At 69.9% G+C, this 57671-nt stretch carries 47 protein-coding genes, 1 tRNA gene and 1 pseudogene (1 of these 49 running past the window's edge); 21 read left to right on the top strand and 28 right to left on the bottom strand.

The features are described 5' to 3' along the window. On the bottom strand, positions 1–329 hold the 5' portion of the coding sequence (locus EUC46_RS06085) for a peptidylprolyl isomerase (protein WP_128773320.1). Its footprint begins 193 nt before the window's first position; the window shows 329 of its 522 coding nt (coding positions 1–329); it begins with the start codon at positions 327–329; the stop codon falls past the left edge of the window. A 173-nt stretch (positions 330–502) separates the two neighbouring features. Between EUC46_RS06085 and EUC46_RS06080 the strand changes: the two genes are divergently transcribed. Continuing rightward, positions 503–1018, top strand: a complete 516-nt coding sequence (locus tag EUC46_RS06080; RefSeq protein ID WP_128773293.1) for a hypothetical protein — start codon at positions 503–505, stop codon at positions 1016–1018. Between the two features lie 226 nt (positions 1019–1244). Here the strand turns inward: EUC46_RS06080 and EUC46_RS06075 are convergent, their stop codons facing one another. Beyond that, complete coding sequence (locus tag EUC46_RS06075; RefSeq protein ID WP_128773292.1) at positions 1245–1604, bottom strand: cell division protein CrgA; 360 nt, start codon at positions 1602–1604, stop codon at positions 1245–1247. 265 nt (positions 1605–1869) lie between these two features. Between EUC46_RS06075 and EUC46_RS06070 the strand changes: the two genes are divergently transcribed. Both EUC46_RS06070 and EUC46_RS12520 read left to right on the top strand, forming a co-directional pair. After that, positions 1870–2631, top strand: coding sequence for a class E sortase (locus tag EUC46_RS06070; RefSeq protein WP_206645920.1), 762 nt, complete (start codon positions 1870–1872; stop codon positions 2629–2631). Beyond that, a complete protein-coding gene (locus EUC46_RS12520; protein WP_164918761.1) occupies positions 2631–2792 on the top strand; it encodes a hypothetical protein in 162 nt (53 codons plus the stop codon). The genes EUC46_RS06070 and EUC46_RS12520 overlap by 1 nt, the downstream gene beginning before the upstream one ends. Before the next feature lie 187 nt (positions 2793–2979). Here the strand turns inward: EUC46_RS12520 and pknB are convergent, their stop codons facing one another. From pknB to EUC46_RS06035, 7 genes are all read right to left on the bottom strand, one after another. Continuing rightward, positions 2980–4848: a Stk1 family PASTA domain-containing Ser/Thr kinase gene (gene pknB, locus EUC46_RS06065; RefSeq protein ID WP_128773291.1), complete on the bottom strand. Its 1869-nt coding sequence runs from the start codon at positions 4846–4848 to the stop codon at positions 2980–2982. Beyond that, on the bottom strand, positions 4845–6209 hold the full coding sequence (locus EUC46_RS06060; protein WP_128773290.1) for a serine/threonine-protein kinase: 1365 nt from the start codon (positions 6207–6209) through the stop codon (positions 4845–4847). The genes pknB and EUC46_RS06060 overlap by 4 nt, the downstream gene beginning before the upstream one ends. Beyond that, a complete protein-coding gene (locus tag EUC46_RS06055; protein ID WP_128773289.1) occupies positions 6206–7699 on the bottom strand; it encodes a peptidoglycan D,D-transpeptidase FtsI family protein in 1494 nt (497 codons plus the stop codon). The genes EUC46_RS06060 and EUC46_RS06055 overlap by 4 nt, the downstream gene beginning before the upstream one ends. After that, positions 7696–9129, bottom strand: a complete 1434-nt coding sequence (locus EUC46_RS06050) for an FtsW/RodA/SpoVE family cell cycle protein (protein ID WP_338324467.1) — start codon at positions 9127–9129, stop codon at positions 7696–7698. The genes EUC46_RS06055 and EUC46_RS06050 overlap by 4 nt, the downstream gene beginning before the upstream one ends. A gap of 76 nt (positions 9130–9205) precedes the next feature. After that, positions 9206–10537, bottom strand: coding sequence for a PP2C family protein-serine/threonine phosphatase (locus tag EUC46_RS06045; RefSeq protein ID WP_128773287.1), 1332 nt, complete (start codon positions 10535–10537; stop codon positions 9206–9208). After that, positions 10534–11007: an FHA domain-containing protein FhaB/FipA gene (locus EUC46_RS06040; protein ID WP_128773286.1), complete on the bottom strand. Its 474-nt coding sequence runs from the start codon at positions 11005–11007 to the stop codon at positions 10534–10536. Before EUC46_RS06040 ends, EUC46_RS06045 begins: the two co-directional genes overlap by 4 nt. Next, positions 11004–11711: an FhaA domain-containing protein gene (locus EUC46_RS06035; protein ID WP_128773285.1), complete on the bottom strand. Its 708-nt coding sequence runs from the start codon at positions 11709–11711 to the stop codon at positions 11004–11006. The genes EUC46_RS06040 and EUC46_RS06035 overlap by 4 nt, the downstream gene beginning before the upstream one ends. A gap of 280 nt (positions 11712–11991) precedes the next feature. Here EUC46_RS06035 and EUC46_RS06030 point away from each other — a divergent pair. After that, positions 11992–12075 (top strand) — tRNA-Leu (locus EUC46_RS06030). A gap of 330 nt (positions 12076–12405) precedes the next feature. After that, positions 12406–13992: an aspartate:alanine exchanger family transporter gene (locus tag EUC46_RS06025; protein ID WP_241655429.1), complete on the top strand. Its 1587-nt coding sequence runs from the start codon at positions 12406–12408 to the stop codon at positions 13990–13992. Between the two features lie 122 nt (positions 13993–14114). Here the strand turns inward: EUC46_RS06025 and EUC46_RS06020 are convergent, their stop codons facing one another. From EUC46_RS06020 to EUC46_RS05995, 6 genes are all read right to left on the bottom strand, one after another. Then, positions 14115–14762, bottom strand: coding sequence for a DUF4276 family protein (locus tag EUC46_RS06020; protein WP_241655428.1), 648 nt, complete (start codon positions 14760–14762; stop codon positions 14115–14117). After that, positions 14759–15901 carry an AAA family ATPase gene (locus tag EUC46_RS06015; protein WP_128773283.1) on the bottom strand — a complete coding sequence of 381 codons (1143 nt, stop codon included), beginning with the start codon at positions 15899–15901 and terminating at the stop codon, positions 14759–14761. Before EUC46_RS06015 ends, EUC46_RS06020 begins: the two co-directional genes overlap by 4 nt. Positions 15902–16082: 181 nt before the next feature. Beyond that, the gene (gene mtnN, locus EUC46_RS06010; RefSeq protein WP_277750481.1) at positions 16083–16844 is read right to left on the bottom strand and encodes a 5'-methylthioadenosine/S-adenosylhomocysteine nucleosidase; all 762 of its coding nucleotides are present in this window, start codon (positions 16842–16844) and stop codon (positions 16083–16085) included. 117 nt (positions 16845–16961) lie between these two features. Further along, positions 16962–17900: an AlbA family DNA-binding domain-containing protein gene (locus EUC46_RS06005; protein WP_128773282.1), complete on the bottom strand. Its 939-nt coding sequence runs from the start codon at positions 17898–17900 to the stop codon at positions 16962–16964. Between the two features lie 21 nt (positions 17901–17921). After that, the gene (locus EUC46_RS06000) at positions 17922–18398 is read right to left on the bottom strand and encodes an S-ribosylhomocysteine lyase (RefSeq protein WP_421701385.1); all 477 of its coding nucleotides are present in this window, start codon (positions 18396–18398) and stop codon (positions 17922–17924) included. Positions 18399–18449: 51 nt separating this feature from the next. Continuing rightward, positions 18450–20834 (bottom strand): prolyl oligopeptidase family serine peptidase, encoded by a 2385-nt coding sequence (locus EUC46_RS05995; protein WP_241655427.1) that lies wholly within the window; start codon positions 20832–20834, stop codon positions 18450–18452. A 222-nt stretch (positions 20835–21056) separates the two neighbouring features. Between EUC46_RS05995 and EUC46_RS05990 the strand changes: the two genes are divergently transcribed. The 11 genes from EUC46_RS05990 (at position 21057) to EUC46_RS05940 (ending at position 35132) form a co-directional block, all read left to right on the top strand. Beyond that, positions 21057–22265 carry an ROK family protein gene (locus EUC46_RS05990; protein WP_128773281.1) on the top strand — a complete coding sequence of 403 codons (1209 nt, stop codon included), beginning with the start codon at positions 21057–21059 and terminating at the stop codon, positions 22263–22265. 280 nt (positions 22266–22545) lie between these two features. Beyond that, positions 22546–23811 (top strand): MFS transporter, encoded by a 1266-nt coding sequence (locus EUC46_RS05985; protein ID WP_128773280.1) that lies wholly within the window; start codon positions 22546–22548, stop codon positions 23809–23811. Positions 23812–23994: 183 nt separating this feature from the next. After that, entirely contained in the window at positions 23995–24969 is a 975-nt protein-coding gene (locus EUC46_RS05980; RefSeq protein ID WP_206645919.1) for an alpha/beta hydrolase, read from the top strand. Further along, the gene (locus tag EUC46_RS05975) at positions 24966–26195 is read left to right on the top strand and encodes a serine hydrolase domain-containing protein (protein WP_128773279.1); all 1230 of its coding nucleotides are present in this window, start codon (positions 24966–24968) and stop codon (positions 26193–26195) included. The genes EUC46_RS05980 and EUC46_RS05975 overlap by 4 nt, the downstream gene beginning before the upstream one ends. A gap of 78 nt (positions 26196–26273) precedes the next feature. Further along, on the top strand, positions 26274–27800 hold the full coding sequence (locus EUC46_RS05970) for a UbiD family decarboxylase (RefSeq protein ID WP_128773278.1): 1527 nt from the start codon (positions 26274–26276) through the stop codon (positions 27798–27800). Next, positions 27797–28396 carry a UbiX family flavin prenyltransferase gene (locus tag EUC46_RS05965; protein WP_128773277.1) on the top strand — a complete coding sequence of 200 codons (600 nt, stop codon included), beginning with the start codon at positions 27797–27799 and terminating at the stop codon, positions 28394–28396. Before EUC46_RS05970 ends, EUC46_RS05965 begins: the two co-directional genes overlap by 4 nt. Before the next feature lie 165 nt (positions 28397–28561). Next, complete coding sequence (locus EUC46_RS05960; protein WP_128773276.1) at positions 28562–29428, top strand: alpha/beta fold hydrolase; 867 nt, start codon at positions 28562–28564, stop codon at positions 29426–29428. A gap of 225 nt (positions 29429–29653) precedes the next feature. Further along, the gene (locus EUC46_RS05955; protein WP_128773275.1) at positions 29654–31048 is read left to right on the top strand and encodes an SLC13 family permease; all 1395 of its coding nucleotides are present in this window, start codon (positions 29654–29656) and stop codon (positions 31046–31048) included. After that, positions 31045–33078: a sensor histidine kinase gene (locus EUC46_RS05950; protein ID WP_128773274.1), complete on the top strand. Its 2034-nt coding sequence runs from the start codon at positions 31045–31047 to the stop codon at positions 33076–33078. Before EUC46_RS05955 ends, EUC46_RS05950 begins: the two co-directional genes overlap by 4 nt. A gap of 9 nt (positions 33079–33087) precedes the next feature. Then, positions 33088–33558 carry a response regulator gene (locus EUC46_RS05945; protein WP_128773273.1) on the top strand — a complete coding sequence of 157 codons (471 nt, stop codon included), beginning with the start codon at positions 33088–33090 and terminating at the stop codon, positions 33556–33558. A gap of 311 nt (positions 33559–33869) precedes the next feature. Further along, on the top strand, positions 33870–35132 hold the full coding sequence (locus EUC46_RS05940) for an AI-2E family transporter (RefSeq protein ID WP_128773272.1): 1263 nt from the start codon (positions 33870–33872) through the stop codon (positions 35130–35132). 1082 nt (positions 35133–36214) lie between these two features. Here the strand turns inward: EUC46_RS05940 and EUC46_RS05935 are convergent. From EUC46_RS05935 to EUC46_RS05910, 6 genes are all read right to left on the bottom strand, one after another. Then, positions 36215–37159, bottom strand: coding sequence for an ROK family glucokinase (locus EUC46_RS05935; RefSeq protein WP_128773271.1), 945 nt, complete (start codon positions 37157–37159; stop codon positions 36215–36217). 135 nt (positions 37160–37294) lie between these two features. Beyond that, a complete protein-coding gene (locus EUC46_RS05930) occupies positions 37295–38107 on the bottom strand; it encodes a cytochrome c biogenesis CcdA family protein (protein WP_128773270.1) in 813 nt (270 codons plus the stop codon). 3 nt (positions 38108–38110) lie between these two features. Further along, a complete protein-coding gene (locus tag EUC46_RS05925; protein WP_128773269.1) occupies positions 38111–38935 on the bottom strand; it encodes a DsbA family protein in 825 nt (274 codons plus the stop codon). A gap of 55 nt (positions 38936–38990) precedes the next feature. Beyond that, complete coding sequence (locus EUC46_RS05920; protein WP_128773268.1) at positions 38991–39524, bottom strand: fluoride efflux transporter FluC; 534 nt, start codon at positions 39522–39524, stop codon at positions 38991–38993. Beyond that, positions 39521–39949 (bottom strand): fluoride efflux transporter FluC, encoded by a 429-nt coding sequence (locus EUC46_RS05915; RefSeq protein WP_241655426.1) that lies wholly within the window; start codon positions 39947–39949, stop codon positions 39521–39523. The genes EUC46_RS05920 and EUC46_RS05915 overlap by 4 nt, the downstream gene beginning before the upstream one ends. Then, positions 39942–41681: a DUF2079 domain-containing protein gene (locus EUC46_RS05910; RefSeq protein WP_479680050.1), complete on the bottom strand. Its 1740-nt coding sequence runs from the start codon at positions 41679–41681 to the stop codon at positions 39942–39944. The genes EUC46_RS05915 and EUC46_RS05910 overlap by 8 nt, the downstream gene beginning before the upstream one ends. Positions 41682–42109: 428 nt before the next feature. Here EUC46_RS05910 and EUC46_RS05905 point away from each other — a divergent pair, with 428 nt between their 5' ends. Next, positions 42110–42928 carry an inositol monophosphatase family protein gene (locus tag EUC46_RS05905; RefSeq protein ID WP_128773265.1) on the top strand — a complete coding sequence of 273 codons (819 nt, stop codon included), beginning with the start codon at positions 42110–42112 and terminating at the stop codon, positions 42926–42928. A 207-nt stretch (positions 42929–43135) separates the two neighbouring features. Here the strand turns inward: EUC46_RS05905 and EUC46_RS05900 are convergent, their stop codons facing one another. From EUC46_RS05900 to EUC46_RS05870, 7 genes and pseudogenes are all read right to left on the bottom strand, one after another. Continuing rightward, positions 43136–45880 (bottom strand): lysylphosphatidylglycerol synthase transmembrane domain-containing protein, encoded by a 2745-nt coding sequence (locus EUC46_RS05900; RefSeq protein WP_128773264.1) that lies wholly within the window; start codon positions 45878–45880, stop codon positions 43136–43138. Positions 45881–46088: 208 nt separating this feature from the next. Next, a complete protein-coding gene (locus EUC46_RS05895; protein WP_128773313.1) occupies positions 46089–48497 on the bottom strand; it encodes a copper-translocating P-type ATPase in 2409 nt (802 codons plus the stop codon). 1533 nt (positions 48498–50030) lie between these two features. After that, positions 50031–50222 (bottom strand): annotated as a pseudogene (locus EUC46_RS13515) (heavy-metal-associated domain-containing protein); the annotation flags it as partial. 122 nt (positions 50223–50344) lie between these two features. After that, a complete protein-coding gene (locus tag EUC46_RS05885; protein WP_128773263.1) occupies positions 50345–50605 on the bottom strand; it encodes a heavy-metal-associated domain-containing protein in 261 nt (86 codons plus the stop codon). Positions 50606–50632: 27 nt separating this feature from the next. Beyond that, positions 50633–50914 (bottom strand): metal-sensitive transcriptional regulator, encoded by a 282-nt coding sequence (locus EUC46_RS05880; RefSeq protein ID WP_128773262.1) that lies wholly within the window; start codon positions 50912–50914, stop codon positions 50633–50635. Positions 50915–52266: 1352 nt separating this feature from the next. Further along, entirely contained in the window at positions 52267–53727 is a 1461-nt protein-coding gene (gene purB, locus EUC46_RS05875; protein WP_128773261.1) for an adenylosuccinate lyase, read from the bottom strand. Between the two features lie 61 nt (positions 53728–53788). Then, positions 53789–54112, bottom strand: coding sequence for a hypothetical protein (locus tag EUC46_RS05870; RefSeq protein WP_128773260.1), 324 nt, complete (start codon positions 54110–54112; stop codon positions 53789–53791). Between the two features lie 46 nt (positions 54113–54158). Here EUC46_RS05870 and EUC46_RS05865 point away from each other — a divergent pair, with 46 nt between their 5' ends. From EUC46_RS05865 to EUC46_RS05850, 4 genes are all read left to right on the top strand, one after another. Beyond that, the gene (locus tag EUC46_RS05865) at positions 54159–54806 is read left to right on the top strand and encodes a class I SAM-dependent methyltransferase (protein ID WP_128773259.1); all 648 of its coding nucleotides are present in this window, start codon (positions 54159–54161) and stop codon (positions 54804–54806) included. A 289-nt stretch (positions 54807–55095) separates the two neighbouring features. After that, positions 55096–55323 carry a hypothetical protein gene (locus tag EUC46_RS05860; RefSeq protein ID WP_128773258.1) on the top strand — a complete coding sequence of 76 codons (228 nt, stop codon included), beginning with the start codon at positions 55096–55098 and terminating at the stop codon, positions 55321–55323. After that, the gene (locus tag EUC46_RS05855) at positions 55320–57140 is read left to right on the top strand and encodes a hypothetical protein (protein WP_128773257.1); all 1821 of its coding nucleotides are present in this window, start codon (positions 55320–55322) and stop codon (positions 57138–57140) included. Before EUC46_RS05860 ends, EUC46_RS05855 begins: the two co-directional genes overlap by 4 nt. Before the next feature lie 170 nt (positions 57141–57310). After that, positions 57311–57671 (top strand): helix-turn-helix domain-containing protein (locus EUC46_RS05850; protein ID WP_164918760.1); only part of this gene is annotated, 361 nt, incomplete at its 3' end.

The following is a 57671-nucleotide window of genomic DNA, read 5'->3' as shown; positions in this document are numbered from 1 at the left end:
CGTCCCAGGCGGCGGCCAGCGTTGGCCATTGCCAGAACATAGGGGGCGCTGAAGGTCAGGGAGGCATCGATTTCGTCGTCAAAGGTGTAACCGGGGCCGCCGGTTCCGGTGCCCAGAGGGTCGCCGCCCTGAATCATGAAGTTGGGGATGACACGATGGAAGATGACGCCGTCGTACAGCGGGGCGTTGGACTGCTCACCCGTGCGCGGATCGGTCCAGGTCTTCTTGCCGGTGGCCAGGCCGACGAAGTTCGAGACCGTCGTAGGAGCCTGCTCGGCAAAGAGCTCAAGGCGAATGTCTCCGAGGGTGGTGTGCAGTGTCGCTTCCATAGTCGTCATGGTCCCATGGGCGGGCTGGGCGGTCACCAACCGATACCTGGACGGCCGGACCTGTTCACCCCAGGCAAAAAGCCGGACTCAATCTAGGGCGCGCCACCCACAACAATGCGACGATTGATCATAGTCGAGCCTCCGACTCACCGAACTCAGCAGGGAGAACGAATATGCCGTGTCTCAAGAGCATTGTCAGCAAGATCGACACCGATCAGCTCCGCCGGGACGCGTCCTGCCTCGCCGGGTCGATTGCCGAGCAGGCTGAGCGCGCCGCCGTGTGGGCCGCGCCTCGAGTGAATAGGGCCCGTGCTGACCTGACCCGTGCGGCCAAGGACGCCCAGGGGCGCCTGGAGCCGGTGGTCGAGGAGGCTCGGGTACGCGTCGTTGGCGACTATATTCCGCGCGCCCAGCGCGCCGCCCTCGCTGCGCAGGCCGCAGCACAGGGAGAGGGCACCTTGTCCGAGCGCGCCCAGCGTGTGGCTGTGGCCGCTAAGAACGCAGCACTGGAGGTTCCCGTGAAGCAGAAGAAGCACCCCGTCCTCAAGACCCTGGGCTGGTTGGCCCTCGCCGGAGCTGTTGCCGGTGCGGCCTACGTCGTGTGGCGTCGCAGCCAGCCGGTGGAGGACCCGTGGGCCGAGGAGTATTGGGCCGACTCCGACGAGGAGGACGCCGTCGAGGAGGAGTGACTCTGCTCTCGAGCAGCCCTCGAGCAGCCCTCGAGCGCACGTGACGCCCCCGCCGCAGTGGCGGGGGCGTCACTGTCGCATTGCGTGCATCGCCGTCACGTCGTGCACGTCACTGACGCGTCGTGCGCATGGTGCCGGGACGGCGGGGCTACTGGGCGCGCAGTTAGGCCCCATCCGGCGGCAGCGCGCCGGATGGGGCACTGCGTGCGCAGTGGGCCGCGGTCGCTCACTTCCAGCGCAGGAGGCCCAGGAACCCAACCATAATGATAATGAAACCGATGTAAAGGTTGCCGTGCAAGAGCCAATCCCCGGCATGGTGCTTCACGAAGTAGGGCAGCGGGTACTCGCCCTTGAACAGGTACGTGGTCACCACCCACAGCAGGCCGATCACCATAATGGTGGCCATGGTGGGGGCGTACCACTGGGGGCTGCCCACCTCTTTGATCTTCGCGGGCACGCGCGAGACGCGGTTGGCGGCCGCACGGGACTCCTCCCGCGCCTTGGCGGCCTTTGCCGGGTTCCCCGAACGGCTCTGGCGCTTAAGCCGGGTCGACTTGCTGGACTTGAATTTGAAAAACCGGGCCATGGGGCCTCCTGACTGCTGCGACGAGGCTGTGAAGTGGGCTCGTCAAGAGAAATACGCTGTCGCCTAGCCTAGGCCATGATCGGTTCCGCCTCAGACCGGGGTCGTGTGGCCGGCAGGCCGGGGTCGTGTGGCCGGCCGCGCTCAGCGGCGGGGCGGTCGATGAGAAGGAAGACCGGTCCGGGCGGGGAAAGAGTGGCGGGCCACTCCCCGAGGCTCCGGGGGCCTCCTCTAGACTGAACTGCGACGTCCAACCTAAGGAGATCTTATGGTGCACCCCCGCCACCAGAGGAAGAGCACGCGGAGGAGCCGGTGGTACGACTATGTCCTGCACGGAGTCGGTGAGCTGCTCATCACCTGTGGGCTCGTCGTCGCCCTCTTCCTGTGCTGGCAGCTGTGGTGGACGGGAATCGAGGCCTCCAGGAAGGCCAACGTCGTCGCAACCGACTTCCAGAAGACCCAGGTGGACTCCCCGCGGGTCGAGGGCACCAAGCACACCGACGATCCCCCGCCCGTCGCCCCGGTGGGTTACGGGGAGACCATTGGCATGCTGGTGGTCCCGGCCTGGTACGGATACACCAACAACAATATGCCGATTCTGGAGGGGACTGGTTCGGACGTCCTCGACCAGGCCGCCGCCGGCCACTACACCGAGACCCAGCAGGTTGGCGAAGTCGGCAATTTCGCCATTGCCGGCCACCGGCGCTCCAACGGCAATTCCTTCCGTCGCGTCGACCTGCTCCAGGAGGGCGACGAGATTATTATCGCAACCGCGGACACCTGGTACGTCTACACGGTGACCGGCTACGAGATCGTTGACCCCACGCAGGCCGAGGTCGTGGCCCCGGTACCCCACCACCCGGAGGAGGTCCCCACCGAGCGGCTATTGACCATGACCACCTGCCACTCCTTGACTGCCGGCGAGTGGGGCAATGACCACCGGTGGATCACCTACGCCACCTTCTCCTACTGGATGCCCAGATCCGAGGGGCGCCCCGCCTCGGTTATTAACGACCCGGAGGTCAACTGATGTACGGATGGATCTGGCGCCACCTGCCCGGCCCCTGGTGGCTGAAGTCGATTCAGGCACTGGTTCTCATCGCCTGCACGGTGCTGGTGCTCTTCGAGGTGGTTTTCCCCTGGGCCAACGAGACCTGGGACCTGTCGGGCAATGCCAACGTCGGGCCCTGACGGGCCGGGTTCCGCACGGGGAAACTGAGAAAACTGAAGAAAGTCGCTCAACTGCGCCCCCTGCCCGCTATTTGCGGGCAGAGGCGCGGCACCGTCAAAGGAGGTCGCCGGTCAAAGAAGACCGCCTGATGCGAAGGAATGACGACCCTGGTCCGGTCGCGCCCATGACCGGACCAGGGGCTCATGACTAGTTGTTGTTGGGCGGGGCGGAGGGCGATGCCGACCCCGTCGCCGTCGCCGTTGCCGTCGCTGTGGGGGTGGGTGTGGGCTCATGGTAGGTGTAGGTCGTCACCGTGAGCTCCACGCTCGACCCGTCGGACACCGAGGTACCCTCCCCCGGATTCACCGAGATCACCACGGTCCTGCCGTTGAGGGACTGGTCGGTGGTGCTCTCCTGGGACGTCTGGGTGTTGTAGTTCAACCCGGCCTGTGTCAGCGTGGCCTTGGCGTCCTCCAGATCCGAACCCACAACACTGGGGACCGTGGTCTTGCCCGAGGCGATCACGACCGACACGGTCGAGCCCCGCTGCACCGAGGTGCCCGCCACCGGCGTGGTGTGCACAACACTGGAGGCCGTGACCCCGGGGGCGTCCTCAGTAGTGACGTCACCGAATACCAGGCCGGCACTCTCAATGGCGTTGCGCGCCTCAGACTGCGTCATGCCCGAGACGTTGGGGACCTCGACCATGGCCGAGCCCGACGAGAAGTGCACGGTGATCTCCGTCCCCAGGACGGCGTTCGTGCCGGCCCCCGGCTCAGTGGAGACGGCCAGGCCCTCATCAACGGTGTCCGAGGCGACGTCCGAGCCCTTGACGTAGGCCAGACCCACCCCCTCAATGGCGGACTGCGCCTCATTCTCCGACATGCCGGCAACGTCGGGGACGGCGACGGCGGTCACGGTTGGGGTGGGGGTCTTATTGGGGCCGCCGCCGATCATGCCCGAGGCCACCATGCCCACCAGCACGCCCAGGCCGATGAGCACGATCAGGATAATGATCCACGCCCAAGCACGGTTGGACTTCTTGGGCTCGGCGGCCCTCTCCGGGGTGGAGGCCACCGGCGCCACCGGTGCTGCCGGTGTCGGGGGGCTCGTCGGGGCCGGCGGGGTTGTGGGCGCAGGGGGCGCCGGGGTCCCGGCGGAGTCCATAACGGTGGTGGAGGAGTTCCAGCTCTCCACTGTGGGCGCCTCCACCGCCAGCCCCTGGGCGGCCGCCTCCAGGTCGGCGCGCATGTGAGCGGCGTCCTGGTAGCGGTCGTCGCGGTTCTTCGCCAGCGCCTTGAGCACCACCCGGTCCAGGGACTCGGGTACGTCGGCGGCCAGCGATGAGGGCCGCTTGGGGATCTCCCGCACGTGCTGGTAGGCGATGGCGACCGCCGAGTCCCCGGTGAAGGGGGGCTGGCCGGTGAGCAGCTCGTAGAGCAGGCACCCGGTGGAGTACAGGTCCGAGCGGGTGTCAACGACCTCGCCGCGGGCCTGCTCGGGGGACAGGTACTGGGCGGTGCCGACAACGGCGTGCTGCTGGGTGACGGTGGCGGCGGAGTCCTCCATGACCCGGGCAATGCCGAAATCCATCACCTTCACCGCTCCAGTGGAGGTGAGCATAATGTTCCCGGGCTTAATGTCCCGGTGGACGATCCCCGCCTTGTGGGAGTACTCCAGGGCGTCCAGGACGCCGTTGACGACCTCGACCGCCTCCGGGATCGGCACGGCCTCGCCGTCGCCCAGGAGCTCGCGCACCGTGTGCCCCTCGACATACTCCATGACAATGTAGGGCACGGCCCTGGTGGTGCCGTCGGGCTGGGAGATGATCTCCTCACCCGAGTCGTAGACGGCGACGATCGCCGGGTGGTTGAGGGCGGCGGCCGACTTGGCCTCCCGGCGGAAGCGCGCCTGGAAGGTCCTGTCCCCTGCGATATCGGCACGGAGCAGCTTAATGGCAATGATGCGGCTCAGCCGGTTGTCGAAACCGAGGTGGACCTCGGCCATGCCGCCGCGGCCGATGAGCTCGCGGACCTCGTAGCGGCCAGCGAGGATCCTGGGGGGCTGACTGGTCACAGGGCCTCCTTGGTTGGGGAGATGGGCGCGACGGCGTTGAACGGCGGGGACGCCGGGCTCGCTGAGGCAAGGGTACCCGCGGCGATGATGAGGATGACGGCGGTGACCACGCCGATGGCGAGCAGTACGAAGACCGCCACGGGCAGCCCCAGAAAACGCCGAGATGACCGGTGGCCCCGAGTCTGCGAATGCCCGGAGTCCCGGTTCGCCCGGCGACGGGAGGCGGCCCCGGTGCCGGGCGCGGAGGAGGCGGACGGCGCTGACCGTACGACTGCCCGGCGTCGGGAGGGGCCCGAGCGCCCTGGGCCCGAAGATCCAGCGCCCGGGTGCCCCGGGTGGAGCGGGACATCGGGCACCGACCCCCGCCGGTGCCGCCCGGTGCCCACGACGGTGTTCAGCGCGCCGTGCCTCTCAGCCTCGGCGACCGCCACCGACGACGCCGGCTGATGACCGCCCTGAAGCCCCGGACCGACCAGCGACACCTCAGGGCGCCTCGTGGAGCGCCACTGCAACGGGTCGTGGGGATCCCAGGCGTCAGCAGGGAGGTTAATGACTATGCGGTCCAGGCGGCGGGCCAGTTCGCGCGCCGAGTGCGGGCGGGCCTGCGGCTTCTTGGCCAACAGCTCCATAACGAGTTCCTGCACCTCCTCGGGCACGGCGTCGGGCAGCGGCGGGACCTGCTGATTGACGTGGGCGAAGGCGATATCGACCTGGGTGGTGCCGGTGAAGGGCCTGCGTCCCGTCAACGCCTCATAGGCGATGATCCCCAGGGCGTAAAGGTCCCCGGCGGGGGTGGCCATGGAGCCCATGGCCTGCTCGGGGGCCAGGTACTGGGCGGTGCCCATGACCATGCCGGAGGCGGTCATGGGCCGCTGGTTCAGGCCCGTGGAAATACCGAAGTCGGTGAGCTTGGCCAGGCCCTCGCGGTTAATGAGGATATTGGAGGGCTTGACATCCCTGTGGACAACGCCGGAGTCGTGGACGACCTGGAGGGCGCGGGCCACCTGCGCCAGGATCGGCAGGATCTGGGCCGGTGGCATGGTCCCCTTCTCGGCCAGGACCTCCGAGAGGGGTCGGCCCTGGACCAGCTCCATAATGATCCACCCCGAACCGTCGCGCTCCCCGGCGTCGAGCACCATCGCCAAATTGGGGTGGCGCAGGCCCCGGGAGTTCACCGCCTCGGCCCGCAGGCGCGACAGGAAGATCTCGTCCCCAATGAGCTCGGGGCGCAGGATCTTGGCGGCGACCGCCCGACCCGAGCGCAGGTCCGTGGCCCGCCACACCTCGCCCATGCCGCCCAGGGCTATGCGCTCTACGAGCCGGTAGCGTCCTTGGATCTCCAGGCCGACGACCGGTTTCATCGGTTGACCGCCGCGCTAATGACCGCGGCCGCGACCGGGCCGGCCTCCGAGCCGCCGGTGGCGGACTGCGATGTCTGCGACCCGCCGTCGATCACCACGGCGATGGCAACGCTCGGCTCATTAATGTCCGTGCCCGCGAAGCCGATGAACCAGGTGGTGGGGCCGCCCTCGTCACTGCCGGTCTCCGCAGTGCCCGTCTTACCGGCCACGGCCACCCCCGGCACCTGCGCCGTCTTACCCGTGCCCGAGGCGACCGTCTCCTGCATGAGACTGGACAGGGCCGTGGCGGTGGCCGAGTCAATAGGGGTGCGCAGCACACTCGGCTTGGTGGTGCTCACCACATTGAGGTCGGCATCCAGGGTGCGGGAGACCAGGTAGGGGGTCATCTGCTCCCCGTCGTTGGCCACCGTGGCGGCCACCATGGCCATCATGAGCGGGGTGACGCGCACCGAGGCCTGCCCAATGCCGGCCATGGCCGTCTGCGCCTCGGAGTCATTGGCCGGGTACGTCGAGGGCGTCACCCGCAGTGGCACGCTCATCTCGGACTCGAAGCCCCAGGCCTCCGCCTCCTGGGCCAAGGCCTCATCGCCCACATCCATGGCCAGCTGGGCGAAGGGCGTGTTGCAGGACTCGGCGAAGGCGTAGGACAGGGTCACCTGGCCATTGCCGCAGGACTCGCCCGAATAGTTCTCCAAGGTGTGCGTGGTCCCGGGCAGGGTGATGGTGTCCGGGGCCGCCACCTGGGTGCTCGCCGTCACCTTGCCGGCGCGCAGGGCGGCGGCGGTGGTGATGATCTTGAACGTGGACCCCGGCGGGTACAGGTCCCCGGCCACCGCCCGGTTCACCAGGGGCTGCCCCTCATCCCCGGTCAGAGAGTCCCAGGCGCCCTGGGCCTCGCCGGCGTCGTGGGAGGCCAAGGTGTTGGGGTCGTAGGACGGGGAGGAGACCATGGCCAGGATGGCCCCGGTGGAGGGGTCCATGACCACCACGGAGCCGCGTCGCCCGTCGAGGGCGTCCCAGGCCGCCTGCTGCACATCGGCGTCTATGGTGAGCTCCAGGGTGCCGCCCTGCGGGGACTCCTCAGTGAACAGGGACTTGACCCGTGAGGAGAACAAGGAGGGGTCATCCCCGTTGAGAATGGAGTTGCCCGCCTGCTCCAGGCCGGTCATGGAGGCGAAGGCGGTGGAGAAGTAGCCGGTGATCGGTGCGTAGAGCTCCCCACTGGGGTAGGTGCGCTGGAAGGTATAGGCGTCCTCGGAGGGCACCGATTCGGCGATCGCCGTGCCCCCCACCGTGATCTGGCCCCGCTCGGTGCCGAACTGGGCGTAGACGGTGCGCGAGTTGCGCGGGTCGGTGGTCAAGGAGCCCTGTGAGGAGGAGGACTCCCACAGGGCCGGACGGGCCAGCCCCTGGACGCTGGTCACCGACAGGGCCAGCGCCAGGAACAGGACTGCGACCAGCATGGTCACCTGACGGATCTGCCGGTTCATGCGGGGGCCTCCTGGGAGGGGTCGTCCGGTGTGGGGGCGGCATCGAGGACGGCTCTGCGGATCGAGGTGGGCAGCTCCGCGGTGTCAATGATCTGGGGCGCTGTCGTGGCGGGGCGGCGGGCGGCGTCGGACAATCGCACCAGCAGCGCCAGAATGATCCAGTTCGCCACCAGGGAGGAGCCGCCGTAGGCGAGGAAGGGCGTGGTCAGGCCGGTCAAGGGGATGAGACGGGTGACGCCGCCGACGACGACGAAGACCTGCAGGGCAATGGTGAAGGACAGGCCCACCGCCAGGAGTTTGCCGAAGCCATCGCGCAGGGACAGGGCCGTGCGCAGACCCCGCTCAATGAGGATGAGGTAGAGCATGAGGATCGCCAGGGACCCGGTCAGTCCCAGCTCCTCGCTCAGGGAGGTGAAGATGAAGTCGGAGTTCGCGAAGGTCACGGTCGTGGGGTAGCCCTTGCCCCAGCCCGTGCCAATGATCCCGCCCGAGGCCATCCCGAACAGCCCGGTCACCAGCTGCCAGGACCTGCCGGAGTCGTAGACCTCGGGGTCCATGGCGTGAAGCCACCCGGCCACCCGGCTCTGCACGTGCGAGATGTGAGTGGCCGCGAACCAGGCCGCCGGCAGGAACAGGGCCGCCCCGATCAGCAGCCAGGAGCGCCGGTTGGTGGCCACATAGAGCGTGACCACGAACAGGCCGAAGAGCAGCACCGAGGACCCCAGGTCCTTCTGGGCCACGAGCACCAGAATGCTCACGCCCCACACCACGAGCAGGGGGAGCAGGTGGCGGGGTTTGGGCAGGTTCATTCCCAGGATCCGGCGGCCCGCCAGGGCCAAGTTGTCGCGGTTGCTCACCAGGTAGGAGGCGAAGAACACCGCCAACAGCACCTTGGTCAGCTCCGCGGGCTGGAAGGACATGGGGCCGGCGTGGATCCAGATGCGGGCGCCGTTGATCTCCTGGCCCAGGCCGGGGATGAAGGGCAGGATGAGGAAGGCCAGGCCCAGCCACATGGCCCACCGGTCCCACCGGCGCAGGCGGCGGTAGTCGCGCAGGAGCAGCGCCGCGCAGAACAGGGCCACGCCCAAGCCGGTCCACACCGCCTGCTTCATGCCGATGACCAGGTCCCACTGCTCCAGGCGCATATAGGACAGGTCGAGGCGCTGGATCATGGCGAGGCCAATGCCGTTGAGGGCCACTGCCGCCGGCAGGATGACCGGGTCGGCCCAGGGCGCCATCCAGCGCACCCACAGGTGGACGATAATGGCGATCATCACCAGGGCGGCACTGAGCATGAGGGTCTGAGCCGGGGAGGAGCCGGTGCGATTGAGTGCCGTGAGCACGAAGCCGCTCAGGCCGATCACCAGGGCCAGGATGAGGAGGCCGGCCTCGACCCAGCGCCCAGTGGTGCGCCCCGGGGGGACGGCCACAGGATGGGGCCGAGCACGCCGCCTTCTGGACTGCGCTGGTGACTGTCCCTGGAAGGAGGGCGGGTTGGCGGTCATCTCACTGCCCCTGCGTACCTGCGGGGGGTGGCGCACTGGCTGAGGCCGGCGGGGTGGGGGTCTCCTCCGGCACGATCTGACCCGCGACCGTGACCTCGACGTACTTGCGCGCCTCCTCTAAGGAGGGCTGGGCAACAGTCTCATTCAGACGATCGCGCATGGTAGGGCTCAGGTCGGCGACAAGGGGCTCGTCGAAGGTCTCCACCTGGTGGCTGAGCTTGAGGGGGCCGATGGTCTGGGCGATGCCCTGGTAGATGGCGACCTTCTCCTCAGAGATGGTCACGTAGTACTGGGTCTGGGTCCACCGGTAGCCCAGGAAGCCCGCCCCGGCGAGGAGCAGCAGGAGGACCAGCGAACTGATCCACGAGCGGCGGCGACGCCGACGGCGCTTCTGGTCCTGGTGCGCGGCCTCCTGAGCGACCGCCTCCTCCTCGGTCGGCGTCACCCCGACCGCAGACGGCTCCTCCAGGCCGGCGACCAGGGCCGCGGCCTTGGCGGCCGGGGAGGAGGCGCCCTCGGGGGAGGCCGCCGCCGGGGTGCTGGTGCCGCCGGCGCGGCGATTGGCCGCCGAACCCACCACCTGTGGGACCGTCTGCGGCTCGGCGTCGTCATCGACGACATCGAAGATCACTGCCGTCACATTGTCCGGCCCGCCGGCGCGCAGAGCCAGGTCGATGAGCTGCTCAGCGGCCTGGTTGGGGTCGGGGACGGAGGCGAGAACCTCCCCAATGGTCTCCGCGCTCACCGGCCCGCACAGGCCATCGGAGCACAGCAGCCACCGGTCCCCGGGAACGGCTTCACGAATGGACTCGTCGAGCTGAACCCGCCCCTCGGCGTCGCCCAGGACCCGCAGCAGCACGGAGCGCTGCGGATGGCGCCGCGCCTGCTCACGGGTCAGGCGGCCGGTCTCCACCAGGTACTCCACGAAGGTGTGGTCGGTGGTGACCTGGTTGAGCTCGCCGTCGCGCAGAAGGTAGGCGCGCGAGTCCCCCACGTGGACCATGGCCAGCTTGTTGCCCGAGCGCATGACGGCGATACACGTGGTGCCCAGGCCGGCCAACTCCGGGGAGCGGGAGGAGACCGCCACCAGGTCGTCGTGGGCGGTGTCCACGGCATGGCGCAGCAGCCCAAGAAGTTCACCGGCCTGGTGAGAGTCCGCGTCAAGGGGCGCCAAGTGCTCAATAGCGAGGGCTGAGGCGAGGTCGCCGCCAGCGGGACCGCCCATGCCGTCGCACAAGACGCACAGGTGAGGGCCTGCGTACCCCGAGTCCTGATTGGACTGGCGTACCAGGCCCACGTCGCTGCGAGCGGCGTAGCGAAGAGAGACCGTCATGGGCGCAGCTCCAAAGTCGTTTGGCCTATCCGGACGGGCACGCCGACGGGAAGCTCGACAGTGCCGTGGACACGGTTCCCATCCAACAAGGTGCCGTTGGTGGAACCCAGGTCCTCCAGCCACCACGTCCCGTCCTTCGGGAAGATTCTGGCGTGCCGCGCGGAGGCGTAGGAGTCGTCCAGCACCAGTGTGCTCGATGGTGCCCGTCCGATCACAATCGAGGTCGGGGTCAGCGGCACGGTCGACCCGGCAAGGGGTCCCTCGGTAATGACCATGCGCGTGGCCCCGCGACGTCGGCTGCGCGGCGCGGGGGCCGGGGTATCCGTAGCGGCCTGCTGGGGACGGCGGGGCGCGGACACACTGGGAGTGTCCGTCACGTCACGGCGCAGGGCCCGGACGACGAGGAAGATGAAGAACCACAGGAGGGCGATAAAAGCCAGCCGCAGTAGGGTGAAGGTGAGTTGACTCACCCCTCAGCTCCTCTGCCCTGAGAGCCGTCCCAGAACATGATCTGGGTTCGTCCAATGGTCATGGTGTTCCCGTCTAGAAGAGTGGCGGCATCCACGCGGTGCCCTTCGACAAAAGTCCCATTAGTGCTGCCCAGGTCCGTGGCGATCGCATGACCCTGGGTCAGGCGAATCTCCAGGTGGCGGCGTGAGACGCCTGAATCATCCACAATAATGTCTGCCTCGGAGCCACGGCCAATCACCGTCACCGGCCCCGTGAGCAGGTAGCGCTGTCCGTCCACATCCAGGATCGGGTGGCTCGGGGAGGCCTTGGCGGCGGCGGCCGGGGCTGCGGCGCCCCGGCGCGTGGAGGAGTCCACGGAGATGGCCGGGGAGATGAGGGTCTCATCGTTGACGAAGGAGACCTCGACCGGACCAACGAAGGAATAACCCTGCTCGGCGGCATGAGAAGTTGCGACCTCCTCAAGCTGGCGGATCATCTCCTCCTCCCCCCACTGGCGGACGTGATCAATGTCCACTGGAGCCAAGTGGACACGGAAGACGTTGGGCACCACGGAGCGGTCCAGTGCGAACGATGCCGCCCGTTTGTCCATTGTCTCGCGGATCCGCGAGGAGATCTCGACCGGCTTCACATCGCCGGAGGATCGGGACATCGTTCGGCTGGCGACTATCTCGACGCCCTTCTCGAACTTGTCCAGAAGTCCCATGAACTCAACCTCCACGTCATCTTCAGTGCACCAGCGGTAGGGGTCGTTGGTGCCGCCCAGCTGCGTCCGCTGCTGGGCGCCGCCGCCCCCCATCGTAACGGCTGGGGTCTCAAGGTAGGGCAGAGGTTACCGGGACGTGTTTATCTGTGTGTTGCGTGTGAAGAGGGGTGGGCGTAGCGTCGGTGCACTCCGTGAGCATTGCCGGGACCAAGGTGAGGGGGATCACGACGACCCTGATTGGACTCCGGGCCCGAGCACAAGCTATTGTCAACCTCGCTTCGCGCGAGTGGCGGAATTGGTAGACGCGCACGGTTCAGGTCCGTGTGATCTTACGATCATGGGGGTTCGAGTCCCCCCCCGCGCACGTGGAGGGTCCCGGGTTGAGTAGCCCGGGGCTTTTTCGTTACTCGGCCAGGAATTCGGGCCGCGGATGGCGCCGGCGGCCCACCGGCGTGAGCGCCATCGTCCCCCCGCCCCGTCCCCCCGCCCCGTCCTCGGGGGGAGGCTTCGCACCCGTCCTCAGGGGAGGAGGCATCTGCCGGAATGCGGCGGCGACCGGTCGCCTCTCCGCCCCCGTCCCCAGGGGGATGGGTCCCCACGGCCCGACCGGGCCACCTACCCGGAGGTCTCCGCCTCCGCCCCAGGGGGATGGGTAGTACTCACCATGGAGGGCGATCGCCCGTACCCTGGAAGGGTGCCCGTGCTCAGCTCGCCGGTCCTCGACGTCTTGGCCACCGCCCCCGTCCTGACCGTCTTCCTCGTCATTGGACTGGGGACCGCCGTCGGCCAGATCCCCCTGGGCCCTATCCGCTTCGGCGCCGCCGGAACCCTCTTCGTGGGGCTGGCCCTCGGCGCCCTCGACCCGCGCCTGGGCGCCGACCTCAGCTTCCTGCGCAGCCTGGGGCTCGCCCTGTTCTGCTACACGGTCGGCATTGGCGCCGGCAACACCTTCTTCCGCTCCCTGCGCCGCCAGCTGCCCCTTATGAGCCTGTGCGTGGCGGCCCTGGTGGTCTCCGGCGTCGCCGGCGCCGGTTACTCCCACCTGGTTGGCGTCACCGCGGCCATGGACGCCGGCGCCTACGCCGGGTCCCTGACCTCACCAGTGCTCGACTCGGCCATTGAAGCCGCCGGCTCCCAGGAGCCGGCCATTGGCTACGCCCTGGCCTACCCGGTGGGAGTGGCCGTCGCCATTGTCGTCGTCGCCCTGGTCATCCACCGCCCCTGGCCCGCGCGACGCGACCCGCGCCCCGCCAGCGCCGATGGCATTACCGCCACCAGCGTCGAGTTGCTGCGCAACGTCAAACTCGACCAGATGGAGGCCTTCCAGCGTGCCCGCATTCGCATCTCCTACCTGGAGCGCGGGGAGCGGACCCGCGTCGTCCACCCCGGCGAAGAACTCCTCAAGGGGGACAAGGTCGTTGTCGTCGGGGCGCCCCGGGCTGTTGACGAGGCGGTCGCCGAACTCGGCAGCGGCCTGGACCGCTGCCTGGCCAAGGATCGCACCGCCGTGGACTACCGGCGCCTGACCGTCTCCTCCACTCGGGTGGCCGGGCGCACCGTCGCCGAGGTGGACATGCCCGGTCGCTTCCAGGGCGTCATTACCCGCGTGCGTAGAGGCGACCTCGACCTGCTCGCCCACGAGGACCTGGTTCTGGAGCTCGGCGACCGCGTCCTGGCCGTCGTGCCCAGCGAGGAACTGGAGCGGGCCGCCGACTACTTCGGGGACTCCGAGCGCTCCATCGCCCAGATCGACGCCTTCTCCGTGGGCCTGGGCATGGCGCTGGGCACGCTGGCCGGACTCGTGGCCATCCCCCTGCCCGGGGGCATCACTCTTAAGCTCGGGGTCGCTGCTGGACCATTGGTGGTGGGCATGGTGCTGGGGAGAGTCGGGCGCACCGGCCCCTTCGTGTGGGGGCTGCCCCATGCCGCCAACGCCACCATCCGCCAGCTCGGCCTGCTGTTCTTCCTGGCCGCCATTGGGCTGGCCTCCGGGCCCGGTTTCGCTGCCGCCGCCTTCTCCCTGACCGGGGTGAAGGTGGGGGTGCTTGCGGCGCTCATTGTGGTGGTCAACGCCGTCGTCCTCCTGGCGGGGGCGCGCTGGGCCGGGGTCTCCGCGCCGCGCGCCGCCGGGGGCCTGGCCGGGCTCGTCGGACAGCCCGCCATCCTCGCCTTCGCCCTGTCCAAGCGCGACGACGAACGCGTCGAGGCCGGGTACGCCACCCTTTTCGCCCTGGCCATTGTCGTCAAAATCGTCATGGTCCAGGTGCTCGTGGCGCTGTAGGGCCCAGTGCCGGCCCTGTCATGCTGCCGGCATCTCGGCATCTCGGCATCTCGGCGTCGTCGATATTGTCGACATTGTCGACATTGTCGACATTGTCGATCGCCGTCGGCCGCTCCGACCGGTCAGGCCAGGAGGCCCCTCCACCAGGCGGCGAAAGTGGGACAGCGCTGGAGAACCGCATCCAGCCCGGCCGCGGCGACCAGCATGGGGCCGGTGGCGGTCCTCATGTAGTACGGGTCCGCCTGCTCCAGGCGCCTCAACGGGCCCGTACCCCGGTCCCCATTGACCCGCTCGGGCCCACCCGCCTCCTTAACGGCGCGCCGCAGGGCGGTGAGCCCGTCGGCCGGGAGCAGGCCCTCACCCTGTCCGGCGGCAATGGCCGCCAGGACCAGGGCTTCGATCTCATGGAGAACCACGAGCGGGTAGAAGCGGGGGTCGGGGTAGGTGTTGCGCAGCGCCGTCGTCAGCATCCGCTGGCGGTGCTCGCTCTCGCCCCGGGCATCCCACCCGGGAGCGTCCTGCGGGTACCGGTCGTAGTCGAGGAGAAGGCCGACCCGGTGCCAGTGGCTCCCGCGCAACAGCTGGCGGATCCTGGTGTCGTGGCGCTCCCAGCCATTGGAGCGGCGGGCCCCCACGGCAGTGGCGGAGGTGGTGATGAGCGTCGGGGTCAGGAAAACGCCCTGCGCCTGCGCCGCGGGGACCAGCAGCCCACTGACCAGGGCCTCCTCCGCCTGCCCCTCAACAAGCACGACAACCTGTCTCATACTCATAAGACGGCCCCCTCATGCGCCGGGCGTCCGCCCAGAAGGTTCATCTCCCACAGGGTGCCGGTGGAGCAGTCCTCCACAAAGGCCTTGAGCACCTTCGCATCGGGACGACTCACGGCAGTAGCGCCGTCGACCCGGTCCAGGACCAGGACCTCGTCGAGCTCGTAGTGGGACAGAAGCGGGGCGGACTGGGTGGCCATAATGACCCTGTGGCCATTCCTGCCAACAGCATGGGTCATCTCTGCGAGCAGGCCAATGGCGGTGGGGTGGAGCCCGAGCTCGGGCTCATCGAGGACCACGGTGGCCGGCAGGTTCGGGCCCAGCAGCAGCGCGGCCAGGCAGATGAAACGCAGGGTGCCATCACTGGTTTCATGGGCCATGAGGATGCGCTCCGCACCGCGTTGCCGCCACCACAGCCGGACCTGCTCCGAGGCGCCGGGGGCCAATACGAAGTCGTCGAAGAAGGGGGCCGCCTGTCGGATCGCCGCGACAATGCGCTGATAGTGCTCGGGGTGCTCCTGACGAACCTTGAGCAGGTAGGCGGCAATGTTCTCCGCGTTCGCGCGCAGGGCCGTGTCATCGCCCACCGTCGACCACCCCTGGGCGGCGGAGGTGTTGTGGAAGTGGAAGACACGGCAGCCCTCCAGAAGAGGGCGCAGGTGGACGGCAAGGTCGTGGAGCCGGCCGGAGGCCTCCGACTGGGTCAGAAGGTGGATGGGGCTGTGAGGGCCCTCGTAGAGGACTTCACTGTGAATGGAGTCCCGGCTGCGCCCGGTCTGGATCAGATGCCGCTCCTGGAGCCACGCCGGCTCGGAGTCGCCCGGGGGGCTGGGGCGCAGACGGGCGCTGTAGCCGCTGCGATTGCCCTCGGCGTCGGGCTCGAGCATGAGTTCAATGAGGATGCGGTCGGCAGTTCCTGCCCTGTCCGCGAATAGGAGCCTGTCTACTCCGTCGCATTCACGTAGGTAGTCCTGAAAGGAGTCGTCCCAGATGCGCGCGACGAGCTCCAGGGCGCTCATGAGGCTCGACTTCCCCGAGCCGTTGGCCCCAATGAGCACCGTGACATCGGTGGTCAACTCCAACTCCATGCGGCGGATCGACCTGAGGCCCTCTACAACGAGGCGTCCGAGTCTGGCGGTCATAGCTCGAGCCTAGCGAACAGGGGCCGATGGTGTATCGGGTCCGGGGCCGGTGAGGGGGCCGGTCGGTCCCCAGCTCCAGCGGCGACGCCGTCGGCAGGGGCCAGTGAGGGGACCATACCGGCCCATACCGGCCGGGCCGATGGCTCATACCGGCGGGGCCGGTGAGGGCCCGCCGGGCGCTTCAGTCCAGCAGGGCCAGGACCACTGCGGCGCTGCGGGCGGCGGCCTCCCCGGCACCAATATGGAAGTCCTGGCCCGCCTCCGGGCCGCACAGATCCGAGATCCCGCGCACCGAGACGAAGGGGACGTCGGCGTCGGCCGCAACCTGCGCCAGTGCCGTCGACTCCATGTCCGTGCTCACTGCCCCGGGGAATGCCCCGCGCACGTCGGCGACATTGGCGGCCGTCACAAAGGAGTTGCCCGCCAGCATCTGCCCGAGGTGGAGGCGGGCGGTCCCGGAGGAGGGCGTCGCCGCGCGCAGTGAGGACTCGCCCGCCTGGGACAGCCGCGCCACAAGAGTGGCGTCGGCGGCGAAGACCTCGGGTTGGCCCGGTACCTGCCCGCGCGCATAGCCGAAGGCCGTGGCGTCGGCGTCGGCGAAGGCCAGCGTGGTGGAGGCGCACACGTCGCCCACCGCGACACTCCCCCCCAGGCCCCCGGCGGTGCCCGCGGAGATGATGGCGTCTGGACGGACCCGGGTGAGGGTCGTGGCCAGGGCGGAGGCCGCGGCCACAAGACCAATGCCGCTGCGCACCACGACCAACTCGCGGGTGCCGTCGCCCGCCGGCAGGGACAGGTGGAAGGCCTCGGCCCGGCCGGGCAGTGACAGTGGGGCGGTGCCGGTGCGCTCGGGCAGAATGCCGAGGAACGGGCGGGCCTCCTCGGGCATTGCCACGACCACGACGGCGGCGACCCGGTGCTGGGGGCGATCGGTGGGGCTCACGCTCCGAGCCTACGGCTATGCCGGCTTTCTCCGCCCAGCCTCCCACCCGTGCTCCGCCCAGCCTCCCACCCGTGCTCCGCCCAGCCTCCCACTCGCGCCTTTCCGCGCCCCCGGGTCTCACCCGGCGATGACTTCGCCGCGCTTGCGCTGGTAGAGCAAATAGGAGCCCAGCCGGGTGCGCCACGACTGGCGGAACTCCCTGGGCCAGCGGCGCGCCACGTAGACGACGGCGTCGTCAACCTCCAGGCGGCGCGTGGAGTTGCCCACCCGCACCCACATCTCGGGGCTGGACCCCTTGGTGCCGCGCAGGTACACCGGCTGCGGGGAGGCGGGCACCGTCACCCGGCACACCTGTCCCGCGCCGTCGTCGGCGGCCGCGAAGTCGAGGCGCGGCAGGGCGGCCGCGTTGGTGCCCAGGCGGTTGCGCCACAGGTCTCGTAAGAAGAGCTCATAGCGGTCGGCGTCCGGCTTGCGCAGCGTGCCGTAGTCCGGTTCCAGGCCAATGAGCCGACCCTCATCGTCGACCCCCAGCAGCAGCGTTCCGCCGCGGGAGTTGAGGAAGGCGCACACAGTCTTGGCGACCACCAGCTCCATCGCCTCGTCCTTGGCGCCGGTGCGCATATTGACGCGGGCCGAGGACTTGAACTCCAACTCATCGGACTCCCCTTGCCGGGCCACGTCCCTAATGGCGGGCAGCGGCGGCTCATGCTGGAGCCGGGTGACCACGAAGGCGGTGAGCACGACCGTCAGAGCGGAGACGATCACGGCCGTGGCCAGCAGGCGGGGTGCCCACAGGGCGCTCTCCTGGTACAGCCAGGTGCCCGCCGCCATGCCCGTCCATAGGCTGATGAGCGCCGTGAGAGTCGCCGCCGAGGTCGACAGGCGCGCGTGCCAGCGCTGCATGACTCTCCGCGCCAGCTGGCCGGTGAGATAGGCCACCAGGAGCATTCCGGGCTGGAGCAGCACCGTGAGCAGCAGATCGGGGCTCTCAGGCGCGATTGCGGGAGGCGCGGCGGCCGCAAAGAGGCAGGAGTCGGAGGCGGTGGCGGTGAGCATGGCAGGAGCCTAACGGCGGGCTCAGGCCATCACCTGAGTCCACTCTGAGCGCCGGGCCAGGAACGCGGCCACCGCCTCCTGCGCCGCCTTCAGCGAGTGATTGGCGCCCCAACCGCACTGCACCTCATTGGCGGCCGGGACCCCGCCGGCGGCCAGGATGTCCCGGCAGGTCGTCTCCAGCAGCGTCAGGAACTCCTCGAGCTCCAGGCCCAAAGTCAGCGCGTAGAAGCCCGTCTGGCAGCCCATGGGGCTGAAGTCGATGAGCCTGTCGGTGTGATTGCGCATGAGCTCGGCGCTGAGGTGCTCGATCGAGTGCACCGCCGCCATCTCCAGGTGCTCCTGGTTGGGCTGGCAGAAGCGCACATCGTACTTAATGAGTTCATCGCCCCCCGGCAGACGTCGACGGTCTGCGACTCGAACGAAGGGTGCGGCCACGGTGCGGTGGTCCAGGTTGAAGGACTCGACGTTCATGCGGGGGTGCGCGCCGTGCTCACTCATGACTCCAGGTTAGCGGCAGCATCCTCCTGCTCATCCAACTCAACAAAATCCTCACAGGACAACGTCCATGTGTGTTGTCCTGTGAGGATTTTGTTGGGGAGGTTGGGGGGAGGGTGTGTGGGGGTGCAGGCGCTCCCAGGCGAAGGTGTGGACGAGGGCGCTCATCCACGCCCGCTGCGCGTTCGTCGAGGCCCGCCCGTGCCCGCCCTCGGAGTTCTCGAAGTACGTGACGTCCTGACCCATGGTGAGCATGCGGTGGGCCATTGTCCGCGCGTGCGCCGGGTGGACGCGGTCGTCGCGCGTGGAAGTGATGATGAGCGTCGGCGGGTAGACGACGCCCCGTCGCAGGAGGTGGAAGGGCGAGAACTCCTTAATCCACTCCCACTGGTCGGGGTCGTCCGGGTCTCCGTACTCCGCCTCCCACGAGGCGCCCGCGGGCAGGTGCGTGTAACGGCGCATGTCCAGCAGCGGCACCTCGCACACCACCGCCCCGACGAGCTCCGGGTACCGCGTGAGCATGGTCCCCACGAGCAGCCCGCCGTTGGAGCCGCCGTGGACCGCCAGGCCCGAGGGCGTCGTCACACCGCGCTCGACGAGCGAGCGGGCGACGGCGGCGAAGTCCTCGTGGACGCGGTGCCGATTCCTCTTGACGGCGGCGCGGTGCCAAGCGGGCCCGTACTCCCCGCCGCCGCGCAGGTTCGCCACGACGTAGGCGCCGCCCTCCTCGAGCCACGCCGCGCCGGTCGACGGCAGGTAGCCGATGCCGAGCGGCACCTCGAAGCCGCCGTAGCCGTAGAGCATGGTTCGCACCGGTGAGCCATCCGGGGATGGGCGCCCCACCTGGAAGTAGGGCACGCGGGTGCCGTCGTCCGAGACAGCGACGTGCTGGCTCACGATGACGCCGGTGGCGTCGAAGTGCTCGGGCGCGCGGCGCAGGACCTCGACGCGTCCGAGCGCGCCGGCGCCATCCAGATCCCCGACCGCCAGGGTGGCCGGCGTCGTGAAGGACGAGGCCGTGAGCCACAGGCGGTCGCCCTCGAGGGCGGAGACCGCGCCCGCGCCGACGGCGAGCAGGGGCCTGCCCGGGCGCAGCAGAGTCGGGTCCGCATCGCCGTCGGCCGGCCCCGCCTGCACCTGCGGTCCGACAGCGGCCGCGAGCGGGGCCAGGTCGAGCGGCTCCACGCGCCAGGCCCCGCCGGGCGAGGCCGGCTCGGTGGCGACCTCGATGGTGTCGACGACGTCGTCGAGCAGGGACAGGACGATGTGGTGCTCGGTGGCTGACCAGCCCTGCAGCGCCCGCTCGCGGGTGGGGGAGAAGAGGACGGCGAGGTCCCTCGAGCCGGCGAGGAAGGCCTTGAGCGGGGCGGCGAGGAGGGAGCCCGCCGGGTAGGTGCGCCCGCCCGTCTCCCAGTCCTCGCGCGGCTCGATGAGGAGGTGGCCGCGCACCGCCAGCGCGCTCGCGCTCGCGGGCACGTCGACATGGATGGCGCCGGGTGCGACCAGAAGGCCGTCGCCCGCGCCGGCGGCCGCGGAGACGGGCAGAGTCGCGGCGTCGTCGGGCAGGAGCCAGAGTTCCTCGGTGTAGAAGTCCGGGCTCGTCGACAGCCATGTGCGCCCCCAGCGGTCGCGGCGGGCCCAGGCGGCGACGGCGTCGGCGGGTGCGACGAGGAGCAGCTCACCGGGGCCGCCCGCCGGGTCGGCCCCGCCGGCGCGCTCTCCGCGGATGAGCCGGCGCACCTGGCGCGGGTAGCCAGAGGCGGTGAGGGAGCCCGGGCCCCAGTCGGCGAGGGCGAGGACTCGCTCGCCGTTGTCGTCGGCCCAGGACAGGGAGCCCTTGGATGCCTCGCGGGTGAAGCCGCCCTCGGTGGGGTCGATGAAGGCGTGCGCGTCGAGGTCGTACTCGCGGGTGATGTCGGAGTCGCTGCCGCCGTCGGACAGGTCGACGAGGGCGCGGCGGCCGGCGAGCGGGCCGGTGCGCAGGAGGGAGGCGCCGTGCCACACCCAGCGCCTCCCCTCCGCCTCGCCGAGGGCGTCGACATCGAGGAGGAGATCCCAGTCGGTGGCGCCCGCCGCCACGCCCTCGGGGCCGGGGGCGCCGGCGCGGTACGACTCCCAGGTGGTGCGTCGCCACAGCCCGCGCGGGTGCTCGGCGTCCGTCCACACGTTGTAAAGAAGGCCGAGCGCCTCGCTGACGCCGGGGATGCGGTCGGGGGCGTCCAGGATGGTCTCGAGGCGGCCGCGCCGGCGTTGGAAGCCCTCGTTGTCCTCGTAGGCCCCGCGCGTGGCGGTATTGCGCTCGGCGACCCAGGCGAGGGCCCGCCCGCCCTCGACCTCGTCGAGCCAGGCGGGAACCTCCGGCAGTTCCAGGCCGGAGCGGTCGGCGCCGGGGCGCGGCGACATCAATGGGGCGGGGCGCGGCGCAAAGGACTGGCTCATGGCGCCATTGGACCACCCTCCGCCTCGGGCGTCACAGCGACTCCTGGGCCAGCTAGGCCAGCTAGACCAACGAAATCCTCACAGCACAACGTCCTTGGATGGTGTGCTGTGAGGATTTCGTTGGAGGGGGTGCGGAGGGCGGGGTGTGGACGGAGGGAGGAGGAGGTGCAGGGGGCGGGGTGAGCACTTGGCCCGGTCGCGCCGCCGAGGAACACTGGGGGCATGCCTCGACGTACCGCTGTGACCGCCGATGTCCGCCGCCGCAACGCCTCCCTCGTCTTCGCCGAGCTCATGGCGCAGAGCACCTGCTCGCGCAAGGACCTGCGTGAGGCCACTGGGCTGGTCAGCGGCACGGTCACCACCATTGTTGCCGAGCTGGTTGAGCGTGGCCTGGCCCAGGAGACCGGTGAGCGGGTCTCCACAGGTGGACGCCCGCAGCGCCTTCTGGAAGCGGTGCCGGGCCGAGTGTTGGCGGCGCTGGTCATTATCGACCCCGAGATGATCGAGGTGCGCACGGTCGACGTTGACGGACGGGTTCTGTGGCATGACGCCCTGCCCCACGACGGCCGGCGAGGCGACGCGGACTCTCTTGTCCATGCCGTGGCCACCGCTGTGGAGCGCGCCCGCAGGGAGGCCCTCAAGCGCGCCGGCGCCTGGTATCTCGGCGCCGCCATTGGCGTCCCCGGCCTGGTGGTCAACGGGGAGGATCTTCTCATCACCCTGGAGATGCCTATTCGCGACCTCCCGCTGCTGGCGCGCGTGCGCGACTCACTGCCAGAGCCTCAGCAGCTCATGCTCCTCAATACCGGCCGTACCGCCGCCCTCGCCGAGTGGGCGAGCATTCCCGCCGACCAGCGCCCCCACCTCATGGCCTATGTGGGCATTATGGAGCACGGGGTCAGCGGCGGACTCGTGCTCGACGGCGACCTCGTGGGCGGTGAGCATGGGCTCGCCGGCGAGGCCGGCCACATTGTGGTGGAGTCCGACGGCATCCTGTGCGACTGCGGCGCCCGCGGCTGCCTGTCCACGGTGCTCTCCTTGACAAACCTGTGCCAGGCCGCAGGCGTCCCGGCCCCGGCCGGTCCGGAGTCGTGCACGGCACTGCTCACCGGGCTCTTGAAGGACGGGGACCCGGCGGCCCTCGCCGCCCTTGAGCGCGGTGCCCGCGGCCTGGCGGCGGCCGTGGGCACCTTGTCCAATCTGACCGATGTGGGCACGGTGGTGGTGGGAGGGCAGATGGGGGGCTTGTGGCCGTGGTTGGAGCCCGCCGTCACTGAGCTCATTGACTCGCGCCACCGCGTCAACCCTGTGTTCAACCCGGTAGTGCGTCTCAGCGGCCTGGGCGCCGACGGCGTGGCCACGGGGCTCGCCCACGCCCTGCGGCAGAAGCTTGTGACCGACCCGCTACGGGTCCCAGCGCTGAACCCCTAGGCCAGCTAGACCAGCCGGGCCAGCTAGACCAACGAAATCCTCACGGCACAACGTCCCGGGACGTTGTGCCGTGAGGATTTCGTCGGAGGGAGGGAAGGTGCGGAGGGAGGGAAGACGGGAGGGGCGGCGAGACCGCTCTCCTCAGATAAATCAATAGTTGATAAAAGAGAGTTGAGGTTCCTACCGTGGTGCATGTCGACACCGGGGTCACGTCATCGATGACGCGGCCGCGAGCCACCAGCCGGCTTCACGACCAAGCACATGCCGAGAGGCCACCACTATGCCCACAGCCACCTCCGTCACCTCCAACACCGTGCGCTATCGCGTCAGTCCCCATGCGCCGATCTTCAAGATCTCGCTGCTGTCCATTGCCCTCATGCTCTCCGACGTCGGCGCCGTCTCACCGGTCCTGCCCGACCTCGCCGCCCACTACCCCGACCAGGACCAGGCCTCCATCCAGGGATTCATCTCCTTCCCCGCCATTGCCGCCCTGGCCGCGACCATTACCGCCGGGGCCCTGGCCACCAGGGTCGGCAAGCGCCGCCTGGTCCTGACCGGGATCAGCCTCATCGTCGTCGGCGGCCTGGCCCCGATCTTCCTCATCCCCATCACCTCATACCCGGTGGTCCTCGGGGTTCGCCTCCTGGCCGGCTTCGGCATGGGCCTCCTCCAACCGTTGGCCTCCTCCCTCGTCGCCGACTTCTACGAAGGCCAGGAGCGCCGCACCCTGCTGGGGTGGCAGTCCTCCATGGTCGGCGCCGGCGGCATTATGTGGTCGCTGGTCGTCTCAGGACTCATGACCTTCGGGTGGATGCAGGCCTTCCTGGTCTACCTCCTGGGACTGATCATGCTGGGCCTGGTGTGGCGCTACATCCCCGAACCGCGCCGAGCCGGCGCGCCGAAGAATGCCGCGCCCCAGGACGCGGCGCCGGAGGCGGCCCCCGCCCCCCGCACGCGTCTGCCCCGCGGCACCATTGGGGCCGTCGCCCTCATGTTCCTCATGACCCTCGGCTTCCAGGCCATGACCATCTCCAGCCCCTTCCTGGCCTCCGAGCGCTCCCTGGCCGACGGCAGCCAGGTCTCCCTGGTCATGACCGTCTTCGGCATCTCCTCAGTGGTGGCGGGCGTTCTGTTCTCCACCACCTACCGGCTCCTCGGCTCCTGGACGGGGACGGCCAGCCTCGCCGTCCTGGCCGCCGGGCTGTGCCTGGGGGTCGCCTCGGTGACCCTGCCCATGCTCTTCGCCACCGCCGTGCTCATCGGCCTGGGCTTCGGCACCTACATGCCGTTCGCCATTAACGCCCTCAACGCCCGCGCCAACGAGTCCAACTCGGCGGCCGCCACCGCGCTGCTCTTCTCCGGCGCCGCCGTCGCCGGGTTCAGCGCTCCGTACTACTTCAAGATCGCCGGCGGCCTCGTGGGCTCGACGACGGCGGCCACCCAGTTCGCCATAAGCGCCGCCACCATCGTCGTGACCCTGGTCCTAGCCACCATCTACTACCAGATAGATGCACGCTGGGCCCGTGAGCAGGACGACCAGCACTGAGACGACGTGCGGGCGCGGCCACCGCCCTGGTGGTGGCCGCGCCGGACCGGCCATCACAGGCCCGACCGCGCCGAACCCACCACCCCGGTGGCCGGGCCTCCGCGCCCCCAGGAGCGAACGCCTCGTTCCATGCACCGACCCCAACCACCCGCACCACGCACAAGGACAGACCAAGGACGGACCATGACCCACCCCCAGCCGCGCACCGAACCCCGGTTCCTCACCCCCGAGGACTTCCCGGCCAGCACCCTGACCGTTCCCGGCATGCGCACCATGATCGCCGCCGACTCGCCCCGCTACGGCGTCATCCACCTCAACGTCCCCTACGCGCGCAAGTCCGGACGCACCCTGCACCTACAGGTCCTCATGCCGCCGCGCCCCACCGACGCCCCGGACACCGACACCTACCCCGCCATCCTCTACATCCAGGGCTCGGCCTTCCACGAGCAGATGCTCGGCATGGAGATGGCCAACCTCGCCGCCTTCGCCCGACGCGGCTACGTCATCGCCGTCGTCGAGTACCGCCCCAGCGAGGTCGCCCCCTTCCCGGCCCAGGCCGTAGACGCCAAGACCGCGGTGCGCTGGCTGCGCGAGCACGCCGCCGAATTCCATGTGGACCCCGAGCGCATCGCCGTCTGGGGCGACTCCTCAGGCGGCCACACCACCCTCATGACCTATGCGACCGCCGCAGACCCCGACTACACCGACGAGCCGCTGCCTGTGGACCAGGACGGCCGGCCCCTTCCCGACGGAGGCCTGGGGGTACGAGCCTTCGTGGACTACTACGGCCCCACGCACATTGGCCGCATGAACGAATACCCCTCCATCCAGGATCACCGCGCCCCCGAGTCCCCCGAGGGCTGCCTCATCGGCGGTCTCGACGTCGCTGAGCACCCCGAGCTCGTGGCGCCCACCGTCATCATGAACCACGTTCCTCCCGCCGGCGAACAGGCCCTGCCCCCGCTCCTGGTCGTCCACGGGGACAAGGACCGTCTCGTCCACTTCTCCCAGTCGATATGGCTCGTGGAGGACTTGCAGGCCAAGGGGCAGGATGTCACCTTCATTCGCCTGGCGGGCGCCGACCACGGAGGGGCCCCCTTCTGGCAGGAGGACGTCCTGGACGTGGTGGACGGATTCCTCACGGAGCACCTGGCATGAGCGCGCGACAGGACCGGGCCCGCCCCGCCCGCGGCGCCGTCGCCCCCGGCCTGGAGGGCGTGCGCGAGCTCTTCGACTCCTTCCTGGAAGCCGACCCCGACTACTCCGCCCAAGTGGCCGCCTACGTCGGCGGGCGACTCGTGGTCGACCTGTGGGGAGGACCCCACCACGACGCCGACACCCTCACCGGCATCTTCTCCGCCTCAAAAGGCGTATCCGCCCTCATGCTGGCCCGCCTCGTCAAGGACGGCGACCTGGACCTGGAGGAGCGCGTGAGCCACTACTGGCCCGAGTTCGCCACCCACGGCAAGGAACGGGTCACCGTCCGTCAACTCCTCTCCCACCAGGCCGGCGTCGTCGGGGTCCCCGGGGCGCGAATCGGCGAACGCTACGACTCGCGCAATATCGCCGCCGCGCTCGCGGCCATGCGACCGGTGTGGCGGCCCGGCAGCGCCTTCGGCTACCACGGCACCGCGATCGGCCCCCTCATGGAGGAGCTTTACCGGCGCGTGGCCGGTGTGGAGCTCCAGGAGGACTACGGGCGCCTGCGCGCCGCCCTGGGCGCCGACCTCTACCTGGGGCTGCCCGAGTCCGAGGAGCCCCGCTTCGCCCCCGTCCTGCCGCCCCTGCCCGAGTCCGCCGGGCCCGCCGAGCCCACTGGAGGCCCCGCCCCCGCCGGCCCGGCTCCCTCCACTCCGCAGACGCCTGACGACGGCGTAGACCAGGTCCCCGACTCCCTGGATTCCGTGGTCTTCTTCGGCGGCGGCCCCATGGACCCCAAGGGCGTCATCGAGCCCAACCTGCGTCACCTGCGCGCCGCCGGTGTCGCCTCAATCGGTGCGGTGGGCTCGGCCCGGGGCCTGGCGTGCGTCTACGCCGCGGCGGTCACCGGCGTGGAGGACGTCAATGGCTCCGCCCCCTTCCTGCCCGGACCCCTGGTGGAGGACCTGGGGGTTCAGCAGTGTTGGGGGGTGGACCGTGTCCTGGGCGTCCAGGCCGCTTACGCCACCGTCTTTCAAAAGCCCCAACCCGGTCGCCAATGGGGCTCATGGCGGGCCATTGGGCACGACGGCGCCGCCGGGGCCCTGGGCATGGCCGACCCCACCTACGGCCTGGCCCTGGGCTACGTCCGTCGCCGCATGACCACCCCTGGAGGCCTGGATCCGCGGGCCACGGCGCTGTCAACGCGGCTGCGCTCCCTGCTCGATCCCGTCTTGCCACTCTGAGCGCGGGTGAGTCGTGGGTGGGCGAAGAGTCGCATCCCTACCCAAACCTTGAACCTCAATGAGCGGAGGACGATCACCATGACCGACACCAGCACCGTCACCGACCTGCGCAGCGCCCTGGCGCTCCTGGCAGACGACCCCAACAGCCTCCTGGCCACCGACCACCCCGTTGACCCTGCCGCCGAACTAGCCGGCGTTTACCGGCGCATTGGCGCCGGCGGCACCGTCATGCGGCCCACCCGCCGCGGCCCCGCCATGGTGTTCAACACCATCACCGGCTACCCCGGGGCCCGCGTTCTGGTGGGGCTCATGGCCGACCGCGCCCGCGTGGCCCGGCTCCTGGGAGCCACGCCCACCACCGTTGGCCGGCACCTGGCCGCCGCCCTCGATAACCCCGTCGCGCCGCGCGTCCTGGGCGGCCAGGAGGCCAATGACGCCCCCTGCCAGCAGGTCGTGCACCTGGCCACCGACCCGGACTTCGATATCCGCACCCTCTTGCCCGCCCCCACCAATACCGACGTCGACGCCGGCCCCTACTTCTGCCTCGGCCTGCTCCACGGCACCGATCCGGAGACGGGTCACAGCGATGTCACCATCCACCGCGTCTGCGTGCAAGGACGTGACGAGTTATCCGTCTTCTTCGCCCCCGGCCGCCATATTGACGCCTTCTGCGCCAAGGCCGAGGCGGCGGGCCGGCCCCTGCCCATCACCATTAACATGGGCCTGGACCCCGCCATCCAGATCGGCGCCTGCTTCGAAGCCCCAACCACCCCCTTTGGCTACGACGAGCTTCAGATCGCCGGGGGGCTGCGTGGCCGCCCTGTTGAGCTCGTGCCCGCCCGCACCGTGGACCAGCTCTCCATCGCCAATGCTGAGGTGGTCATCGAGGGTGAGCTCCTGCCCGGGGTGCGCGTGCGCGAGGACCAGAACACGGGCACTGGACACGCCATGCCGGAGTTCCCGGGCTACGACGGCCCCGCCAACCCCGCCCTGCCCCTCATGCGCGTCACCGCCGTCACCACACGCCACAACCCCATTGTTCAAACCCTCGTAGGGCCGGGGGAGGAGCACACCTCCCTGGTGGGCATCCCCACAGAGGCCTCCCTCCTGCGCGCCCTGGACCGGGCCCTGCCAGGGCTGGTCACCCAGGTCCACGCCCATACCGCCGGGGGCGGTAAGCTCCTTGCGATCCTCCAGGTTGCCAAGCGCGCCGACATAGATGACGGTCGTGCCCGCCAGGCCGCTCTTGTGGCCCTGGCCACCTATTTCGAGCTCAAGAATGTCATTCTGGTCAACCAGGACGTGGACGTTTTCGACACCGACGACGTCCTGTGGGCCATGACCACCCGCATGGCTGGCGACTTGGACATTGTTACGGTGCCCGGCGTCGTCGGACACGTCCTGGACCCCAGCCAGCAGCCCGCCTACGACCCGCGCCTGCCCGTAGGGGGCGTGACCACCAAGACCATCTACGACGCCACCTACCCCTGGCACCTGCGGGCGGAGTTCGAGCGGGCGCGGTTCCGGGAGGTGGACCCCGCCCCCTGGCTCGCTGCCGCCCGGGCCTGGGAGGCCGGGGGCGCTCACGATGGGGCACCCGCGTGAGCGCCCCCCAGGGTCGGGTCCCTGCCGTGCGGCGCGTTATTGTCGGGATCACCGGCGCGTCAGGAACCGTCTACGGCATTCGGCTCCTCCAGGCCCTGCACGCCATGGAGGGCATTGAGACGCACCTGGTCGTCTCCCCCTGCGGGCACCTGACCCGCTCCTTGGAGACAGACGTTTCCAAGGAGGAGCTCGAGGCGCTTGCCGACGTGGTTCATAGTCCCGATGACATGGCGGCCGCGATCTCCTCCGGCTCCTTCCGCACTTCGGGCATGGTGGTGGCCCCCTGCTCAATGAGGTCGCTGGCGGAGATCGCCAACGGGGTCACCTCCTCCTTGGTTACTCGCGCGGCGGATGTGGTTCTCAAGGAACGGCGCCGCCTGGTCCTCGTAGCCCGGGAGACGCCTCTGAGCCTCATCCATGTGCGCAATATGGCGGCCGTTATCGAGGCGGGCGCCATTGTCCTGCCGCCAGTCCCGAGCTTCTACACCCGCCCGCGCACGGTGGGCGACATTGTCGACCAGACCGTGGGCCGCTGCCTGGACCTCATGGGCCTGGAGATGGCGGGCCTGCCGCGGTGGGGCGGGGCGGCCCCGTGAGCGGGACCCCTCCCCCTTCCTCCCCCTCTCTTCAACAAAATCCTCACAGGAGAACACACATGGACGTTGTCCTGTGAGGATTTTGTTGGGGGAGGGAGGGGGAGGTGCAGGGGGTGGGCGGGGTGAGTACTTGGCCCGGTGGCGCCGCCGAGGAACACTGGGGGCATGTCTCGCCGCACCGATGTGACTGATGAACCGCTGGCCCGCATAGACCTGGGCCCCCGGCACGCCCCGACCCTCATCCTCCTCCACGGCATCACCGGCTCGGCCCTGTCCCAGGCCGACGCCCTGAAGCACTGGGCGGCCCTGGGCTACCGCGTTATCGGCCTGGACGCCCGCGGCCACGGCCTGTCCCCGCGCTGGACGACGGCGCAACTCGCCCGCGCCGGCGAAGTCCTAGTCCAGGACGTCACCGCCGTCCTGGAGGACCTGGGCGCCCAGGCGCGCGGCCGGGCCGCCCTGGGCCTGGAGGCCCCGCCCGCTCCTGTCCTAGTGGGGCACTCCATGGGGGCGGCCACCGCCATGGTCGCGGCCGTGCGCCGCCCCGAGCTGGTCAGCGGCGTCGTCCTGGAGGACCCCGCCCGCTTCGGCACCCGCAGTCCTGAGGAGCTCCTCGCCCGCGGAGCGGCCCGCGAGCGCACCCGCGCCGCCAAACTCGCCGACCTGCCCGCCGCGCTTCGCCAGGGCCTGGAGCACCCCACCGCCCCGGGCATTGAGATCCTGCCGGGGCTGTGGGCCATCCAGCGCACCGACCCGGCGCTCCTGCGCAGCGGCGTCGTCGCCCCCGAGGTCCTTTGGGAGGAGGCAATGGCGGCGCTGCGGGTGCCCACGCTCCTGGTCACCGGCGACCTGCCCGGCTCGGCGCGGGTGGGCCGGCAGGGGGCGGCGCTCGTGGAGGGCCTCGCCAACCCCCGGATATCCGTGAGCATGATCCCCGGCGCCGGCCACGAGGTGCGCCGCACCGCTGGGGCGGCCTTCTACGACGTCGTCGACCCCTGGCTGACGGCCCTCCTGCCGCCCATGGCGCGCTGAGCCGACGGCCGCCCCGCTTCCGGGTCCGCCCACCACCCCGCATGCGCTCGCGGTCGAGGGGATTGAGACCGGGGTTTCCGGGCCCGCCCACCGCCCCGCATGCGCGGCACCGGGCCGGTGCATATGCGTCCGGGTGAGCCACAGCATAGGATGCTTTCGGCCCGGCAAGGTAGCCGGAAGTCGACGAACTCTGGCGACCCCTAGGCAGTCCTGAGGAGGAACTTGATGGTGTCCGCGCCCACCCGTCACCACCCCAAGAACATTATTGGCGCTGTCGGCGGCGTCGTTGCCTTTGCCGTGCCCTTCCTGGTGGATATTCCCGGCCTGGAGGACCCCGGGGAGCGAATGCTCTCCATCTTCCTGCTGGCCATTGTCCTGTGGGTCACTGAGGCGATCCCCCTGGTGGCCACGGCCGTACTCGTCATCGCCCTGGAGGTTCTGCTGGTCTCCGACCAGGCGCTCCTGCCCGTGCCCGACGGCGCCCTGGCCTACTCCAAGTTCCTGGGAGCCCTGGCCAACCCTGTCATCATCCTGTTCCTGGGCGGTTTCCTCATTGCTGACGGCGCCGCCAAGTACCACCTGGACAAGAACCTCGCCGCCGTCCTCATTACACCGTTCACCGGGTCGGCGCGCCGCACGGTGCTGGGCCTCATGGTCATTACCGCCCTGCTGAGCATGTTCATGTCCAACACCGCCACCACGGCCACCATGTTCGCCGTCATCATCCCCATCCTGGGCGCCCTGCCCGAGGGCAAGCCGCAGGCCGGCCTGGCCCTGTCCATCCCGGTGGCCGCGAACGTCGGCGGCATTGGCACCCCCGTGGGCACGCCCCCCAATGCCATTGCCCTGGGCGCCCTGGGCGAGGCCGGCTACCACATCTCCTTCGCCGACTGGATGGTGATGGCCGTCCCCCTCATGCTCGTCATTCTCCTGGGCGCCTGGGCCCTCATCGCCCTCCTGTTCATCCCCCGCGGCCTGGGCATTGACCTGGACATGAAGGCCTCCTGGTCCACCAGCCCCAAGGCCCGCGCCTTCTACGTCATTGCCGGCCTGACGATACTGGCCTGGATGACCGAGTCTTTGCACGGCGTGAGCGCCAATGTCGTTGGCTTCCTGGCGGTGGTCGCGCTCCTGGTCACCGGCGTCATGGGCGGGGAGGACCTGGGCCGGCTCTCCTGGCCGGTGCTGTGGCTGGTGGCCGGCGGTATCGCCTTGGGCGACGGCGTGGGCGCCACCGGCCTGGACACCTGGATCCTGGGGCTCTTCGACTGGAACGCCATGGGCGCGCTGGCGGTGGTCGTCGTCATGGGGCTGCTGGGCCTGGGCATGTCCAACGTCATTAGCCACTCCGCGGCCTCTAACCTGCTCATCCCCCTGGCAATGGGCCTGGCCACGGGCATTGAGGGCCTGGAACCGGTCACGATCGCCGTGGTCCTGGCGCTGGCCTGCTCCTTGGGCATGAGCCTGCCGATCTCCACCCCGCCCAACGCCATCGCGTACGCCACCGGCACGGTGACGACGGCGGACATGGCCAAGGTGGGGATTGTGATCGGTGTGGCGGGCACAGCCCTGCTGGTCTTCGCCATGCCGCCGCTGTGGGCGGCCCTGGGGCTGCTATGAGCGCTTCCACGCCCGCTAGCCCCCCCGCCGCCTCCCCGGGTGTGGTCTGGACCCCGGCCAGCCCGGCGAGCGCCGCCAGCCCGGCGAGCCCGCCGACGGCTGGCGGCCCCGCCGAGGAGCGGCTGGTGGTGGCCGTGGTCTCCCCGGCCTCACTGGGCTCCCAGGCCGCCCACGAGATCGGGCCCGCGGTGCGGCCAGTGGCCGACGTGCTGCGGGTGCGCTCCCTGGCGGAGCTGCTGGCCCGCGCCGGGGGCGCCAATGTGCAGGACCTGGGGACGGTGGCCCTGATTATTGCCACCGATGAGGTCGGCAGCCTCGACGACGTCGCCCTGGCCGTGGACCACTACCCGTCCCTGGCCACGGCGCGCCTGGTACTCCTGACCGAGCGCACCGAGTTGCACGACATTGGTCTGGCCATTGATGAGGACTTCGTGCGCGAGGTTGTCGCCGTCCCCTGGACTCCCGGTGCCGTGGCCGACCGGGCAGCCGCCCAGACCCGCCGTTGGATGCGCGATCATTGGCCCGAGGACACTCGCCGTCGGCTCTTGGGGACCCACGGCGCCGAGGGGGATCTGGACCGGGCCCCGCTCCTGGAGGCCCTCACCCACAGCGCGGACGTGCTCACCCGCGAACTGGTGGCCGCCTGCGAGAAGGTCCTGGGGCCCCGGCCCCGCCTGCGCCTGCCCGCTGGGGTGCGCCTGACTCACCAGGGGCAGGTGGTCGACGGCGTCTACCTTGTTGTCAATGGCGCTGTTGCCCTCACCCGGCATACCCGGGTGGGCGAGGTCACCCTCCACCATGCCACCACCGGGCGCATTATCGGCCTGGTCTCCCTGGCCTCTCAGGGGCGGGCGTTCGTCACCTCCACCACCACCACCGACGTCGAACTCATCTTGCTGTCCATTGAGCAGCTGGATCGGGCCCTGAGCGAGAACCCCGCCACCGAGCAGGTTCTGGCCGCCCTGCTCATTGGCTCTCTGACCAAGCGCCTGTCCCGCTCCGAGGCCCTTCAGGTTGAGAAGATTGAGTTGGCCGCCGCCCTCAACGCCGAGAAGGCCCAGGCGCAGGCCGCCCTGGAGGCCCTGGAGCAGGCGCGTTTGGAACTGCTGGCCCAGGAGCGCTTCGCCACCCTCGGCGAGCTCGCCGCCGGCGTCGCCCACGAGCTCAACAACCCGGTGGCGGCCCTGGACCGCTCCTACGAGCATCTGCGCGAGGACCTTCTAGGAGTCCTGTCCTCCCACCCCGAGGGCGAGATTATCCGCGCCGCCGCTGAGCGCACCCGAACCCGCCCGGCCGCCTCCACCCGCGAGGAGCGCAAGCTGCGCCGCGTCCTGGAGAAGGCCATTGGCGACCGTGAGCTGGCGCGCCGCATGGTTGCCGCCGGCGTTCAGGACGTCGATGAGGCCCGCGCCCTGGCGGCCGACCCCTACCATATGGGGCTGGTGGAGTCCGCGGCCTCGTTGGGGCGCGGGGAGCGCAATATCTCCGTGGCCACCGGGCGCATCCGGGGACTGGTCTCCTCTCTGCACACATATGTGCGCCCCGAGGGGGAGGCCGCCGAGGACGTCGATGTTCGCGAGGCCCTGGAGGACGCCATTCGTCTGACCGCCCACCGCCTGCGCGACATTGAGGTTGAACGGGTCTACGAGGAGGTTCCCCCGGTGCGCGGCCGGGCCGGGGAGCTGGCTCAAGTGTGGACCAACCTGCTGTCCAATGGGGCCGACGCCCTCCTGGCCATGCCCCCGGGCGACACCCGGCCCCGTCTGGTCCTGCGGGTGGCCCCTGACGAGCGGGGGGTGCGCGTCGAGATCGAGGACAACGGTCCCGGCATCGCCCCCGAGGTCCTGCCCCGCATCTTCGAGCCGCGCTTCACCACCAAGCACGGCCAGGTCCGCTTCGGCCTGGGCTTGGGCATGGGGCTGGCCAAGAGCGTCGTCGACGCTCACGGTGGCACCATTGCCATTAGCTCCTACCCTGGACGCACTCGCGTCACCGTTACCCTGCCCACCCACACGTCCCTCGGGAGTTAGGAGACCCCCATGAAGCTCGCCATCCTCGTCGTCGAGGACGAACCCGAGGTGCGTGACGCCATAGTCACCGACCTCGCCCCTTTCTCCGCAGTGGTGCGGATCGAGCCGGCCGAGGACGTCCCGGACGCCTGGGACGTGGTCGAGGAGATCGTCGCCGACGGCGACCGGGTCGCTCTTATCCTGGCCGATCATCGCCTGCCCGGGCGCACCGGGGTGGACATGCTCGTGGAGATGTCCTCCGATGAGCGCACGGCTGGCGCCCGCAAGGTCCTGGTGACCGGGCAGGCCGATCAGGCCGACACCGTTCGCGCCGTCAATAACGCCGGCCTGGACCATTACATCGCCAAGCCCTGGCAGGGGGAGAACCTGCGCGAGGTCGTGCGCACTCAACTCACCGATTACGTCGTGGAGGCCAGGCTCAATCCGCTGCCGCACCTGCGCGCCCTGGACGGGGTGCGCGCCATGGACCTATTGCGCTAGGGCGCCGGGCCGGGGCGTTTGCGCCCCGCGCGATCGCCCCGCCCGCGGGCGCCGAGGTGAGCGCCGGCGCCGGGTCGCTCGCCGGGCTCACTGGGCCTGTTGGGCCGCTCGCCGTCCCGGACGGGGCGGGTGCTGAGTTCGCCAAGCCGCTCGCCGGGCTCGCCGGGGGCTGGTCTAGTGGGCGCCAAATTGATGCCTGCTCGCTCGCCGCTCCGGACGGGGCGGTGCGGGCCAACTGCCCACTGGGGAGTGGTGCTCCGCCGGGCCCGGCGGAGCACCCTCGGTGAGGTGCGCCGTGGCAGGATCAGCCTATGAGTGACACAGTCTCCCATCCACCGACCGCCTCATCCGGGGGCCCCTCCGGGCGAACCCAGGGTGAGACCATGGCCCTGGTTATTGCCTCGCTGGTCGTGGGCTGCGCGGGCTTGTATCTGACGCGCAGCCTGGTCGGGCCGGCGTTCTTCGCCCTGACCCTGGTCATTACGGTGCGCCCCCTGGTGAGTTGGGCGCACCGGCACCACGTGCCCCGGTCGGTTGCCGCCGTCGGCGCAATCATGCTCATCTACACCTTTGTTATCGGCCTGTTCGCGGCCCTGGGCATGGCCATTGCCCAGCTCGTTGAGACGCTGCCCGATTACTCCGCGAAGTTCGGGGCCATCTGGAGCCAGGTGCTGGCTCTGCTCGACCGTTTCGGCTGGGACCAGACCACGGTCCTGGAGCAGATCGTCAACTCCATGGATACCGACAAGATCGTGGGCGTCGCCCAAGCCGCCTACGACCAGGTGACCAATATCGGCTCCATGCTCTCTATTATGGCGCTTACCGTCGTCTTCCTCATGTTCGACATGTCGCGTATTGAAATGCGCGCCGAGGCCCTGACCATCCTTAAACCAGGCGTGGCCTCGGCACTCAAGGGATTCGCCGTCTCCGTGCGCTCCTACTGGCTGGTCTCCACGGTCTTCGGCCTTATTGTGGCGGTGCTCGACGTCGTCGCCCTGGGGATCCTGAACGTGCCGATGGCGGTGACGTGGGGGGTGCTGTCCTTCATCACCAACTACATTCCCAATATCGGTTTCTTCGTGGGCGTTATCCCTCCGGCGCTGCTGGCGCTGGTGGATTCCGGGCCGCTGACCGCGCTGTGGGTGATTGTGGCCTACACGGTGCTCAACTTCGTTATCCAATCGCTCATCCAGCCCAAGTTCACCGGCGACGCCGTGGGCTTGAACACCACGACCACGTTCCTGTCGCTGCTCTTCTGGTCCCAGGTCATTGGCGCCCTCGGCGCGATCCTGGCGGTGCCGTTGACCCTGTTCGCCAAGGCCGTCCTCATTGACACCGACCCCCGCTCCCGCTGGATATCCCTGTTCCTGTCCGCCGGTGACGAGCCGGTGCGGCGCACCGAACAGCTTGATGCCCAGGAGGTTGACGCGCTCGACCTGGACGGGGACGGGATCGGGCCCGCTGACCCGCAGTACGGCACACCGGCTGTTGCACTGGATGAGGCGGGGGGTGCTGCACGCGCGACGACGGCGGACCGGCCGGGTGCCGCGGCGGCCGAAGAGGGGAAGGGGTAGAAGGGGCGCCCGGCGCGTAGGGGCGGCCAGGGCGGCAGTGGTCGCCGGGAGGCGGCCGACAAGGATGATTAAGACGGCGGTCATAGGGCGGTCAGCCCCGGCCCGTCCCATGGCCTTGGTCGGTGCCCGGCGTGGACCGGGGCTCCCTGGTGACGCCTGGTGACGGACGCCCTGGCGTGACACTTGCGATAGGAGTTCCTGGAGGTTTTTCAGGTTGGCCCGAGCGTTCTCCCAGGGGTGGGATGTTATCGTATTGTTACCACCGAGCACGGCGGGCCGTAAGGGTTGGGGAACCCGTTGACCGGTCAGTCGTGAGTCCAAGGAGGGTTGAAGGGAGTCCTCCGTGGGCGTTTCGGTGAAGGAGGGTGCTCCACCCGGGTATGGGAAGCCGGGCCTGGAGCCCCTCAATGACGAAGGCCCGTGGGCCGGGAGAGACAACCCGGTACCACGGGCTTCGCCGTGCCCGGGGACATGCCGTGCCCGGGCGCATAGTCGGCGGGGCCGGGGCGCCAGGCCCCGCCGCTATGAGCGCCCTCTCAGACCTGGCGCGCCGCATTAAGCCGGGCGGCGGCGCCGGTGGGCGGGTGGCCGGCAGGGTTAGCGGTGTTGCACATTCTTCTTGCGCCGGTCTGTGAGGGATCGTTGATATTTCAACGATCCCTCGTAGCAGAGGGTCGGTTCGGCAAGGATGAATGTGCAATGGCGTACCCGTTCGCACATTCATCCCGTTCCCGGGCCCCCAGATCCCGAGCAGATCCGCAGGATTCCGCGGTTCCCCGCTCCTTGAGGGAAGAAAGAATGTGCAACCCCCAGGCCCGGGCGCACCCCCGGGGGTCCCATGCTCGGTTCAGCCATGTACTTACCCACCAGCCCCAAGTCCGCACGCGCCCAAGGGTCCCTGTTCCCACACTCCAGGTGGCGGCGATCTTTCCCCAAGCCTGCACCCGCCCCGGGGTCCCAGATGACGCCGGGGGACCCCAGACGGCGCAAGCCCCCAGGAGTCGGGCAGCACCTCTCTTAAGGATCCGGCGGAGTGAGCGGCCGCCCCCGGAGGGAGCGGCCGCTCACTCAGACCTGACGGGTCAGACCTGGCGCGCCAGGTCGGCGGCGCCCACCAGTCCGGCCTCCTGGCCTCCTTCGGCCAGGACGATCGGGATGAGGGGCCGTGCCTTGCCGGCGGTGAGGTTGGCGTAGAAGGACTTCTTCGTGGGCTCCAGGAGGATGTTCCCGGCCTCGGCCAGGCCGCCGGCGATCACAATGATCTCCGGGTCGAGGATTGCGCACATGTCGGCCAGGCCCACGCCCAGCCAGTGGGTGAGCTGCTCGTAGCACTCCAGGGCCGCCGGGTCGCCCTCGCGGGCGGCCGCTGTCACGGTCTTGCCGGAGATCTGGTTAATGTCCCCGCCGGCGAGTTCAAGCATGCGCTTGGCGTATCCGGGCCGGAACTTGGCCAGCTCCCAGGCGTTAATGCCCAGCGCCGTGCCGGCGCTGTAGCGCTCCAGGCAGCCGCGCAGGCCGCAGCCGCAGGGGCGACCGCCGGGGACTACGGTAATGTGCCCGATCTCGCCCCCGAACCCGGCAGCACCGCGAACCAGGCGCCCGTCAACCACCAATGCCCCGCCCACGCCAGTACCAATCGCCACAATGAGCGCGTTGCGGCGGCCGCGGGCCGCACCGAAACGGGCCTCGGCCCACCCGAAGGCGTTGGCGTCGTTCTCCACGACCACGGGAAGCCCCACCTGCTTGGAGACCACGTCCCCGATCCTCATGCCGGTCCAGTCCAAGTTCGTGCCGTGGGCCATCGTGTTGCGGTCCGAGGAGACGAAGCCGGCCGCCCCAATGCCCACGGCGGCGACGTCGTACCCTTCCTTGAGCTTCTTAGTGACCGCCACAATGGTGTCGATAATCGCCTGACGCTCCTTAGCGGGGGAGTCGCGTCGGACGGTCTCCAGGACCTTGCCCTCCTCGTTGACCACGCCCGCCGCGATCTTCGTGCCTCCGACGTCGACGCCAATGCTCAGTGCCATCCCCGCTGCTCCTTCGATGCGATGCCGGTGCCCCGGCGAGCGCGGCCCCCATGGCCGCACCTGGAATGAATGGCGCCATTGTCTCAGCCCGGGCGACTCGATTCCTAGGGGATGGCGCACGGATCGTCACACAGCTCAGCGCCGTCGACCCCGCAGACTCACGACGACGGCGGCCACAAGAACCCCGACCAGGGCGAGCACCAGCCACCAGGGGACCGCCCCCGCGCCCGCCATAATCCGCCGCTCAGCCTCCAGCAGGGCCGCCGAGGACAGCAGTCCGGCGCTGAGCCCCTGCGGGCCGCGCACGATCATGAGCACCCCCAGGGCCACGCACAGCGAACCGCCGATCAGTTCCGTCCAGGTCGTTGAGCGCCCCAGCAGCCGCACCGGTCGCGGCCGCAGCCAGGAACGGGAGGATAGGTCCAGGGCGTCCCACAGCAGCGCCAACACCCCCAGCGGAAGCACCATCCCCAGGGCGTAGAGCGCCATGAGCAGTGCCGCTTGCAGCGGGGAACCGCCCAGGCCCGCCATGACCAGCACCGCGCCCAGGATCGGGCCCGCGCACCCCACCCCGGCCAGCCCCGCCAGCGCCCCCAACAGGTAAACGGATAGGGGGGAGGCGGCGTTACGCCGGGGGGATCCCCCCGGGTGCGGCAGCGGCAGCGGGACGGCCAGGGCCTGCATGAGCCCCAAGGCTACGACGGCGAGCCCGCCCACGAGTGTGACCGTTTCCATGTGGGCGCGCAGCAGCGCCCCCAGGGATCCGGCAAGCACCCCCAAGGGCAGGAGAGTGGTCAACAACCCCAGCCAGAACACCAGTGTGCGCGACAGCAGCGCCCGCGGGGAGGTGAAGGCGTAGGCGAAGAACGCCGGCAGCAGCATGACCGAGCAGGGGGCCAGCAGGGTGAGGAACCCGCCGGCCACGGCGGCCAGGGCAAGCGCGCCCACGGCTCACCCCGCCTGGGCGGCCTGGTCCAGGATTGTGGCCCGCACGAACTCGGCCGGCACGTAACCGGCGATGTAAGCATCGTTAATAATGATGAAGGGGGTGCCGGTCACACCAATGGAATAGGCGTGCTGGGTGGCGCTCGTCACGGTCTCGACTGTGCTCTGGGCGAGCATGTCGCTGCGGAAACGGTCCAAATCGGCCACCCCGGCCTGCTCGGCGAAGGCCACCAGGGAGTCCTCGGTGTACTCCGGGTGCTCATTGGGGTTGGCGGCGGCGTAGACGGCGTCGTGGAACTCCCAGAACCTGCCCTGATTGCCCGCCGCGATCCCGGCCTGGGCCGCCAGCGGGGAGGTCGCGGAAATCTGCGCGAGATCGCGCCATTCAATGCGCAAAGTGCCGTCAGCGACGAGGTCGGCGAGCGCGGGTTCGACTTCCTGGGCGAACTGGGTGCAGTAGGGGCAGGCGAAATCCGAGTACAGGACCATAACCACCGGCGCATCCGCCTCGCCCCGGGCGCGCGGGTCAGCCGGGTCCCGAGTGACCTCACCGTGAAGGATGCTCAGAAGCTGAGGGTCGGTTTCGCTGGGCGCAGCCGTCACCGGTGCCGTCGGTGTCGGCGACTCCGACGGCGCTGCTGCGGAGGCGGTGGCCGGCGGGACGGAGGAGGCCGGGGGCTGGGCGGCCCCTGCGCTCGCCCCTCCCTGGGGGCGGGTCAGGATGAGACCGGCGATCACAGCGAGCAGCAGCGCAATGATGACCAGGAGGACGACAATGATCTGGGTTCCCCGTGGGGAGGGCGCGGAAGTCTGTGCGCTCTGTACTGACATGGGTGCAGTCTCTCAGATGTCGAGGACGGCTTGGGGCGGTGGCCGCTGAGGCGTCTCAGACCAAGGACCCGCCGACCATCAATCCGGCCACGGCGGCCAGGAGGCCGCCGACAACCATGCCTACGGTGTGGGCTGCGGCCCGACCCGGGCGCCCGGCCAGGAGCAGCCTGGCCCCCTCGACACAGGCCGTCGAGAAGGTCGAGTAGCCGCCCAGCAGGCCCGTGCCCACCACCAACAGCACGGTGTCGTCGGCGACGGCGCCAGTGAGCAGCCCCAGCAGGAAACAGGCCGACACATTGACGGCAATAGTGCCCACGGGCGTGGCCGGGGTGCCCACGGGCGTGGCCGGGGTGCCCACGGGCGTGGCCGGGGTGCCCACGGGCGTGGCCGGGGCGGTGGGGGCCGCGGGGGTCGTCAAGGGCGGGGCCCCGGGCGCGTCAACAGGTGACTGCGGACTGTGAGCGGGCGGGTTGTGAGCGGGCTGGTGTTGTGGTCCTCGTCGCGACACCCACTCGCTCACGCGCTGATCAACCACGAAACGGGCAATGGCTCCCGCACCCCCGGCCAGGCCCAACAGCACCCAGGTCATGTCCCCGCCTCCTGACCGCCTCCGGCACGCGAGGTCGCCAGAGCGGAGCCGACCCACAGCCCCACGGCCGCGGCGGCCAGCCCCGCGGCCAGTGAGCCCAGGAGGTAGGTCGCAGCCCGGGCCGGGTCACCATCGTGCACCAGGCCGTGGACTTGCAGGACGAAGGTCGAGTACGTGGTCAGGCCGCCCATGAACCCGGTGCCCACACCCAGGCGCAGGACTCGCTGCGCCCGGCCCTCGCGGCCGGCCAAGGCCCCCAGGAGCAGCCCCAGCGCGAAAGCGCCCACCAGGTTGACTGCGAGAGTCGCCAGCGGCAGGCCGGTGGTGGGCCAGGCGTGAGCCGTTGCGGCCCGCGTCAACGTGCCCAGGCACCCGCCGGCGCCAACAGCAAGCAGCGCCCGCAGGGTTTCCAATCGTTTACTCACTGCGCCTCGCCACCTGATAGCCGCCGACATTCAAAATGAGCTCATAGGTGGAGCCCGGCGAGTGCTCCATGGCCCACGCGGCGGCGTCCTTAGGCGGGTTGGCCCCCCAGGCCGGGGAGTGGGAGTCGACAACCACATAGTCGGTGGGCGTGGTGGAGGTGCCCACCCAGTAGACGGTCGCCTTGGGCACCAGGTAGGCCAGCAGGCCCAGGTCCGTCCTTACGGTGGTCCCTAATGGGATTGTGTTCAGAACTTGTTGAGCGGCGGTGGCGCGCACCGGCTCTCGCCCGAAGTCCTCCCGGGTCATGGCCCACAGGGGCAGGTCCGTCGCCGTGAATACTCCCATGATCAGCGGCACACTGACACCCAGCACAACGAGCCTGCGCGCCCATACCGGCGCCGCCAGCCACCCAGTGGCGGCGGTGGTGGCACTGGTGGTGCCTGGGCTCGGCGCGGAGGCGCCGGTGGTGGCCGGGCTCGGCGCGGAGGCGTCGGTGGCGTCCGGGCTCGGCGCGGAGGCGTCGGTGGCGTCCGGGCTCGGCGCGGAGGCGTCGGTGGTGGCGCCTGGGCGCGGTGTGGAGGCGCCAGTGGTGACGTCCGGGTTTGGTGCGGTAGTGGCGCCTGGGCGCGGTGTGGAGCCGGTGGTGGCGGCCGTGGCGGCGGCGGTGGTGGCGCTGGTGGCGTCCGGGCTCGGCGCGGCCTGGGCGGGGGCCGCCCGCCTTCTTTTTAGGCCGGCGAGGACATCGAGCAGGGCTCCCAGGGCGATCGGGATGAGGACCGCGTTGTAGTGCCAGTTCTTCCACTCCCAGTAGAAGTCGACGTTGCCCAGGAAGCGCCAGGCCAGGGTCGGTGCGGCCACCATCATCCACGGCGAGCGCAGGCCAATGATCCCGGCCGTGCAGGCTAGCACCGCCAGGGTCTCGAGCTTGACTGCCGGTGAGTACAGGCGCGCCAGCCAGGGGCCGGTGGAGTCTCCACCCCCCAGCGAATAGCCCCAGGTGCCGTGCGGGTTGAGCAGTGGCAGGATCACCACCGTTGTGACCAGGAAGGAGGCCAGGCCGAACAGGGCCAAGCCCAGACCCCGACTCAGTAACGGCAAGGACTCGTCATCGGCGTTCTCCCGCCGGGTGCGCCAGGCGATTGCCAGGCCGATCATGAGCACGGTCAGCCCCAGGTCCTCCTTAACCAGGACCAGTGGCGCCGACCATAGGATGCAGGCGCGCCAGCGCTCCTCCACGAAGGCCGCCGAGGCGAAGGCCAGCATTGGCACTGCGAAGGCTATCTCGTGGAACTGGGCGGCCACCGCTCCCTGAAAGCCCCAGGACAGGACGTAGAACAGGCCCAGCGCCGTGGCCGGGACCCGGCCCAGTAGTCGTGTGGCCAGACGGGTCAACGGCCAGGCCGAGACCGCCAGCAGGAGGTCCTGGACCACCAGGAGCGTCAGGGGCGAGGGGAAGAGCCGCCAGATGGGCCCCAGCACAATGAGGATCGGGTGGAAGTGGTCGCCCAGGAGGTTGAAGTCATCGCCTTTGATCGGCACGATCGGCGCCTGGCCGTGGGCGTAGGCCTTGGCCATTTCGGAGAAGATCGCCAGGTCCCAGCTGGGCACGTACATGGAGCGCCACTGTCCCACCGAGTAGGTGATGAGTACGCAGGAGCCCACGGTGACAACAAGGATCGCCGGAACTGCCTGCACAATCGTGTCTCGGTTGAATCGCGCTCTCATAGTCATCGGCTACGAGCCTACCGGTCGGGGTGCGCCACGAAGTCGCGCCCCACCACCAGAGTGCGTCGTGCTGCAACAGGCGCCGGTTGGCGGTGGAGGTTTGGGTGGAGGTCGATGGCCCACGGCCGCGGCGCCATGACGGAGCGGGCTAATGGTCGCCACCGTGACAAAACCGTGACTAAGAACTCCCCGCCCGAGGGCGCTCGGTTCGGCGTCTGACAGGCGAGGGCGTCGTCGCTGGGCGGACGGCCGGGCTGGTCGAGACTGCATTGGGAGGCTTGGGGTTGTTCGGGTAGGGGGCTGGTGGGGGAGTGCTTTCCCGCCGGGAGGCGCAGCGCCCCGGGAGGGCGGGATGAGTCACAGTGCAAGGGTCAGGATCGACTCCACAGCACTATTCCATTCCTCAGCCAGCCCCACCGGCATACCCTCGTAACATGAATGACCTCGACGCTCTGCTCGCCCAGGCTCTGGAGGCGGTTCGCGCTGGTGCCATGCTCGCCCTCGACCCCGGGCAGGCCCTGCGCGTTGACACCAAGCGCCACCGTAACGACATGGTCACCCAGGTCGACCGTGCCGTGGAAGCCCTGATCGCCGAACACCTGGCCCCCACCGGCTACCCGCTCCTGGGCGAGGAGGGGCACACGGTGGACTCCTGGGACGGCCGCGTCTGGGTCCTGGACCCCATCGACGGCACCTTGAACTACGTGGCCGTCCATCGGCATTGGGCGATTTCTCTGGCGCTGGTCGAGGACGGCGAACCGGTCCTGGGGGTTGTGGCCGACCCGGTCGACAACCGTCTCTACCTGGCCATCGCCGGCCAGGGGGCCTTGACCGGAGCCCTGCTGCCCAGTGCGGCCCTGACTCACCCGGGGGCCGGGCCCGCCCCCACCCTGGTCCCCATGGAACCGGTGGAGGATCTTCCCCTGGCCGACGGCGTGGTCATTGCCCAGCTGCACACCGTGACCACCATCAGCGGTTTGCTCCCGATCATTGAAACCACCCGCGGGCTGCGCTGCTACGGGTCGGCGGCCTTGGACTTGGTGGAGGTTGCCGCCGGCCGCGCCGGCGCCCTGATCCACCCGCAACTCCAACCCTGGGACTGCGCTGCAGGCGTCCTCATCTGCCGCGAATGCGCCGCCAGCGTCACCCGCATGGACGGCAGTCGTCTGGACGTGCGCGAACCCGGGTCCCTGCTCGCCGGTACGCCGAGCGCTCGCGCCCAGATGGCCCAGCTGCTGGCGGCGGAGGCGTAACAACCTGGCGGGGCGTGACAGCGGGCCGCGCCCTGGGCGGGCCCTGTGCCCCTGCGGGCAAGCCCAGGGATTTAGCGGACTCCGCCCGGCACGCCGAGCGGATCCCGCGCCCCTGCGGGCAGGCCTGCTCAACAGAAGGCCCGGTTGACGGAGTCCTGGGCGGATCCCGCGCTCCTGCGTCCAGATCCCGTGCCCCCGGGGCGGGCCCTACAGGTCGCCGTGCTTTTGCAGGCGTTGGAGGCTCAACCATCCCACGGGGATGGGAATCCAGAAGGTCACCAGACGGTAGACAATGGCCGTGGACAGGGCCACGCCGCTGGGTACCCCAGCTGTCACCAGGCCGGCGGTCAGGGCGATCTCCACCGGCCCGATGCCGCCGGGCGAGGGGACCACGGAGCCCACCGTGTTGGACGCCAGATAGGTGATGGCCAGCACCGAGAACGGCAGCGTGTACCCGAAGGCCCACAGGCTGGCCCCGAAGGCCATGACGTAGCTCAAGGAGAGCAGCAGTGTGCCGCCCACGCCCACGGCCAAGCGCTTGGGGTTGGACATGATCCACACCAGGCGCGGCCAGACCTGGCGGTAAGTCGGCTCGATCTTGCTCCAGATCCAGGTGCGCACTCTGCGGATGAGCAGGGCCACCGACACCGCGACCACCAGGACCACGGCCGCCAGCACCACCCATCCGCTGGGAAGCGTCAGGCCCGTGGACTGCCCGGTGGTGGCGGCCAGGACAATGAGCAGGACGACGGTCACCAGGAACTGCGCCACCTGCACCAGGGTGACTGTGGCCACGCCGACGGCGGTGGGCACGCCCTTACGGGCCAGGAAGCGCAGGTTGATGGCGGCCCCGCCCACGCCGGCGGGCGCTACCAGGGCCACCACGGAGGAGGCCAGGTGGACCTCGGTGGATCGCCACACTGATAGGCGCACCGGGCTGAATGCGACCAGGGCCAGGCCGGCGCCGACGTAGGTGGCCAGGGAGAAGACCAGGGCCCCCAGGATCCACCAGATATTCGCCTGGGAGACGGCGTCGCTGATCTGCGCCAGATTCATGCGGGCCAGAAGCGTCCACAGGGCCACCAGGGCCACAATGGCCATAATGACGGTGCGCGGGGAGAAGCGGGTCAGGCGGGCGGGCTCGGCGTGCGCCGTCGGCGTGAGGGCCACCAGGGCGTCGCGCAACTCCTGGAGGAGCCTGCCGCGCCGCCCCATGGCGTCGCGGGTGGAGGCCGGCAGCACCACCCGCTGGAGCATGGGGGCGATGGAGGCCAGCTGCTCTGTGCTCAGCGCCTGGCTGGCGGTGGCAATGGCGCGTTCAACACCCACCACGGTCGCCACCAGGGCCAGGGCCTGCGCCAAGTCCACCCGCCGGGACAGCTCGGAGGAGATCGTCTCCCCGGAGTCCCAGTCCAGGAGCCATAGGCGGTCGGTGGCGTCGACGACGACGGTGGCGGCATCCAGCGAACAGTGGGCCAGCCCGGCGGCGTGGGCGTGGCGCAGCTGGTCCCACAGCTGGGCCAGGAGCTCGTCGCTGACCCCGGGCCCCAGATCCACCAGGGAGCGCGCCCTCTCGACGTGGTCGGTGACCAGAAGGACGGACTCGTCGACCTCCGCCATACCGAAGAGCCGGGGGGTGCGGACCCGGGCGCGCCGGGCCGTGAGCGTCATGAGGGCGGCGTGCTCGGCGGCGCTGCGCACCGACAGGTCACGGTTGGGGGACAGGCCCTTGACCCGGATCCGGTCCCACAAGGTGCCCAGGAATCCGGCCATCTGGCGGTCGGAGTCCAGGAGGGTGACGTCGCGGCGCCGCCCGGAGGAGTCCCATACGGCGTAGATGCGGTGCACTGAGGGGCGGCCCTCGGCCAGGGCCGCACTGGAGGCCTCGGTGAGGACGGCGCCCAGGTCGACGTCGTCGGCGGGGGACAGGGAGTTGGTGCCCTCCTGGGCCACCAGGGCCGGTTGTGGCGGGGACGGCGCTGGGGCGTCCTCGGAGTCCGTCGTGACCGGGGCGGTCAAGGGGGTCTCACGGACCTGCTCGGTGTAGCCCAAGGGGGCGTCGGTGGTGACCGACCAGGCCCGGGCCTCGGGGGCGTGGTCCATGCGCACCACCCGCACGGCGTCCACGCCGGCCCGGCGCATGGCCCGAATGAGGGCAATGCCATGGGCGCGCCGGTCCTCCACGCCCAGGGTGATCCGCAGCAGGAGCCCAATGCCGCGGCCCACCAGGATGGACAGGATGGCTCCGGGCAGGGTCAGGGCGCTGCGCAGCACCGCCAGGCCGACAATGACCCACAGCGCGGCCCACCCGTTGCGCACCGTGGTGGAGCTTATGCGCTCACCGGCGCCGGTCAGGAGCCCGGCCAGGGAGGCCAGGACGGCGGAGATGCCCACCCGGGCGGTGCCCGAGGCGGTGACGGTCAGTCCGGAGATGAGAGCCTCGGGCGCCCAGGTGGTAATGATCAGAAGGCTTGCCTGGGCGGCGAGGTAGCCGCCGATGGCGCCCAGGACGGCTTCGCCGGCGCTGTACCAGGAGCGTCGCAGGGTGCGGTCCAGGAGGACGGCGAGGGGCAGAATGAAGGTTGCCAGGCCCTCCATGGCCTGGAGGGGGAAAACGAGGATCTTGTGCAGGACGACGGCCAGGGCGTTCTGGACGTCCTGAGTCACGCCGGTGGTGGTGGCGTGGGCGTATGCGGCCAGGAGCAGGACGGCGGCGATGCCCACGCCGCTGAGGGCCAGGTCGAGGAGGTCTTCGGTGCGGCGCAGGCGCTTGGGGGCGACGTCGACCAGCAGGGTGCGGGAGCGTGTTGTGGGGCGGGGAGTGGGTGTGGTTTGCGGGGCGGGGGCCAGTCCGATGCGGGGAATGCCGACTGGGGAGGTCACCGGGGGGTCGGGGGAGGCGCTAGAGGACTCCGCCGGGTGCTCGGGGTGAGTGGGCGCCGCATCGCTCATGGCGCGAGTTTATAAGGGGGTGGCAATGGAACGCCTCGTACCGCGGGGGGGGGAGAAGGCCCCGCCGCAGTCGTCGCCTTCCCTATTTCATTTCCCATCCTTCCCCGTCCTTCCCGCCCACCCGGCGCACGAGGCCCCCTGGGACGGTGCAGGTCAGGAGCGGTACGGCCGACCCGGGCGCACGAGGCCCCTGCTCGCGCAGTGGCATTCAACTCGCCTTGCGCAGACGCAGTGAGTTGCTGACCACAATGACACTCGAGCAGGCCATGGCCGCCCCGGCGATCATGGGGTTGAGCAGGCCCGCAGCCGCCAGGGGGATGGCCGCCACATTGTAGGCGAAGGCCCAGAACAGGTTCTGCTTAATGACCCGCAGCGTGGCCCGCGAGACCCGTATGGCGGAAACGACCGCCTGCAGGTCGGCGCGCACCAGCGTAATGTCCGCGGCCTCAATGGCCACGTCGGCGCCCTGGCCCATGGCCATGCCCAGCCCCCGGGTGCCCGCCTGGGCCAGGGCCGCGGCGTCGTTGACGCCGTCGCCGACCATGCCGACTATGGCCCCGGATTCCTGGAGGGACTTAATGACATCGCGCTTGCCTCCCGGGAGGACCTCGGCATGCACATCGGCCGGGTCAATCCCCACCTGTGTGGCCACGTGCGCTCCGGCCCGGGCATTGTCCCCGGTCAGCAGCATGGGGCGCAGCCCCAGCCTGCGGAGCCGGGCCACGGCCAGTGCCGAGCTGGGGCGCACCGTGTCGCGCACCGCCAGGACGCAGCGGGCCCGCCCGTCGACCACCAGGACCACCACGGTGGCCCCGGTCGCCTGGGCTGCGGCGACGGCGTCAACCTGCGGCTGGCGCAAGGACACCCCGAGGTCGCGCTCCACCCAGTCGGGGCGGCCGACGGTCACCTTATGACCCTCCACGTCGCCGCTGACCCCGCGGCCCTCGTGGTTGGTGAAGCTCGCCACCGGCGGCAGGGCGCCCAGGTGCTCCGTGGCGGCCTCGGCAATGGCAACGCCCACAGGATGCTCGGAGGCCGCCTCCAGGGCGCCCGCCAGGCGCAGATCCTCCGGTTCGACCCCGGAGATGCTCAGGCTCATGCGCCCCTCGGTCAGGGTGCCGGTCTTGTCCAGAACGATGGTGTCCAGGGTGCGGGTGGACTCCAGAATCTCCGGGCCCTTAATGACCACGCCGAGCTGGGCCGCCCGCCCCGAGCCGACCAGCAGCGCCGTGGGGGTGGCCAGGCCCAGGGCGCACGGGCAGGCGATGACCAGCACTGCGACCGCGGCCGTCATCCCTGCCTGTAGCGGGTAGCCGGCCAGGAGCCACGCCCCCAGGGTCGCGGCGGCCAGGACGAGGACCACCGGGACGAAGACCGCTGAGATGCGATCGGCCAGCCGCTGGACGGGGGCCTTGCCGGCCTGGGCCGCCGTGACCATCTGGCCGATCCGCGCCAGGGTCGTATTCTGGCCGACGGCGGAGGCCCGCACCAGCAGCGCCCCGGAGGTGTTGACTGTGGCCCCGGTGACTGCGTCGCCCGGGCCGATCTCGACGGGCACCGACTCCCCGGTGAGCAGAGAGGCGTCCACGGCGCTGTGGCCCTCGACGACAACACCGTCGGTGGCGATCTTCTCCCCGGGGCGGACCGCGAAAAGATCCCCGACGACCAAGACGTCAACAGCTACGCGCTCCTGCTCGCGTACGGCATTGCTGCGCGGGGCCCCCTCGGGGGTGAGCACGGCGTCGGTGCGAGTTGAGCCGGAAGGGGAGCGCAGGCGCACCCGCGTGACCTCCTTGGCGCCCATCTCCAGCAGGGCCCGCAGCGCGTCGCCTGAACGGTGTTTGGCGCGCGCCTCCGCGTAGCGACCGGCCAGAAGGAAGGTGGTCACCCAGGCCGCCGACTCGAAGTACAGGTGCGGGTGGTGGCTCTGGGAGCGGGGAAGGAACTCCATGGACATGGTCATGCCCAGCTCTCCGGCACCGCCCAGGATCAGTGCCCACAGGCTCCAGCCGGTGGCGGCGAGGACCCCCAGGGAGACCAGCGTGTCCATGGTGGTGGTGCCGTGGCGGAGCCCGCGCAGCGCTGCGGAGTGGAAGGGCCAGGCCCCCCAGGTCACCACCGGCAGGGCCATGCCGGCCACCAGCCACTGCCAGCCGGTCACCTGGAGCACTGGGAGCATGGAGATGGCCATGATCGGGATGGACAGGACCAGGCAGACAATGAGGCGCACGCGCAGCGCGGCGGCGCGCACCAGGTGGGATTGCCCCAGGGGGCGCCGGGCCGGGGCCGAGGGGAGGGGGTCGGTGTCCGACGGCGTGGCCGCCACGGGTGCGGAGTCCGGGGACGAGTCCGGGGATGTAGGGGTCGCAGGCGCGGAGTCCGGGGAGGCGACCGCGGGGGACCCGGCCCCCGCTTGCTCAACTACAAGAGGCTCGATGTCCGAAGGACCGGCCGCTAGGGCGGCGGACTCCAATGGTGCTGGGGTCGCCGAACCCAGGTCGACACCTGGGGAGTCCAGGAACTCGGCGGCGGAGAAAGCGGCCTCCGATCGACTGTCCGCCAGGGGGGCCTCGGGCTCGGTCACCGAGAGCACGGAGGCCGTACCTGCAGGACTCATGGCCGCGGGCGCCGGTGACGAAGTGGTCGCGGTCTGGGAGGACGAGGAGGACGGGGCCGCGGACCCTGCGAATGCGGGTAGTACGGACGCCCGACCTGAATCCGACTGCGCCGGAAGATCCGGCAGGACCACGAGATCCGCGGGCGCGGGAGCAGCCGGGTCGCTGGCTCCCGCAGGTGTCGCGGACTGACGCCGCCGTGTCCCACCGGAGGCTGCGGGCGCACCGCGCTCAGAGCCCGACTCTCGGGGGGCGACGGCCCTCCTGCGGCGCCTGGGACTCCTGCCGGAGTCAGGGGCACCTGGTCGGGACGTTGAGGACGCGAAGCCGGTCCCCTCCTGAACGGCATTGGCATGACGCGCCTCAGTGGTCTCAGTGCGGGACGCGGCTGCGCGATCAACCGGTGGGGCGCCCTCGGCGGCCTCCGTGTGCCTTGCCCGGCGTCGTCGGGTTGGGGTCGTGGCCTCGGTGCGAGGCGTTTCCGTACCTGCGGGCCGGCGCCGTCGGGTGGAGCGGGATTCGGTCTGCGGGGTTTGTGCCAGGGTGGCTCGTCTGCGTCGTGAGGTGCGGGTCCCGGCCGGGGTGCTGGCGGGGCCCTGCGGGGTTTCTGGGCGCTGGGGGCCCTCCGCGGTCCGGTCCGTTCGGGGGGCGGGTGTGGCCCGGCGCCTGGTGGGGGTTTCGTGTCCTTGAGTCGGGGTCGCCCTGCGTCCGGTCCCCGGGGTGCCCCCGTCCCTCGGGGCTGTTTCAGTGCGGGAGGCCTCGGCGCGCTCTGCCCGGCGCCGTCGGGCGGAGCGGGATTCGGTCTGCGGTTCTGTGCTGGCAGCTCGACGGCGTCGAGTAGTTGGAGTCGTGTCCTCGGGGCGAGAGGTTTGCGCGCTCGAGGAGCGGCGCCGTCGAGTGATCCGGGTGCTGGTTGTGCGGTCGACGACGCCCTGAGGGTTCTGCGGGGTTTCGGGGCGCTGGGGGCCCTCCGCGGTCCGGCCTGTTCGGGGGGCGGGTGTGGCCCGGCGCCCGGTGGGGGCCTCGTGTCCCTGGGTCGGGGTCGCCCCGCGTCCGGTCCTTGGGGTGCCCTCGTCCCTCGGGGCCGTTTCAGTGCGGGAGGCCTCGGCGCGCTCTGCCCGGCGCCGTCGGGCGGAGCGGGATTCGGTCTGCGGTTCTGTGCTGGCAGCTCGACGGCGTCGAGTAGTTGGAGTCGTGTCCTCGGGGCGAGAGGTTTGCGCGCTCGAGGAGCGGCGCCGTCGAGTGATCCGGGTGCTGGTTGTGCGGTCGACGACGCCTTGAGGGTTCTGCGGGTTTTCTGGGCGCTGGGAGTCTTCCGCGGTTTGGCCCGGCCCAGGGGTGGGGGCCGGCCTGCGACTACCGACCGCGGCCGGCTCGTACCCGCCCCCCAGCGAGGCTGCACGACCCGCGCCCGCAGCCGGTGCCTGGGCCCTGCGACCGGTGCGCGCCCTTGGGCTCGCCTCCTGAGAGGCGCTGTCCGCCCGCCTGCCCCGGGCCTGTGTGCGTCTGAGAACGCTCGCGGAGTAGCCGGCCCGGGACACGGCGGTCAGCAACTCTTCATTGCTCACCGGTCGGGTCAGCGTGACATGGGCGGACTCGGTGGCGAGATTGACTGCTGCCTGAACACCGTCGAGTCGGGAGAGCTTCTTCTCCACCCGGGCGACGCACGAGGCGCACGTCATCCCCTCCACAGCCAAGTCAACAACAGCAAGGACAGATTCACTCATGAACGCGGCTTCCGGTTCGGGTTGACGGGCGCGGACGGTCTGAGCGGTATGACGGACGTCGTTAGACCCTAGCAGGGCGGGCGCGAATGGCGACCGAGAACCGCATGTCCGGGACGACCCGGTTAGGCGTCGCGCTCAATGGAGTCGAGCACATAGTCCCCGGCTTCGTCAATGGCCTCAGCAAGGGCGGCATCGTTCAAAAGGACGTCGGAGACAACTGTCACCGTCGACTGGCCGCCCTTGGACAGCAGTACGGAAACGTTCTTGACGCCGGGCAGCGCCTCAATCTCCTCGGTGATGTGAGTGACACAGTGACCACAGGTCAGCCCGGAGACCTTAAGAATGGTGGTGCGGTCAATTCCTTCGGCGGTGAACTCGGTCATGGGGTGCTCCTTGCGGATAGAGGTGGGTCAGGACCGGAGAAGGCGGGCGACGGCGTCAGAGGCCTCGCGGATTTTGGTGCGGCCCTCCTCATTGGAGGACTGGGCGGCGCGCATAACGCAGTGACTCATGTGGTCCTCCATGAGCCCCAGGCTCACGGCCCGCAGTGCACTGGTGGCGGCTGCGATCTGGGTCAAGACATCAATGCAGTACGTGTCTGCCTCGACCATGCGGGAGATGCCCCGGACCTGGCCCTCAATGCGGCGCAGCCGCTTGAGGTAGTCCTCCTTGGTGCCCGTGTAGCCGGCCATCGCGTTCTCCTGTCGTGTCCGGTGCTGCGAAAGTACCCCTGGGGGGTATTGATGTCAAGGGCGGGAGTGAGCGCTGAACCCCTGCGTCACGCCTGAGCGGGCCGATTCCGTGAGCAATCCGCGACCCCCGTGGTCGCGCCGCCCGAGGTCGCCCGCTCCGGCTGAGGGCGCAAGACTGCGACCCCTGTGGTTGCGCCGCCGTATCCATGCGATGCTGGCCATATGGTGAACGACGACACCTCTTGGGCGCCTCTGGGGTGGACCCCCTCTGACATCTCCTTCGGCGAGGAGCCCTTCGGCACCGTTCTGGGCGACCCTCTTACGGGATCCCTCATCTACGACGTCTCTGTGCTCGACGCCGCCCCAAGCGGGCGAACTGGGGGTGGCGGCGAAAAGGGCGCGGACCGCGCACCGAAAAAGGCCGATGGGGCTCCTCGCTCCTCCTCGCGCACCACCAGGCCGCCCCAGGCGGCTCCCACAAGCCGTCCGACGAGGAGTGCGCCCACAGTCAGACGTCAGTCCTCGCCCACCACCAGGCCGCCCCAAGCGGCCCCCACAACCAGAAGGCCTTCCCCGGCGCCCGGGCAGACGGACGGGGTGGTGGCACAGAACCATCCGTCCGGACGACCTTCCCCGGTGCCCGGGCAGATGCCTCCGAGCCCTCTGCCGCCGGGTGCGCCCATGGGACGACCTTCCCAGGGTGCGCCGGCTGGTGGGATGCCTCCGGGAGGGGTGCCGGGCTGGCCGCCCTCGGGCGCACCTGGGGGAAGGCCTCCCTCGGTGCCCGGGCAGATGCCTCCAAGCCCTCTGCCTCCGGGTGCGCCCGGGGGATGGCCTCAACCGGGGCCGCCGGCCGGTGGGATGCCTCCAGGAGGGGTGCCGGGCTGGCCGCCCCCGGGCGCGCCCATGGGAGGGATTCAACCGGGGCCGCCGGCGGGCATTGCGCCCCAGCTCGCATTCTCGGCGGCCCCTGGCGCCATTGACCCCAGGAGCGCGGCCCATATAGAGGCGTTCCAAAGGCACATGTTCCGCATGTTGAGCCCCCTGATGGAGGCGATGAACCCGGCTCCAGGAGATGGCCGCAACCCGGGCGCGCCTCCCGGGGAGGTGCAGGGCGGCCCCATGAGGCACACCCAACCCCCGCACTCCCCGCACTATGGGGGTTTCCCGGGGCAGAGAGACCCCCGCTCCCATTAAGGTTCATCAAGGTCCATGAGGGCCGCAACTGAGGCCGTAACAGATCCGGGCGCGGTAGCCGAACGCGCCCGGTCGGCGCACCCGGCTACCGCGCCCGGTCGGGCGTCACTGCGAACAGTGCTCGGCCGGGAACCCCACCGCCCCCTCCGGAGCCCCTACTCCTGGGACTGCCGAGGGCGGCCCTCCAGGTGGTCCACGAGCTGGGCGGCAATGCCCGTGTAGGTGGCGGGGGTCAGGGCCAGAAGACGAGTCTCGACATCGTCGGGCATCCCCAGGGAGGCAATGAAATCGCGCATGCCCTCGGGGGTGACCGTGCGGCCGCGGGTGAGCTCCTTCAGGCGCTCGTAGGGGTCGGCCATGCCGGTGGCCCCGGCCACTGCGGCGGCCCGCATGGCCTGCTGCACCGGCTCCCCCAGCACCTCCCAGGCGGTGTCAAGGTCCTCGGCCAGACGGTCGGCGTCAACATCCAGCCCGGCCAGGCCGCGGCGGACATTGTCAATGGCCAGCAGCGAGTGCCCCAGGGCCGACCCGACATTGCGCTGGGTGGTGGAGTCGGTCAGGTCCCGCTGGAGTCGGGAGGTCACCAACGTGGAGGCCAGCGCATCGAGCAGCGCGCAGGAGATCTCCAGGTTCGCTTCGCCGTTCTCAAAGCGGATGGGGTTGACCTTGTGCGGCATGGTCGACGATCCCGTTGAGCCCTGGGCGCTCAGACGCTGGCGGAAGTAACCCAGGGAGATGTAGGTCCACACGTCGGTGGCCAAGTTGTGGGTGATCCGGTTGAAACGGGCGACATCGGAGTAGAGCTCGGCCTGCCAGTCATGGGGCTCAATCTGCGTGGTCAGCGGGTTCCAGACCAGGCCCAGGGACTCCACGAAAGAACGTGCCACCGCCTGCCAATCCACCCCGGGCACCGAGACCACATGCGCCCCGAAAGTGCCGGTCGCCCCATTGATCTTGCCCAGGTACTCGGCCGCCTCCACACGGTGCAGCTGCCGGCCCAGGCGGTGGGCGAGGACGGCGAGCTCCTTGCCCAGGGTCGTCGGCGTGGCCGTCTGCCCGTGGGTGCGCGACAGCATGGCGGTCTGCGCCTGCTGGTGGGCCATGGCGGACAGATCGGCGACCAGGCCGCGGGCCGCGGGCAGCCACACCTCTTCCACGGCCGAGCGGATGGTCAGAGCGTAGGCGAGGTTATTAATGTCCTCACTGGTGCAGAAAATGTGGACGATTTCACCCACGCCCGGCAGCACCGTGGGGCCGCCGACGCCGGCGACCCCGGCGTCGGCGGCCGCCTCCAGGCGGCGCTTGAGCAGGTACTCCACGGCCTTGACGTCGTGGCGGGTGATGGCCTCAATACTGGCCAGTTCGGCAATGTCCTGGGCGCCGAAATCCTCGACGACGCCGCGCAGGTAGGTCTTCTCCGCCTCTGACAGGACCGGGGCGCCGGGCAGAATGCGGCCCTCGGTGAGGTGAATAAGCCACTCGACCTCAACCATGAGCCGCGCCCGGTTGAGCGCGGCCTCAGAAAGGTGGTTGACCAGGGGGGCCGTAATGGCGCGGTAGCGGCCGTCCAGCGGGCCCAGGGCAATGGGGGGAGTGATAGTGGCAAGATCGACCATGGCCCCATTGTGTCAGGTTCACCACGTGCCGCCGCCCGGGCCCCTCGTCGACAGCCGGCTGTCACTCCTCTCCGCGGAGGTAGTCCCAGATGTCCTCCAGGGTGTCTCTCAGGCCGGAGGAGTCCCTGGGGTCGTCGGTGGGCGCGCCTTCGCCGGTACCCGGATCCTCGGTCGGGGCGCTGGGCGTGTGCTCGGACGACAGTGCGGTCACGGCGGCGTTGGCGTCGATAATGCCAGTACCGCAGGCGTCCCGGTCGCACGAGGTCGGTGGCTGCGAGGTGTCTTGCAGCAGCGTGGTGGCCTCCTCCGTCGTGAGATCGGGGTCGAGGGCGTTCAGTAGCGCATCAGTAGCGCAACCGCGCCAGACACCTGCGGGGCGGCACATGGCCGCCAGGAGCGGGCGGTCTCAATGGCGCCGCTAGGCTCGCACCATGACGGGTGAGCACGCACAGCACTGGGAGGAGCGGTACTCCTCCGTGGACCGGCTCTGGTCGGGCAGGCCCAACGACTGGCTGCCGGAGCTGGCAGCCGCCTGGCCCCCCGGCCGAGCCCTCGACATTGGTTGCGGGGAGGGCGCCGACGCCCTGTGGCTGGCCGAGCGCGGCTGGCGGGTCACCGGGGTGGACCTGTCGGCCACCGCCATTGGCCGCCTGCTGGAGGAGGCCGGACGCCGGGGCCTGGACGGGCGGGTGACTGCGCGCGCCCACGACGTGGGTGCCGGCCTGCCGGAGGGCCCTTTCGACCTGGTCACCAGCTTCTACGTCCACGGCGGTCCGCAGGAGGGCTCAGTGAGCCTGACCGCCATGCTCGCCGACGCCGCCGCGCGCCTCGCCCCCGGCGGGCGACTCCTGGTAGTCGTTCACGCCGTCAACCCGCCCTGGCACACCCATCACTCCCACACTTACCGCGCCGCCGAGCTCCTGGAAGGAATTGGCCCGGCCGTGGCCGGCTGGGCGGTTGAGGTCTGCGAGGAGCGCTGGCAGCGGGCCACCGGGCCGGACGGCCGGAGCGGGCACCGCGCCGACGCCATTGTGTGCCTGAGGAGGGCTCAGGCGACAGAGGAGGGCTCAGGCACCTGACCGCCGCGCCTGAGCCCGGCCACCCCACTTATTGGATTTACCTGGGGACGTGGGGCTACTCCGCTTTGGAGGGCCCGGCCACCCCGCTTACTGGACTTACCGGCGCGCTGGTGTACCGCTAGCGACCGGTACCTCTGGCCCCCCGGGGGCGCGGCGAACACCCCGCCCATCTGCCCTGGGACCCCCGCCCATCGACCCCGAGAACCACAGGCCGTCTCCTGAACCCCTGATACGGCCGCATTCACAGGGCGCCGGCGGCCCGGTGATGCCGCGCTCTACTGTCGGGGCCATGAGCTCCCTGACTATCACCCTCGCAGAGGACGATGCCGATACCGCCGTCGCCCTTGTACCCAGCACCGTCCCCTCCACCTGGGTGGGTCCAGCCGCCCAGAACTGCCAGACCAGTCTCGATGAGGCCGTTGCGCTCTTGTCCGGCTTGGGCACGCTGCTTGACACCGCTCGGACGGCTGTCGCCGACATGGAGTCGGCAGGCGACCAGAGCGGAGCGGAGTCATGACCACCGCCATGCAGCCGGACTCGGGCGGGCTGCCCAACGGCGACGGGACGTCATCGCCCGCCCCGGTCCCGCAGTTCATGACCTGGCCCGGGATGTCCGCCGGAGTGACCGCGACCATTAGCGGCGGAGGAGTATCGGTCAACACCGATGACCTCACCGAGTTCTCCTCCACGCTCCAGAGCGCCGCCACCAGCCTTGACGATGCCGACAACCACATGGCCACCGCCCTGGCCGAGGTCCAAGCAGCGCCAGAGCCGGCGCCGCCCGCCGGCCCGCTCGTGCTGCCCGCCAACCCCGTGGACGCCACCAGCCTCCGGGTGCTCGGCTCGGCGGTGATGGCCGCCATGGGGGAGGACAACTACTCCTTTGAACTCAAGCGGTCCAACGCCATTAACGCCATTAACGACGCCCGCACCGGGTCCGGCTCACTCCAGAACTGCGCCCTGGAACTGCGGATTCTCGCCGCTGAGGTCACCGCCTGCGCCTCCTCCTACACCACCGCCGAGTCCCAGGCGCACTCCAGCGGGGGCGGCGGGGGCGGCGGGTCCACCTGGCAGTCCGTGGCGGATGCGGCGGCCGCCGCGACGGTCCCGTCCCTGGTCATGTGGTCCCACCTCCTGTACGGGATCAGCAACAAGGGCCGAGTGGGCACCTCGGCGTCGTCCGACGCGATCGAGGCCTTGCGCACCATCTTCGGGGACCCCAAGCTGGGCAGCTGGGTGGGCGGCGACCTGGTCACCCTCGCCGTCCTGATTAACAGCGTGCAGTCCGCCTCCTCCGGGCAGGAGGCGGACGAGGTCAGCGACTACCTCGCCCGCACCGCCCCAGGGCTCGACACCAGGATCCGAAGCTCCCTGCCCGACACCATCCAGGTCGGCAGCCGCACCGTCGACACCGACTCCCTGACGCCCGTGCAGCGGGTGGCCGCCTACCTGGCCATGGCCTCGGCCGCCCGCGGGGTCGATATCCACGGCCCCACCACCGGGGTGACGGTCACCCCCCACGGGGGCCAGGCCGTCACCGTGCCGCCGGCGGCGAAGGACCCCTTCGGCCTCAAAACGGAGGTCGCCCCCATGAGCGGCAGCGCCGCGGCGGGGACCCCCGTCACCGCCCCGCGCACCGCCGCAGAGGTGATTCGCCACTCCGATCAGGTCATGGCGCAGGACACCGACGACTCCTCCGGCGTCATTTCCATCCTCAAGACCACCGACGACAACGGGTGCACCACCTGGATGGTCATTATCCCCGGCACCGCCGACTGGGGCAGCGGCGGCTCGAACCCCATGGACCTCCAGACCAACCTTGAGGGCGTAGCCGGAATGCCCACCGACATGGAGAGCGCCGTGGTCACCGCCATGCGCCAGGCGGGGATCCAGCCCGGTGAGGAGGTCGGCTTCTACGGGCACTCCCAGGGCGGCATCGTCGCCGCCAATATTGCCGCCGACCCCGCCATTAACGAGCAGTTCACCATTACCACCGTGCTCACCGCCGGGGCGCCGACGGCGGGGGCGGATCTGCCCGACAATGTCAGCGCCCTGCACATTGAGAACAGCGGCGACGCCGTCCCGGCCCTCGACGGGGCGGCCAACCCGAACGCCCCCAACCGCATGACCGTCACCGTCGACACCCACACCGGGAAGGACGCCGACCCCTACCCGCATGCGGGCTCGGTTTACGCCGACGCCGCCGCCGGCCTGGAGAACTCCAACTATGCGCCAGTCGCCGAGTGGAGCGACCAGATGGCGGCGCTCACCGGCGAGGGCAGGCCCGGCGCCGAGACCGTGGAATACGTCTTCGACATTGAACGGGAGCACTGAGCTGAACGGTTGAACGCGGACACCGGGGCCGTGGCGGCGGGCGCGGGCGGCGCCCGGCCCGCCCCGCGCCTAACTGCCCTTATTGCCCTATTATAGCCGAAATGAAACAAAATCGTATTCTGTGGTTTAGTAGTCTGGAAATCATGTGCCGCTCGCTGTAGAATACCTGCATGCAAGTGGATGTGACGCAGAAGGAACACGATGTTCTTCTGAGATGGAAGAAACGCAGTGACACTCTCGTTCTAGTGAGGCTGAAGGCGGAGGCGGTTCTTTATGCCTCGCACGGCGTTGATGTGGACATTATTGCGAAGATGGTTGATCGGACCGGAAGAACCGTGCGGGAGTGGCTGGCGGAATGGCGACGCACCCGGTTGCACTCGGTGGTAACCGGTCACGCGGGCAACCAGAATGCTGCGAAGCTGACCAGGGACCAGAAACAGGAGCTGAAGGAGGTTCTGAGCCGGCCTCCGGAGAAGTCGGGTATCAAGGCCGACTTCTGGGACGTACCCGCTGTGCGGGACGTGGTGAAGG

Origin of the sequence: Actinomyces oricola, assembly GCF_004104015.1 — a bacterium.
Classification (GTDB): Bacteria; Actinomycetota; Actinomycetes; order Actinomycetales; family Actinomycetaceae; genus Actinomyces; species Actinomyces oricola.
This window is presented reverse-complemented; position numbering and strand designations above follow the sequence as displayed.

What these genes read in the sequence shown, in the direction of transcription:
- EUC46_RS06080 (WP_128773293.1), top strand. Translation starts at nt 503, where the DNA reads ATGCCGTGTCTCAAGAGCATTGTCAGCAAGATCGACACCGATCAGCTC.
- EUC46_RS06075 (WP_128773292.1), bottom strand. Translation starts at nt 1,604, where the DNA reads ATGGCCCGGTTTTTCAAATTCAAGTCCAGCAAGTCGACCCGGCTTAAG.
- EUC46_RS06070 (WP_206645920.1), top strand. Translation starts at nt 1,870, where the DNA reads ATGGTGCACCCCCGCCACCAGAGGAAGAGCACGCGGAGGAGCCGGTGG.
- EUC46_RS12520 (WP_164918761.1), top strand. Translation starts at nt 2,631, where the DNA reads ATGTACGGATGGATCTGGCGCCACCTGCCCGGCCCCTGGTGGCTGAAG.
- EUC46_RS06060 (WP_128773290.1), bottom strand. Translation starts at nt 6,209, where the DNA reads ATGAAACCGGTCGTCGGCCTGGAGATCCAAGGACGCTACCGGCTCGTA.
- EUC46_RS06055 (WP_128773289.1), bottom strand. Translation starts at nt 7,699, where the DNA reads ATGAACCGGCAGATCCGTCAGGTGACCATGCTGGTCGCAGTCCTGTTC.
- EUC46_RS06045 (WP_128773287.1), bottom strand. Translation starts at nt 10,537, where the DNA reads ATGACGGTCTCTCTTCGCTACGCCGCTCGCAGCGACGTGGGCCTGGTA.
- EUC46_RS06035 (WP_128773285.1), bottom strand. Translation starts at nt 11,711, where the DNA reads ATGGGACTTCTGGACAAGTTCGAGAAGGGCGTCGAGATAGTCGCCAGC.
- EUC46_RS06020 (WP_241655428.1), bottom strand. Translation starts at nt 14,762, where the DNA reads ATGAGTATGAGACAGGTTGTCGTGCTTGTTGAGGGGCAGGCGGAGGAG.
- EUC46_RS06015 (WP_128773283.1), bottom strand. Translation starts at nt 15,901, where the DNA reads ATGACCGCCAGACTCGGACGCCTCGTTGTAGAGGGCCTCAGGTCGATC.
- EUC46_RS06005 (WP_128773282.1), bottom strand. Translation starts at nt 17,900, where the DNA reads ATGCTCACCGCCACCGCCTCCGACTCCTGCCTCTTTGCGGCCGCCGCG.
- EUC46_RS06000 (WP_421701385.1), bottom strand. Translation starts at nt 18,398, where the DNA reads ATGAGTGAGCACGGCGCGCACCCCCGCATGAACGTCGAGTCCTTCAAC.
- EUC46_RS05995 (WP_241655427.1), bottom strand. Translation starts at nt 20,834, where the DNA reads ATGAGCCAGTCCTTTGCGCCGCGCCCCGCCCCATTGATGTCGCCGCGC.
- EUC46_RS05990 (WP_128773281.1), top strand. Translation starts at nt 21,057, where the DNA reads ATGCCTCGACGTACCGCTGTGACCGCCGATGTCCGCCGCCGCAACGCC.
- EUC46_RS05985 (WP_128773280.1), top strand. Translation starts at nt 22,546, where the DNA reads ATGCCCACAGCCACCTCCGTCACCTCCAACACCGTGCGCTATCGCGTC.
- EUC46_RS05980 (WP_206645919.1), top strand. Translation starts at nt 23,995, where the DNA reads ATGACCCACCCCCAGCCGCGCACCGAACCCCGGTTCCTCACCCCCGAG.
- EUC46_RS05975 (WP_128773279.1), top strand. Translation starts at nt 24,966, where the DNA reads ATGAGCGCGCGACAGGACCGGGCCCGCCCCGCCCGCGGCGCCGTCGCC.
- EUC46_RS05970 (WP_128773278.1), top strand. Translation starts at nt 26,274, where the DNA reads ATGACCGACACCAGCACCGTCACCGACCTGCGCAGCGCCCTGGCGCTC.
- EUC46_RS05960 (WP_128773276.1), top strand. Translation starts at nt 28,562, where the DNA reads ATGTCTCGCCGCACCGATGTGACTGATGAACCGCTGGCCCGCATAGAC.
- EUC46_RS05955 (WP_128773275.1), top strand. Translation starts at nt 29,654, where the DNA reads ATGGTGTCCGCGCCCACCCGTCACCACCCCAAGAACATTATTGGCGCT.
- EUC46_RS05950 (WP_128773274.1), top strand. Translation starts at nt 31,045, where the DNA reads ATGAGCGCTTCCACGCCCGCTAGCCCCCCCGCCGCCTCCCCGGGTGTG.
- EUC46_RS05945 (WP_128773273.1), top strand. Translation starts at nt 33,088, where the DNA reads ATGAAGCTCGCCATCCTCGTCGTCGAGGACGAACCCGAGGTGCGTGAC.
- EUC46_RS05940 (WP_128773272.1), top strand. Translation starts at nt 33,870, where the DNA reads ATGAGTGACACAGTCTCCCATCCACCGACCGCCTCATCCGGGGGCCCC.
- EUC46_RS05935 (WP_128773271.1), bottom strand. Translation starts at nt 37,159, where the DNA reads ATGGCACTGAGCATTGGCGTCGACGTCGGAGGCACGAAGATCGCGGCG.
- EUC46_RS05925 (WP_128773269.1), bottom strand. Translation starts at nt 38,935, where the DNA reads ATGTCAGTACAGAGCGCACAGACTTCCGCGCCCTCCCCACGGGGAACC.
- EUC46_RS05920 (WP_128773268.1), bottom strand. Translation starts at nt 39,524, where the DNA reads ATGACCTGGGTGCTGTTGGGCCTGGCCGGGGGTGCGGGAGCCATTGCC.
- EUC46_RS05910 (WP_479680050.1), bottom strand. Translation starts at nt 41,681, where the DNA reads ATGACTATGAGAGCGCGATTCAACCGAGACACGATTGTGCAGGCAGTT.
- EUC46_RS05905 (WP_128773265.1), top strand. Translation starts at nt 42,110, where the DNA reads ATGAATGACCTCGACGCTCTGCTCGCCCAGGCTCTGGAGGCGGTTCGC.
- EUC46_RS05900 (WP_128773264.1), bottom strand. Translation starts at nt 45,880, where the DNA reads ATGAGCGATGCGGCGCCCACTCACCCCGAGCACCCGGCGGAGTCCTCT.
- EUC46_RS05895 (WP_128773313.1), bottom strand. Translation starts at nt 48,497, where the DNA reads ATGAGTCCTGCAGGTACGGCCTCCGTGCTCTCGGTGACCGAGCCCGAG.
- EUC46_RS05885 (WP_128773263.1), bottom strand. Translation starts at nt 50,605, where the DNA reads ATGACCGAGTTCACCGCCGAAGGAATTGACCGCACCACCATTCTTAAG.
- EUC46_RS05880 (WP_128773262.1), bottom strand. Translation starts at nt 50,914, where the DNA reads ATGGCCGGCTACACGGGCACCAAGGAGGACTACCTCAAGCGGCTGCGC.
- purB (WP_128773261.1), bottom strand. Translation starts at nt 53,727, where the DNA reads ATGGTCGATCTTGCCACTATCACTCCCCCCATTGCCCTGGGCCCGCTG.
- EUC46_RS05870 (WP_128773260.1), bottom strand. Translation starts at nt 54,112, where the DNA reads ATGTGCCGCCCCGCAGGTGTCTGGCGCGGTTGCGCTACTGATGCGCTA.
- EUC46_RS05865 (WP_128773259.1), top strand. Translation starts at nt 54,159, where the DNA reads ATGACGGGTGAGCACGCACAGCACTGGGAGGAGCGGTACTCCTCCGTG.
- EUC46_RS05860 (WP_128773258.1), top strand. Translation starts at nt 55,096, where the DNA reads ATGAGCTCCCTGACTATCACCCTCGCAGAGGACGATGCCGATACCGCC.
- EUC46_RS05855 (WP_128773257.1), top strand. Translation starts at nt 55,320, where the DNA reads ATGACCACCGCCATGCAGCCGGACTCGGGCGGGCTGCCCAACGGCGAC.